The 57671-nt window shown below is 70.5% G+C and carries 42 protein-coding genes and 1 pseudogene (1 of these 43 only partly in view); 22 read left to right on the forward strand and 21 right to left on the reverse strand.

All coding sequences use genetic code 11. The features are described from left to right. Positions 1-2557: 2557 nt before the first annotated feature. From AB0J74_RS23795 to AB0J74_RS23810, 4 genes are all read left to right on the forward strand, one after another. A complete protein-coding gene (locus AB0J74_RS23795) occupies positions 2558-3673 on the forward strand; it encodes an AAA family ATPase (protein WP_363451733.1) in 1116 nt (371 codons plus the stop codon). Next, positions 3670-4782, forward strand: a complete 1113-nt coding sequence (locus AB0J74_RS23800) for a ParB/RepB/Spo0J family partition protein (RefSeq protein ID WP_363451411.1) — start codon at positions 3670-3672, stop codon at positions 4780-4782. Before AB0J74_RS23795 ends, AB0J74_RS23800 begins: the two co-directional genes overlap by 4 nt. A 235-nt stretch (positions 4783-5017) precedes the next feature. After that, the gene (locus AB0J74_RS23805; RefSeq protein WP_363451413.1) at positions 5018-5992 is read left to right on the forward strand and encodes a hypothetical protein; all 975 of its coding nucleotides are present in this window, start codon (positions 5018-5020) and stop codon (positions 5990-5992) included. 4213 nt (positions 5993-10205) lie between these two features. Beyond that, positions 10206-10715 carry a GNAT family N-acetyltransferase gene (locus tag AB0J74_RS23810; RefSeq protein ID WP_363451415.1) on the forward strand — a complete coding sequence of 170 codons (510 nt, stop codon included), beginning with the start codon at positions 10206-10208 and terminating at the stop codon, positions 10713-10715. Here the strand turns inward: AB0J74_RS23810 and AB0J74_RS23815 are convergent. Continuing rightward, a complete protein-coding gene (locus AB0J74_RS23815) occupies positions 10712-11674 on the reverse strand; it encodes a D-alanine--D-alanine ligase (protein ID WP_363451417.1) in 963 nt (320 codons plus the stop codon). The two genes, AB0J74_RS23810 and AB0J74_RS23815, sit on opposite strands and share 4 nt — an antisense overlap. An 8-nt stretch (positions 11675-11682) precedes the next feature. Continuing rightward, complete coding sequence (locus tag AB0J74_RS23820) at positions 11683-12999, reverse strand: PLP-dependent aminotransferase family protein (RefSeq protein WP_363451419.1); 1317 nt, start codon at positions 12997-12999, stop codon at positions 11683-11685. 264 nt (positions 13000-13263) lie between these two features. Between AB0J74_RS23820 and AB0J74_RS23825 the strand changes: the two genes are divergently transcribed. Then, on the forward strand, positions 13264-13920 hold the full coding sequence (locus tag AB0J74_RS23825) for a GNAT family N-acetyltransferase (RefSeq protein WP_363451421.1): 657 nt from the start codon (positions 13264-13266) through the stop codon (positions 13918-13920). A gap of 862 nt (positions 13921-14782) precedes the next feature. On the opposite strand, the gene AB0J74_RS23830 is transcribed toward AB0J74_RS23825, so the two are convergent. The 7 genes from AB0J74_RS23830 to murJ all read right to left on the reverse strand — a co-directional run bounded on the left by AB0J74_RS23830 (position 14783) and on the right by murJ (position 22916). After that, positions 14783-15967 (reverse strand): N-acetylmuramoyl-L-alanine amidase, encoded by a 1185-nt coding sequence (locus tag AB0J74_RS23830; protein WP_363451423.1) that lies wholly within the window; start codon positions 15965-15967, stop codon positions 14783-14785. A gap of 144 nt (positions 15968-16111) precedes the next feature. Continuing rightward, positions 16112-16435: a thioredoxin gene (gene trxA / locus AB0J74_RS23835; RefSeq protein ID WP_363451425.1), complete on the reverse strand. Its 324-nt coding sequence runs from the start codon at positions 16433-16435 to the stop codon at positions 16112-16114. A gap of 99 nt (positions 16436-16534) precedes the next feature. Then, positions 16535-17488 (reverse strand): thioredoxin-disulfide reductase, encoded by a 954-nt coding sequence (trxB, locus tag AB0J74_RS23840; RefSeq protein WP_363451427.1) that lies wholly within the window; start codon positions 17486-17488, stop codon positions 16535-16537. Between the two features lie 118 nt (positions 17489-17606). Continuing rightward, on the reverse strand, positions 17607-18575 hold the full coding sequence (locus AB0J74_RS23845; protein WP_363451429.1) for a hypothetical protein: 969 nt from the start codon (positions 18573-18575) through the stop codon (positions 17607-17609). Then, on the reverse strand, positions 18575-19216 hold the full coding sequence (gene sigM, locus AB0J74_RS23850) for an RNA polymerase sigma factor SigM (RefSeq protein ID WP_363451735.1): 642 nt from the start codon (positions 19214-19216) through the stop codon (positions 18575-18577). Before sigM ends, AB0J74_RS23845 begins: the two co-directional genes overlap by 1 nt. A 106-nt stretch (positions 19217-19322) precedes the next feature. Continuing rightward, the gene (locus AB0J74_RS23855) at positions 19323-20891 is read right to left on the reverse strand and encodes a protein kinase family protein (RefSeq protein WP_363451431.1); all 1569 of its coding nucleotides are present in this window, start codon (positions 20889-20891) and stop codon (positions 19323-19325) included. 297 nt (positions 20892-21188) lie between these two features. After that, positions 21189-22916, reverse strand: a complete 1728-nt coding sequence (gene murJ, locus AB0J74_RS23860; RefSeq protein WP_363451433.1) for a murein biosynthesis integral membrane protein MurJ — start codon at positions 22914-22916, stop codon at positions 21189-21191. Between the two features lie 101 nt (positions 22917-23017). Between murJ and AB0J74_RS23865 the strand changes: the two genes are divergently transcribed. From AB0J74_RS23865 to AB0J74_RS23880, 4 genes are all read left to right on the forward strand, one after another. Further along, positions 23018-24472: a CCA tRNA nucleotidyltransferase gene (locus AB0J74_RS23865; RefSeq protein WP_363451435.1), complete on the forward strand. Its 1455-nt coding sequence runs from the start codon at positions 23018-23020 to the stop codon at positions 24470-24472. Positions 24473-24505: 33 nt separating this feature from the next. Further along, a complete protein-coding gene (locus tag AB0J74_RS23870; RefSeq protein WP_363451437.1) occupies positions 24506-25060 on the forward strand; it encodes a hypothetical protein in 555 nt (184 codons plus the stop codon). A 31-nt stretch (positions 25061-25091) separates the two neighbouring features. Then, the gene (locus AB0J74_RS23875; RefSeq protein WP_363451439.1) at positions 25092-25574 is read left to right on the forward strand and encodes a methylated-DNA--[protein]-cysteine S-methyltransferase; all 483 of its coding nucleotides are present in this window, start codon (positions 25092-25094) and stop codon (positions 25572-25574) included. Between the two features lie 124 nt (positions 25575-25698). Next, positions 25699-26595, forward strand: a complete 897-nt coding sequence (locus AB0J74_RS23880; RefSeq protein WP_363451440.1) for a hypothetical protein — start codon at positions 25699-25701, stop codon at positions 26593-26595. A 61-nt stretch (positions 26596-26656) separates the two neighbouring features. Here the strand turns inward: AB0J74_RS23880 and AB0J74_RS23885 are convergent, their stop codons facing one another. Next, positions 26657-27736 carry an inositol-3-phosphate synthase gene (locus AB0J74_RS23885; RefSeq protein WP_363451442.1) on the reverse strand — a complete coding sequence of 360 codons (1080 nt, stop codon included), beginning with the start codon at positions 27734-27736 and terminating at the stop codon, positions 26657-26659. 73 nt (positions 27737-27809) lie between these two features. Further along, a pseudogene (locus AB0J74_RS23890) lies at positions 27810-28361 on the reverse strand (PadR family transcriptional regulator); the annotation flags it as partial. Positions 28362-28514: 153 nt separating this feature from the next. On the opposite strand from AB0J74_RS23890, the gene AB0J74_RS23895 reads away from it, so the two are divergent. Beyond that, on the forward strand, positions 28515-28931 hold the full coding sequence (locus AB0J74_RS23895; protein ID WP_363451444.1) for a DUF5318 domain-containing protein: 417 nt from the start codon (positions 28515-28517) through the stop codon (positions 28929-28931). A gap of 352 nt (positions 28932-29283) precedes the next feature. Here AB0J74_RS23895 and AB0J74_RS23900 read toward each other — a convergent pair whose 3' ends face one another. Next, on the reverse strand, positions 29284-29547 hold the full coding sequence (locus AB0J74_RS23900) for a hypothetical protein (RefSeq protein ID WP_363451446.1): 264 nt from the start codon (positions 29545-29547) through the stop codon (positions 29284-29286). A 154-nt stretch (positions 29548-29701) separates the two neighbouring features. Here AB0J74_RS23900 and AB0J74_RS23905 point away from each other — a divergent pair, with 154 nt between their 5' ends. Then, complete coding sequence (locus AB0J74_RS23905; RefSeq protein ID WP_363451448.1) at positions 29702-31903, forward strand: transglycosylase domain-containing protein; 2202 nt, start codon at positions 29702-29704, stop codon at positions 31901-31903. Positions 31904-32054: 151 nt separating this feature from the next. Then, on the forward strand, positions 32055-33506 hold the full coding sequence (locus tag AB0J74_RS23910; RefSeq protein ID WP_363451737.1) for a glycosyltransferase 87 family protein: 1452 nt from the start codon (positions 32055-32057) through the stop codon (positions 33504-33506). A 25-nt stretch (positions 33507-33531) separates the two neighbouring features. Here AB0J74_RS23910 and AB0J74_RS23915 read toward each other — a convergent pair whose 3' ends face one another. After that, positions 33532-35946: a hypothetical protein gene (locus tag AB0J74_RS23915; RefSeq protein WP_363451450.1), complete on the reverse strand. Its 2415-nt coding sequence runs from the start codon at positions 35944-35946 to the stop codon at positions 33532-33534. Between the two features lie 1225 nt (positions 35947-37171). Then, complete coding sequence (locus AB0J74_RS23920; RefSeq protein WP_363451452.1) at positions 37172-37942, reverse strand: deoxyribonuclease IV; 771 nt, start codon at positions 37940-37942, stop codon at positions 37172-37174. 184 nt (positions 37943-38126) lie between these two features. Here AB0J74_RS23920 and AB0J74_RS23925 point away from each other — a divergent pair, with 184 nt between their 5' ends. From AB0J74_RS23925 to rplI, 5 genes are all read left to right on the forward strand, one after another. Next, positions 38127-39002, forward strand: coding sequence for a hypothetical protein (locus AB0J74_RS23925; RefSeq protein ID WP_363451454.1), 876 nt, complete (start codon positions 38127-38129; stop codon positions 39000-39002). 286 nt (positions 39003-39288) lie between these two features. Further along, positions 39289-39579, forward strand: coding sequence for a 30S ribosomal protein S6 (gene rpsF / locus AB0J74_RS23930; RefSeq protein ID WP_089250289.1), 291 nt, complete (start codon positions 39289-39291; stop codon positions 39577-39579). A gap of 85 nt (positions 39580-39664) precedes the next feature. Next, positions 39665-40216: a single-stranded DNA-binding protein gene (locus AB0J74_RS23935; RefSeq protein WP_363451457.1), complete on the forward strand. Its 552-nt coding sequence runs from the start codon at positions 39665-39667 to the stop codon at positions 40214-40216. A gap of 24 nt (positions 40217-40240) precedes the next feature. Then, complete coding sequence (gene rpsR, locus AB0J74_RS23940) at positions 40241-40480, forward strand: 30S ribosomal protein S18 (protein WP_091551811.1); 240 nt, start codon at positions 40241-40243, stop codon at positions 40478-40480. Positions 40481-40494: 14 nt separating this feature from the next. Beyond that, complete coding sequence (gene rplI, locus AB0J74_RS23945) at positions 40495-40944, forward strand: 50S ribosomal protein L9 (RefSeq protein WP_363451459.1); 450 nt, start codon at positions 40495-40497, stop codon at positions 40942-40944. Between the two features lie 55 nt (positions 40945-40999). On the opposite strand, the gene AB0J74_RS23950 is transcribed toward rplI, so the two are convergent. Next, a complete protein-coding gene (locus AB0J74_RS23950; protein ID WP_363451461.1) occupies positions 41000-44869 on the reverse strand; it encodes a hypothetical protein in 3870 nt (1289 codons plus the stop codon). Positions 44870-45285: 416 nt separating this feature from the next. Here AB0J74_RS23950 and AB0J74_RS23955 point away from each other — a divergent pair, with 416 nt between their 5' ends. Then, complete coding sequence (locus tag AB0J74_RS23955) at positions 45286-47973, forward strand: replicative DNA helicase (RefSeq protein ID WP_363451740.1); 2688 nt, start codon at positions 45286-45288, stop codon at positions 47971-47973. On the opposite strand, the gene AB0J74_RS23960 is transcribed toward AB0J74_RS23955, so the two are convergent. The 5 genes from AB0J74_RS23960 to AB0J74_RS23980 all read right to left on the reverse strand — a co-directional run bounded on the left by AB0J74_RS23960 (position 47970) and on the right by AB0J74_RS23980 (position 53464). Then, a complete protein-coding gene (locus AB0J74_RS23960) occupies positions 47970-48632 on the reverse strand; it encodes a maleylpyruvate isomerase N-terminal domain-containing protein (protein ID WP_363451463.1) in 663 nt (220 codons plus the stop codon). The genes AB0J74_RS23955 and AB0J74_RS23960 overlap by 4 nt on opposite strands. Positions 48633-48695: 63 nt before the next feature. Next, on the reverse strand, positions 48696-49091 hold the full coding sequence (locus AB0J74_RS23965; protein WP_363451465.1) for a zf-TFIIB domain-containing protein: 396 nt from the start codon (positions 49089-49091) through the stop codon (positions 48696-48698). Then, positions 49091-49747 carry a phosphoribosyltransferase family protein gene (locus AB0J74_RS23970; protein WP_363451467.1) on the reverse strand — a complete coding sequence of 219 codons (657 nt, stop codon included), beginning with the start codon at positions 49745-49747 and terminating at the stop codon, positions 49091-49093. The genes AB0J74_RS23965 and AB0J74_RS23970 overlap by 1 nt, the downstream gene beginning before the upstream one ends. Before the next feature lie 4 nt (positions 49748-49751). Then, a complete protein-coding gene (locus tag AB0J74_RS23975; protein ID WP_363451469.1) occupies positions 49752-51008 on the reverse strand; it encodes a glycosyltransferase 87 family protein in 1257 nt (418 codons plus the stop codon). After that, positions 51005-53464, reverse strand: coding sequence for a bifunctional diguanylate cyclase/phosphodiesterase (locus AB0J74_RS23980; protein ID WP_363451471.1), 2460 nt, complete (start codon positions 53462-53464; stop codon positions 51005-51007). The genes AB0J74_RS23975 and AB0J74_RS23980 overlap by 4 nt, the downstream gene beginning before the upstream one ends. A gap of 752 nt (positions 53465-54216) precedes the next feature. Here AB0J74_RS23980 and moaC point away from each other — a divergent pair. The 4 genes from moaC to AB0J74_RS24000 all read left to right on the forward strand — a co-directional run bounded on the left by moaC (position 54217) and on the right by AB0J74_RS24000 (position 56889). Beyond that, on the forward strand, positions 54217-54702 hold the full coding sequence (gene moaC, locus AB0J74_RS23985) for a cyclic pyranopterin monophosphate synthase MoaC (RefSeq protein ID WP_363451473.1): 486 nt from the start codon (positions 54217-54219) through the stop codon (positions 54700-54702). After that, the gene (locus tag AB0J74_RS23990) at positions 54699-55184 is read left to right on the forward strand and encodes a MogA/MoaB family molybdenum cofactor biosynthesis protein (protein ID WP_363451475.1); all 486 of its coding nucleotides are present in this window, start codon (positions 54699-54701) and stop codon (positions 55182-55184) included. The genes moaC and AB0J74_RS23990 overlap by 4 nt, the downstream gene beginning before the upstream one ends. Positions 55185-55303: 119 nt before the next feature. Next, complete coding sequence (locus AB0J74_RS23995; protein WP_363451742.1) at positions 55304-56482, forward strand: molybdopterin molybdotransferase MoeA; 1179 nt, start codon at positions 55304-55306, stop codon at positions 56480-56482. Next, on the forward strand, positions 56479-56889 hold the full coding sequence (locus tag AB0J74_RS24000; RefSeq protein WP_363451477.1) for a molybdenum cofactor biosynthesis protein MoaE: 411 nt from the start codon (positions 56479-56481) through the stop codon (positions 56887-56889). Before AB0J74_RS23995 ends, AB0J74_RS24000 begins: the two co-directional genes overlap by 4 nt. A gap of 106 nt (positions 56890-56995) precedes the next feature. Here AB0J74_RS24000 and AB0J74_RS24005 read toward each other — a convergent pair whose 3' ends face one another. Further along, a protein-coding gene (locus AB0J74_RS24005) for a glycosyltransferase 87 family protein (RefSeq protein ID WP_363451479.1) crosses the window boundary here: on the reverse strand, positions 56996-57671 show its 3' portion. It continues 782 nt past the right edge of the window; the window shows 676 of its 1458 coding nt (coding positions 783-1458); its start codon lies beyond the right edge, outside the window; the stop codon is at positions 56996-56998.

The following is a 57671-nucleotide window of genomic DNA, read 5'->3' on the forward strand; positions in this document are numbered from 1 at the left end:
AGCTTCGCGACGGCCTGTAGCTAGGTCCGCGAGATCGGATGCGGAGGTCGGTGGCGCGGAGGCGGCCCCTGCTTCGCGACGGCCTGTAGCTAGGTCCGCGAGATCGGATGCGGAGGTCGGTGGCGCGGAGGCGGCCCCTGCTTCGCGACGGCCTGTAGCTAGGTCTGCGAGATCGGATGCGGAGGTCGGTGGCGAGGGCGCGGTGCCTGGTTCGCAGCGACGTCTGGTCGGGTCTGGGCGAGTGGCTGCGGGAGTTGGTGGTGCGGAGGCGGCCCCTGCTTCCAGACGGCGTGTGGCTAAGTCCGCCGGATCGGTTGCGGAGATCAGTGGCGAGGGCGCGGTTCCCGTTTCGCAGCAACGCCTGGTCGAGCCTGGGCGAGCGGGTGCGGAGGTTGGTGGCGCGGAGGCGGCGCCTGTTTCGCGACGGCGTGTTCCCAAGCCCCCCGGATTGGCTGCGGAGGTTGGTGCCGCGAAGGCGGCCTCTACTACGCGACGGCGGGTGGCCAGCTCTGCGAGACCGGACGCGGAGGCTGCTGACGAGGGGGCGGTGCCCGGTCCGCGGCGGGTAGTTGGGTCTGTGCGATCGAATGCAGAGGTTGGTGGCGAGGGCGTGCCCCCTGCGTCGAGTCGCCGGCTGACCAAGCCCGCGCCGTCGGATGCGAAGGCGATTGTCGAGGCCACAGCCCCTGCTTCGCCGCGGCGCGTGACCAGCTCCACGGGACCCGACGCGGAGGCTGGTGGCGAGGGCGCGGTCCCTGGTTCCCGGCAGGCAGTCAGGTCCGAGCGGTCAGATGCGCAGGTTACGGGCGCGGATATGGCCCGTGGTTCGCGGCGGCGACTGGCCAGCTCCGCACGGTCGGATGGAGCGGCTGGTGGCGAGGGCGCGGCGCCTGTTTCGCGGCGGCGCGTGAATAGCTCTGCGCGGTCGGATGGGGCGGCTGGTGGCGAGGCGACAGCCCCTGCGTCGCCGCGGCGCCTGACTGGCTCCGCTGGGCCGGACGCGGAGGCTGGTGGCGAGGGGGCGGGCCCTGGTTCCCGGCAGGTAGTCAAGTCTAGGCGGTCGGATGCGGAGGTTGCGGGCGCAGATGTGGCCCCTGGTTCGCGGCGGCGGCTGGCCGGGTCTGCGCGGTCGGATGCCGCGGCTGGTGGCGAGGGCGTGGCCCCTGCTTCGCGGCGGCGCGTGACTACCTCTGGGCGGTCGGATGCCGCGGCTCGTGACGAGGGCGCGGCCGTTGCTCCGAGGCGGCGGCTGGCCAAGTCCGCGCGACCGGACGTGGACGCTGGTGCCGCGGACGCGGTCGCCGCTTCCCGGCGGCGGCTTGCCAAGCCAGAGCCAGATCGCAGCGCCGATGTGGACGTCGCGGGCGCCTCGTCCGGGCGACGCCTTCCCAAGGCCGCTCGACGAAGCGCCGTCGTCGTGGATGGTGAGGCAAGGGGCAGCGCCAGCGGACGCCAGGCCGACGCCGATGGAGAGGCTGCCACCGCTGCCACCCCGGGGCCGCGGGCCGCTGGCGCGGGCGGCGCGAAACAGCGTGGCGCGTCTAAGCAGCAACGCCGGGGCGCCGGCAACAGCCCGACTCGTGGCAAGGGCGAGTCGGGTGGATCAGATGGTGGAAGAGGATCGCGCGATTCGAGTCGAGGTTCTGCGGTGTCTGGTTCGGTTATGTGGGACGGGGAGCCGAGCGGTGCGGACCGCCGGCACACAACGGGCGACGCGGCACGTAAGCCAATGAACTCCGTGGATCGGACCGACGATCCTCGGAACGGCGGCCCCGAGCGGGGGCGGCCGTCGGTGTCGAGAGCGGCCGCTTCGTCGAAAGAAGACGCCGGTCGGCAGGCTGCGCCCGAAATGCGGCCAAAGCCCAGGAATGACGCGCGCTCCGAGGCCAGCGGCCGGTCGCCGCGACCCGGCAACAAGGGTCCGCGACCTCGGCCGGCGGAGCCGTCGCAGGTGGACGAGTCGCCCATCGAAGCTGCAGAGCCGGGCGCGAAAGGCGCCAACAAGCGCGGCGGCGTGTCAGGTTCCCGTCGCGTACCGGTGGGTGGTACGGGCTGGCCGCCGGTTGCGACGCCTCGGCGGGGTGGCTACCTGCGGCTAGTTGACGGCTTCCTGGTGTTTGTCCCTCCACACTCGGGTACCGAAAGCACCGAGGGCCCGAACGGCCGTGGCCTTGAACGGAGTTCGGCCGTAGGCTGGCCGCGCGGCAATAGCGCAGAGCGCGCGGCGGGAGTCCACTCCCCCGCGCCGGCGGACCAGACGCGCACCGCCCCGGCCGAGGCGGCCGAGGTGATATTGCCGCCGGATGCGATTGCCTCGAGCTTCGGCGAAGCCGATACACCCCGAGCGGACAGGGACGACACCGTGCATGACAACGGCAGCCACGACCCCGGCGCGACAGCACCTCATGTTTCACGTGAAACCGGGCCCGACGGTTGGGCAGTCGGCGGGCGCGCACAGGTCCCCGACCACGGCCTGCCACACCCGCGTGTCGAGAGTGGACAGAGCGGGCCGGTGAATGCCACCGCGGACGGCCCCGGGGCAGCGCCCCGCGTACCCCTGGCCGTACCATTTTCTAGCCCGGACACCGGCGCCAGTGGCGCCTATCCGGGCCGGCCAGACGTGGCTGAGCGCCCCCCGGCTCCGGCACCACGCCCACAGCCTGCCCCCAGCACGGATCGGGTCGACGTTGCCCCGCCCCGGCCCGCAGAGCCTCGGACAGACACGCCCGCCGCGGCGCCCGAGGCGATCCCGGAGGATGCGGTGACCGACGCGTACGTTTCACGTGAAACCCCGACGCGCGAAGAGGACGATCCACCGTTGGCCATGGAGGCATTGCGCGCCGTACAGATCCTGAACCCGAGCGGTGAGATCACCATGCCGCGCCCGGATCACACCAGGATCATGTGTGTCGCCAACCAAAAGGGCGGGGTGGGTAAGACCACGACCACCGTCAACCTCGCCGTCGGCCTCGCGCTGCACGGCAACCGTGTGCTGGTGGTCGACCTCGACCCGCAGGGCAACGCCTCGACCGGGCTCAACGTGCCCCACCACGCCGGCATCCCCGACGTCTACGACTGCCTGATCGACAACGTGCCGCTCTCGGACGTCGCCCAGGCCGTCGAGGGCATTCCGAACCTATGGTGCGTACCCGCGACGATCGACCTCGCCGGCGCCGAGATCGAACTCGTCTCGGTGGTCGCGCGCGAGTCCCGCCTATCCCGGGCGATCGCCGCGCACCCCGACACGTTCGACTACGTGTTCATCGACTGCCCGCCGTCGCTCGGCCTCCTGACCGTCAACGCGCTCGTCGCGGCGCAAGAGGTGCTGATCCCGATCCAGTGCGAGTACTACGCGCTGGAGGGCCTCAACCAATTGATCAACAACATCAATTTGGTACGCCAGCATCTCAACCCGACGCTCGACGTCTCGACGATTCTTTTGACCATGTACGACCGCCGTACCCGCCTGGCAGACGCCGTCGAGCAGGACGTGCGCAACCACTTCGGCGACAAGGTGCTGCGCGCTGTCATCCCCCGCAACGTCCGGGTCTCCGAGGCGCCGAGCTATGGCCAGTCGGTCATGACCTACGATCCGGGGTCGCGCGGCGCCACCAGCTACTTCGAGGCGGCCCAGGAGATCGCCGAGCGTGGTGTCAAGGGAGGCAAGGCATGAAGAACCGTCCGCGGGGCGGTCTTGGACGCGGACTCGGAGCGCTGATACCGACTGCTCCGACCCCGACTTCGTCGGTGGCGGTCGCGCCACCGCCGGCGCAGACCGAGGCGCCACCGCCTCCTCCTCCGGCCAGCGCGACGCCGGCGCCCCCACAGGTGTCGGCGCCGCCCGCCGAGGAACCGGCGCAGGCTCCGCCCGTACCCGAAGAAGCGCCTGAACCGACGCCCACGGCGGAGGTCGCCGCGCCGGTGCCGAGCGACCCTGGTCCGGACCTCGCGCCTGTTCCCGGCGCCCGCTTCGCGGAGCTGCCGGTCGACGCGATCGTGCCCAACGCGCGCCAGCCGCGGTCGGTGTTCGACGACGAGGCGCTCGACGAGCTCAAGATCTCGATCCAGGAGGTCGGCTTCCTGCAGCCGATCGTGGTACGGGAGACCGACGAAGACGGGCGCTACGAGCTCGTCATGGGCGAGCGCCGGTGGCGGGCCGCGCAGGCGGTCGGGCGCACGACCATCCCGGCGATCATTCGTGACACGCGTGACGACGCCATGCTGCGCGATGCACTGCTGGAGAACATCCACCGGGCCAACCTGAACCCGCTGGAAGAGGCGGCGGCCTACCAGCAGCTGCTCGACGAGTTCGGTGCAACGCACGAGGAGCTGGCGCGCCGGATCGGCCGGAGCCGCCCGCAGATCTCGAACACGATCCGGCTGCTCAACCTGCCGGCGGTCGTACAGCGTCGGGTTGCGGCTGGTGTCTTGTCTGCCGGGCATGCGCGGGCGCTCCTCGGCCTCGATGACGTCCAGGCGCAGGAGGACCTCGCGCACCGCGTCGTGGCCGAGGGGCTGTCGGTGCGAGCGACCGAAGAGTTGGTGACGCTGGCGCTGTCGGATGGTCCGGCCAAGGCGTCGTCGCCGGCGAAGCGGCGCGTGAAGGCGGTCGCGCCGGCTCTCACGGACCTCGCCGACCGGTTGTCAGATCGCTTCGACACGCGGGTCAAGGTCGAACTCGGGCGCAGCAAGGGCAAGATTTCGATCGAGTTCGCGACGGTCGACGACCTCGAGCGCATCGTCGGGATCATCGGGATGAACGAAGACGCTCGGTCGGAGTAAGTCTGTCTCGCTTCAACGGCCGCGAACCCCGCTCGGGTTCGCGGCCGTTTCACGTGAAACCCCCTCCACGGGTGCCAGAAGTTTTACACAGGCGTTGTCCACAGGCACCCCCGTGAAACCACGAAACCCCGTGTGGGAGGCGTTGTCAGCCTGTGGATGAACGAGTGGAGAGCGGGCCTCGACCGCCCGAAATGGGGAAGGACGGAGGCCCGCATCCTCCGATAGGGTCACCCTCGTGCCTCACTCCCCCGACTCGGTCCCCGCGTACACCAAGTGGCCCTCGTTCCCATTCGAAGGCGATCTGCGCGTCAAGAAGCTCGCTACCCCCGTCGACGCCGAGCCGCGCCGCAAGGGCGAAGACGCGGCCGACTGCGTCGCGTGCAACACCCCGGACGACGCCTACATCTGGGTGAGCGAACGCTGGCGGGTGCGGGCGATGGAGCGGCCGACCGGCCTGCCGATGGTGCTCATCCTCGAGGCCCGGTCACACCTGGACCTTGGCGACCTCCCGAACCTCCTGGCGGCCGAACTCGGGGTGATGACGGTCCGCCTGGAGCGCGCGGTGCGGTCGCTCGACGGCGTGGCTCGCGTGCACGTCAACCGGTGGGGCGACAGCTCGGCACACCTGCACATGTGGTTCCTGGCACGGCCATACGGGCAGCTTCAGCTCCGCGGCACGTTCCTGTCGCTGTGGGACGACATCCTGCCGCCCATCGCCGAGTCGGTGTGGCGGGAGAACCTGGCGTTGGTGGCGGCGTGGCTGGCCGAGTTCGGCGGTACGGCGCTTGCCGAGCCGCCGCACATCGAGTGGCAGGCGCCGTCGAGTCTTACGCCTCAGTCGGTGCCGGCCGCTGTGGCGGCCGCCATCGAGGCGGAGGCGGAGCCACTGTCGGTGGCGATCGCGGAGGCGCCTGAAGGCTCGGACAGCGCGCCGGCGGGTGAGTCGGGCCCTGCTCCGGTGGGTGTGCCTGCTCAGCCTGTCGGTGATGGGCGGGCGGCGGTCGGCGGGGCTGGCGCGGTGGGGGGCGCAGTGGGCTCGCCCGCGGTTAAGCCTGCTGGGGCTGAAAAGGAGCCGCGGCTTGAGGCGGCGGCTGCGGGGTCGGGTGGGGCTGGGCCTAATGGCGGGAACGCAGCGTCGGCGGCCGATGGGGCGAAGCGTGCTTCGGGTCCGGTCGTGGTGGCGGGCTCTGGGAATCCGGCTCAGCCGTAGGGTCTTTCGGCTCGATCAGGAGCGCACCGGGTCTTCGGACTCTGGTGCGCTCTTTGGTTTCCCGTGAAACACGGTGCGCACTTTGGTGATGGCATCGTCCGGCAGGGCACTGCGAGTGGTTGGCGTTCCCGGCTGACGCTGTCGAGCGTTGGCGAGCCTCCGGATCGCCGCACGTTGTCGGCAACGGTCAAGGGTGTGGACCGCTGGACCGCTCTCGCATGGGGGCAATGAGCGGAGGCACTAACCCGCCGCGACGGTCGGGTTTCGCCGTCGCGGTCGGGCGTTGCGGCGGGGGTCGCGGTGGCGGCGGTCGGGCGTCACGGTGGCGGTGGGTCACGGTCGGGCTCGCGGTGGCGGTTGGGCGTCGCCGTGGCGGTCGGGCGGCGGTCGGGGCGTCGCGGTCGGGCGACGCGGTAGCGGGTGGAGGTCGGGGGTCGCTGTCGGGCGTGGCGGCGGCGGCGTTCGGGCGTCGCGGTGGCGGCGGCGTTCGGGCGTCGCGGTGGCGGTGGCGTTCGGGCGTCGCGGTGGCGGTGGCGTTCGGGCGTCGCCGTGGCGGGCGGGTGGAGGTCGGGGGTCGCTGTCGGGCGTGGCGGCGGTGGCGTTCGGGCGTCGCGGTGGCGGTGGCGTTCGGGCGCCGCGGTGGCGTGGCGGTACGGGGTCGCGGTCGGGTGTCGCGGTGGCGGTCGGGTGTCGCGGTGGCAGTTGGGCCTCGCGGTCGCGGTTGGGGCTCGCGGTCGAGGTCAAGGTCGCGGTGATGGTGCGGTGAGGATCGGGCGTTGCTGTTGCTGTCGCGATTGTGATGGCCGTCGCTTTTGCCGTCGAGGTCGCCGGTCTCGTCGAGCCTCTGCGGGGTCCGGGGGTCGGGCGCACCTGCCCGGCGAGCGTCAAGGGTCTAGGACCGCCGGACACCGTTCGCGTGGGCGACATGCCGGTTACCGATCTTTCGAGCGACAGCGGTCTGATGAGCCGGTGCGAGCGCTGGCGATCGCCCGGCCTGATCTGACTAAGCCTCTTTGGCTGCGGGGTCCAGCGTGCGCTCGTCGGCGCCGGACACGGTGACCGTTTGAATCGGGCGGTTCCAGACCCGATGGTGGTGAGCTCTGCCGTTAGCTGTGTCAGTCTCCCGTGACCGGCGGGATGGGCACGTCGGGCGGCGGAGTGCGTCCGGGTCGCTATCTGACCAATTGATGGTCGGCGCGGTCGGCCCCGAGATCTAGCGTTGTCCGTTCGGTTTCCCGTGAAACAGGAAGTCCGTCCTAGGCGAGACCATTGGGCGGCACCGACCTGATCGAGCCAGGCCTTCGACGTAACGACTACTCATGGGCCAGCGGAGGCTGATGCAAGAACTGTCCACAGCCTTCCGGCCGAGGGCGAAGCGCGACGCTCGGCGCGGGCCGCACAGGCAGCGCGCGGGAAGCCCGCACCGTGGGCGGCCCCAGGCCCACAGTACGTGGCCGAAAGCTGTTTGCACGGTCTCAGCGCCGCAGTCGTTACGAAAGGTCGGCTGCCCAGTCGGTTGAGCGCCGAGCGGTGCTACGCCGGTCCGCGGGCCAGGCCGCCCTCGGCGCGCACGGTCAGGCGGCGGGGCGGGGAGGCCGTCCATACCAGGCGCCCCTCGCCGCCATAGAACAGCACCGTGGAGGCCGCCCTGAGCGTGTTCGACGCAGCACGAGTCGCTGCCGTCCGTACGTAGCTGCCTGGCAGAAGGATCGACCGAATTCGGTAGTCGCTTCTGATTGAGGCGGTGCCTGAACCGCGAAGGCGATCAGTCGCGTGGTCAGCGACGGCGCCGGGCCTAGCCTCGATCGGCCGATTGGCTTACCGCGAACGGAGGCCTATCGACGAGACGCGACGCCACTTGCCTATCCGCGGCCTCACTTTCGAGCAACTCGACGACGCGCGTCGTTTCACGTGAAACAGCAAGGTCCAGATTGCTGCGCAGGCGGCCACTCGCTCGTGATCCGTTGACCGCAACAGGTGGCAACGTTCAACGAGCCTTGGTCAATGCCCACGAGCGAACGGAACGCTTGGCCCACAGCGGCTTCACCCCCACCGCGACCCGGCACGGCGGCCGGCCGTCGGTGGTCGCCACGCTCCGCCGGCGGGTCGCCCGCGAGGGCGTGCCGGCCGGTTTGCCGACCGGGACGACGTTCACCGACACGGGACGTCCGGTGACGGAGTTCGGTGGCGAGGAGCAGGGCATGGGTCGAGATCGCGACGCAGTGGAACGATGTCTCCAGCGACGAGGTCGCCAACACGACCAACACCGGCGCGGACGCCACTGTGAGGAAGTAGGGCGCGGGCTGACGATGTACGGCCACACGAAGACGACGGCACTGCAGCTGATCGACGGCCGCGGGCGTCTCCAGGCGTTCGCGGATTGCGATGCCTCCGACGCGCGGGGCCCAGTCTGCGTGCACCCGACGACTGCGCATCAGAAGGCAGTCCATTCGTAACGAGTTCAACGCGCTTGGTTTCGACGATCCCGTCAGCCTCTGGAAATCGCTAAACGCGATCAGTGGCCGCGCCAGCCCGGCCCTCAGGCGCGAAGGGCGAGGAGATCCGGGACGGCACCGATCCGCGCGGCCACGATGGTCGAGCCCTGGCCGCCGGTTACGCGCCTCGACCGTTAACCAGGCAGCCTCCCGCGATGTGACGTGGCGACGGTGAAAGAGTCGACCGTGCTCACTGTCGCAAGACCATCTCCGGGTTGATGGATCGTGAACTGGCGAGCTCGCCGCACTCTCCAGGGCGCAGGCGCTCCTAGCGCCTTTCGGTGTGGGCAGCCCCGGGGACCACTTCGCTGCGGCGCTCGCGGCCACTGCGCGTGGGCGTTGTCGACGCCGGTGAAACTCTTCGCCTGCGGCCGGCCCAACGGTTGATACGGCCGGGACTCCCGGTTGCGCACGCGAGGTCGGGCTCCGAAAGTTTGTCGTCGCCTTCGCCGCTGATTTAACGACGCTCGCTCGCGCATCGCCGTCCCCGGGTAGCTGGATCCGTTGGAGCGGACCTCACGGAACGCCGGAGCCGTGTCTCACCGGTGACCGTTCCGATCGGAGCCTTGCTCAGTGGACGGGTAGAGGGTTTCACGTGAAACATCGGTCCCGCGCCTACGAGTCGCCGCGACCGCCGCTTCGGCAGAGCGTGGGTTGTACCGCCTCCTTGGCGATGCGTCCGCCTCATCTCCTACCGGTCGGCCGACCTGGGCGACCTAGCTACCAGAGAGCAGGAACCGCGTGCGGCGGTGGTCGACGCGTTAAGGCGCTCGGTCGCTGACAAGCCGAGGCGACCGGCAACCGCTGCAGGCGAAGGCACACGGCGGACTTCGCGAACCGCACGCCAGGACCGAAGAGGTGCAGCCCGCCCGGAGAGGCGTTGCCTCTCGGGCCTCGTGACGTAGCCGCAGACACAGTGGCGACAGCGGCGGCAGGACGGTGAAACGCGCAAGCTCGGCTCGGTGACCCACCGGACTCGATCGGCGCCTGGCCCTCGGTCCGAGCCGCATGCGCGGCCGCGTCGGCCACGACCCGGTCGTTCACCAACGTCGTCCGCTGGCGCGGTGGTGGACGGACGCCGGCTCGGCCTGCCTTGACTGCGGACTTGGAGCTACCCGGTCTTCGTGGCGGCGTCGACACCAGGAATGGCGTGGAGTCGCACCGACGTACCGCACTGAATCGACGCCGCGGCGGCCCGGCCTGATTACGTCCGACGCCGTCTGCTCGCGGTGGCAAAGGCGCGGACTGTCCCTCTGGATCCACCGAGACGAGACACCGCTAGCGAATCCTGCCGACTCCCGGCCGCGATCCGAGCGTCGCTGCCACTCGCCCTCAGCGTCCTCGCCTCTGCCTTCTCCACGGAAGTGTCACGACCGGCACCGCTACCGCAGGCCACCGTCAGCAACGCGCCAGGTGCGGTCGCTCTCTGAAGACGGCGACGGCGGTCGGCCGCGGCCCTGCGCGAAGCACCGCACCGCAAGCACATGCATCCAACACGCAAGACCTGTGTCGCGGATGACCCTCGCAGCCCGCTGGCGCATCGCGTCCCACAATCCTCAGGCCACCCCACCCGTGATCACGAGAAACCACGTTCGGCCGCTGACCTCTGCCGGCGGATGGAGGAGGCGATCTACGTCTATGGCGGGCGGGACTGGGAACAGAGCCCCACATCGCCAAAACCCGTTTCACGTGAAACGAAGGAGCCTCAGAATCTGAGGATGCGGATACGAGACGCGCGGTCCGACGATCTCGCGCGGCTACGAGAGATCGAGCGCTCCGCCGGCGAACTGTTCCGCGCGATCGGCATGCCAGAGATCGCCGACGACGACCCACCATCGTCCGCCGAGCTCACCCACTACCAACGCGCCGGCGTCGCCTGGGTCGCTACCACCGAGGCCGACGAGGTGGTCGCCTACCTCTTCGCGGAACCGCTCGACGGCAATCTCCACCTAGAGCAGCTCTCCGTACACCAGAACCACGCCCGGCAGGGAATCGGCCGTAAGCTGATCACCCACGCCGCGCAACACGCGGCTGGCAAGAACATGCCGGGCCTCACGCTGACGACGTTCCGGGACGTCCCATGGAACGCCCCGTACTACGAGCGCTGCGGCTTCCACACCCTCGGAGAGCAGGAAATCGGCCCAGGCCTGCGAGCCAGACGCGAACAGGAAGCCGCCCACGGCCTTGCCCGCTGGCCGCGCGTGTGCATGCGCAGACCCACGACCTAGCTCAGGGAAGCCCGCCCCGCCGATCGCGACACCATCGCCGCGAGAACCTTGCCGAAGTCCAACCCAGCGGCCTGGATCGCCATCGGCATCAACGACGTCTCCGTCATCCCCGGGGCGACGTTGACCTCGAGAACATGCGGCGCACCGAACTCGTCGACGATCATGTCGACGCGCGACAGGTCACGCAGACCCAGTGCGTTGTGTGCCGCCACCGCCGTCTCGGCGACCACGGCCGCGGCCGACTCGTCTAGGCGCGCCGGCGTGTGCCACGTGGTCAGCCCGGCCGTGTAGCGCGCCGCGTAGTCGTACACCCCATTGCGCGGCACGATCTCAACAGCGGGCAGCGCCTGGGGCCCGTCGCCAAGGTCGATCACGGTGACCGCGACGTCCATGCCGGTGACATAACGCTCGACCAGCGCGGTGGAGTCATAGGCGAAGCAACCCACCATCGCCGCCGGGAGGGAGCCTTCGTCACGCACGACGGCCGCGCCCAGGCCGGAACCGCCCTGGGCCGGCTTGACCATCAACGGCAGCCCCAACCGCGACGCGATGCGCTCCAGCACCGCGACGGCGCCCAACTCGGAGAACCGGTCATGCGGCAACGCCACCCAATCGGGTGTCGGGATGCCGGCCTCGCGCAGCACCGCCTTCGCCGACGGCTTGTCCCACGCGAGCCGGGACGCGAGCGCGTCGCAGCCGACGTAGGGCACGTCGCACAGGTCAAGGACACCGCGCAACGAGCCGTCTTCGCCCGTCGCCCCGTGCAGGGCGATCACCACCGCGTCCGGCGGATCGGAACGCAGCGCCGGCAGCAACGACACGTCGGCGTCGCGCTGCTGGGCGTCGATGCCGGCCGCGCGTAGCGCGTCGATCACCCGACGACCGGACTTCAGTGAGACATCCCGTTCGTAGGACAACCCGCCGGCAAGGACGAGGACGCGCAGATCGGTGCCGCTCATAAGTCAGATCATGCCAAGTCGGGACCGGGGGTGTCGGATCCGGCCTGCCCACGGCGGCGGTTGGCCACGGCGCTGATGGCACCGAACACCTGCCGCATGGCCAGGTCCTGCTCCATCACCCCGGCGAGCCGTCGGACGCCCTCGCGGATCCGCTCCGGCGCCGGGAACGAGAAGTTGAGCCGCATGTTGCTGCCGCCGGTGCCGTCTGCGTAGAAGCCGGTGCCGGGAACGTAGGCGACCCGGGCCGCGATCGCCCGCGGCATCATCGCCTTCGAGTCGAGGCCGGGTGGCAGGGTCGCCCAGACGAACAGGCCGCCAGTTGGGCGGGTCCAGGTCGTACCTTCGGGCATCAGGTCGGTGAGCGCCTCCAGCAGCGCGTCGCGGCGCTCCCGGTAGACCTCGCGGTAGGTCTTTATCTGCTCGCGCCACGGCATCGTCGACAGGTAGGTGGTCACCGCCGCCTGCGCGAACGCGCTCGGGCACAGGATCTGCGACTCAGAGGCGATCACGAGCTTCTCGCGTACGGCGTGCGGCGCCAAGATCCAGCCGACCCGCAGGCCGGGGGCGAACGTCTTGGAGAACGTCGAAAGGTAGAAGACACCTTCGCGTCGCCGGGCACGCAGCGGCGCGGGCGCCTCGCCGTCGAAGGAGAGTTGCCCATAGGGGTCGTCTTCGACCACCAGCAGGCCGGCCCGCTCGCAGATGTCGAGCACCTGGTCGCGCCGCTCGTCGGTCAACGTGACGCCGGCCGGGTTCTGGTAGGTCGGGATCGTGTAGAGGAACTTCGCCCGCCGCCCGGAGCGGGCGACGTCGGCGATCGCGGCCTCCAGGGCCGACGGGATCAGCCCGTCGTCGTCCATCGCTACGTGCACGACGTGGGCCTGCGCGGCCTGAAAGGCGCCCAGCGCACCGACGTAGGTCGGCCCCTCGGCCAGCACCACGTCGCCGGGGTCGAGAAAGAGCCGGGACACAAGATCGAGGGCCTGCTGGCCCCCGACGGTGACGACGACATCGTCCGGCGAAGCGCCGGCGGCTGCGTCGATGCCGGAGAGCGCCATCACCTCGCAGATCCGCTCGCGCAATTCGGGTGTGCCCTGCCCGATCCCGTATTGCAGCGTGCTGGTCCCATGATCAGCGGCGAGGCTGCCGAGCATCTCCCCGACGGCGTCGAGCGGAAGCGCGGCGATGTAGGGAGCACCACCGGCGAGCGAGACGACCTCGGGGCGGCTGGCGACGGCGAACAGAGCTCGAATCTCCGATGCCGTCATGCCGCGCACCCGCCGCGCATAGCGGTCGGTATAGTCGTCGAGCGTCGTCCCGGTCATGCCCTACCTCGCCTTCGGGCTCTGCTGGTTGGTTGATGGTAGACCGAGGGCCCGATAGCCACCTTCGGGTTACCGGCGGGCAGTCCATATCGCGGAATCCAGGGTCCTCCGGCAGGTCAGCGCCGCGACCCGCGATGTCCGACCTCTCCCGTCCTGCACGGTTCCGGCGTACGATCGCTGGTTGGGGCAGGCGGGCGGCACGCGACTTCCACCGTGCTCCGATAACCGTGAATTAGGCAACCGAGCGGTTTTCGAGGTTCCGCAATGTCACGTCGCCTGGTCAGTCTCACCCTGGACACCCTGGAAGACCTGCCGCGCCCCTGCCGGCAATGCGTCTATTGGGAGCTCGATCCGGTATCAGCCGAGCGCGCCTGTGCCGCCGGCGACCCGGGCCTGGAAAAGGAGGCCTGGGTCTCGCAGACCCTCCTGGAATGGGGCTCCTGCGGCAAGCTGATCTACGTCGACGGCATGCCGGCCGGCTTCGTGCTGTTCGCCCCGCCGGCGTACGTCCCACGTTCGATGGCGTTCCCCACCTCCCCGGTCTCGGCCGACGCCGCCCTGTTGATGAACGCCCACGTGGTCGCCGCCTTCGCCGGGGGCGGCCTGGGCCGGATGCTGGTCCAGGGCGTGGCGCGCGACCTGGTCAAACGCGGCATAAAGGCAATAGAGGCCTTCGGCGACGCAAAGTTCGGTGACCTCCCCGACGAGCCAGGCTGCCTGGCCCCCGCCGATTTCTTCCTTTCCGTCGGCTTCAAAACGGTCCGCCCGCATCCGCGCTATCCGCGACTCCGCCTCGAACTGCGCACCGCACTCTCGTGGAAGTCCGACGTCGAATACGCCCTGGAGAAGCTCCTCGGCTCGATGAGCCCGGAAAGCATCCTGCGGCCTGTCCGCCCGGCAACAAGGGCGAGCAACAGCTGAAACGGGAACATCCCAAAACTGTCCCGGGTCCGTCGGCGAAACGACGTCGCTCCCGCCGGGGACCACCGCTGACGCGTCGCTACCAGGGCCACGCGACTGCGCCGCCGTCTGGTCCTGGCAACGGAGGCGTTGACGCGGGTTGCGGCAACAGGGGTGTTGACCGCGGGTTGCGGCAACGGGAGTGTTGACCCCGGCTTGCGGCAACCGGGGTGTTGACCGCGGCTTGCGGCAACGGGAGTGTTGACTGCGGGTTGCGGCAACGGTCGGCGACCGGTTGCGGGCCGGGACGTCGGGGTTGAGGCCGTGACCGTGTGGTTGCCGCAACCGCTGCCGCGGACGGGTACCACAGGACGCTTGAGGGGGGTTGCCGCATCGTTGCAGTTGCGGCAATGGGTGTCGCGGCGACGCACTCCGCGACCCGGTCGCTGGCGTCCGTGCCGCCTGCACGGTTGCGGCGCCGGCCGAGATGCCCTCGTCCGCGTGCTTGCCGCAACGGCTGTCGCCGAGGGGGCACCCTCCGCTTGAGGGGTCGGCGCATCGTTGCAGTGCGGCAATGGGCATCGCGGTGACGCCACCACGCGACCCGGTTTCTGGCGTCCGTGCCGGCGGCACCGTTGCGGCAACGGCTGGGGACCCCAGCGAAGGAGTTGCTGGCGTCCGTGCGTTGCGGCAACGGCTGGGAACCCTAGCGAGAAGGTTGCTGACCCCGCGTGCCGGCGGCACCGTTGCGGCAACGGCTGGCGACACCAGCGAAGAAGTTGTTGGCGTGCTCAGCCGGAAGGTGTCGCATCGTTGCGGCAACGGCCTCTGTGGGGGCGCGTTGAGTCCGCACCGGCGACCGACAACCAGAACCGTGGAGCGGTCACGCCGGCGCCGCGGCGGCGGCGATCGCGGCGCGGAGTTCACGCACGTCGATCGAGCCGGTAGGCACGTCCTGGTCGATCGGGTAGTACATCCGCTGCACGGCGGCGACCACCGCCTCGACCACCTGGTCGCGGAATCGGGGATCGACCAGCTTGGCCCGGTCCTGCGGCGAAGTCAGATAACCAACCTCGACCCGCACCGCCGGCATCTTGGTCAACCGCAGCAGCTCCCACGTCTTCGCGTGGGTCTGGCAGTTGCGCAAGCCGGTACGCACGACGATCTCGCGCTGCACCAGCCCGGCCAGCCGCTCACCCACCGTCGACGCGGCGCCGTGGTTGGTGCCGTAGTGGTAGGTCGCCACGCCGTCGGCCTCGGGGTTGGCGTGGCCGTCGATGTGCAGCGAGATGAACAGGTCGCCGCCCAGCTCGTTGGCCAACTGCGCCCGCTCCAGGTCAGTCAGCTCGCCGGACGGGGCCGGGCCGCGGGTCAGGTGGACCCGCATTCCGGCGGCCGCGAGCCGGCCCTCGAGCCGGGCCGCCATGTCATAGGCCAACTCGGCCTCGGTCCAGCGCAGCGCGCCCTCGGGCACCACCACACCGGGGTCAGGGCCGCCGTGGCCGGGGTCGACGATCACGGTCTTGCCAACCAGGTTGGGGCCCGAGTGGCGGAACGCGTCGGACTCGCGCAGCCACTGCGGTCGACCGCCGATGACCTTGCGGCCGAGGCGGCGCAGGGCGTGCATGGTCTGTGGGCCGCAGGCGCCGTCGGGGGCGAGCCCGACCTCGCGCTGGAACTGGGCCACCGCCCGGGCCGTGCGGGCGCCGTAGACACTGTCTGCGCGGCCGACGTCGTACCCCATCTCGAGCAGTCGCTCTTGCAGGGTTCGGACGTCTTCGCCGGTCAGCGGGTCGGGGATGGCCTGGTAGAGGGTGCGTGAGCCGAGCCGCCAACGGGCCGCGACCAGCGCGCGCCAGGTCTCGGCACCGACCGCTCCGTCAACGCTGAGGCCACGGCCCTGCTGGAACGCCCGCACCGCCCGCTCGGTCGCCTCGTCGAAGTCGGTGGACTCGAACTCCTCGCCCGGCGAGGTGGCGTGTGCGCCCGGGATCAACCCGAGGCCGACGAGGATGCCTCGGATCTCGGTAACCGCGGGACCACGGTCTCCACGTCGGACAACACGCACGGACTACCTCCTCCGGGTGACACGAGCCGCGCTCCCGGAGCCTATCGTGGCTGCCTGGCCAGGGCCGGAAGGATCAGGAGACGGCGGGCACACACGACGCGGCCCCCGCATCCGGTGGGTGCGGGGGCCGTCGCGAAACGTGAATCAGAAGGCCGACTCGATGAGTTTGACCAGGTCACCCTTCGGGCGTGCGCCGGCGACCGACTGCACCGGCTCGCCGCCCCTGAAGACGGTCAGGGTCGGGACCGACATCACGCGGTACGCGCGGGCCGTCTCCGGGTTTTCGTCGATGTTGAGCTTGACGATGCGGACCTTGTCGCCCATCTCGTTGGCGATCTCTTCGAGAAGTGGCTCAACCTTGCGGCACGGCGCGCACCACTCGGCCCAGAAGTCGACGAGCACGGGTGTGTCCGCCTGCAGGACATCGTTGACGAAGTTGGCGTCCGTCACCGATTTGGTTGCTCCCACTTGAAAACCCTCCTCCGGGCCAACGAATGCTGAATTGAGTATGTAGTTTCCGGGTACGCCCGGCGGCATGTCGTGTCCGGACTCACGCCCAGCCGAAGATCAGACCTCGAGCGCGGCGATGAACCGCTCGGCGTCGAGCGCCGCCGACGTGCCCGTGCCGGCCGCGGTGATCGCCTGCCGGTAGGTGTGGTCGACCAGGTCGCCGGCCGCGAACACGCCCGGGAGGCTGGTGTGCGTGGTCGGCGCGGCCACCTTGACGTAGCCGTTCTCGTCCATGTCGATCTGGCCGCGGAACAGGTCGCTGCGCGGGTCGTGGCCGATCGCCACGAAGACGCCCGCGACCTTGAGCTCCTTGACCTGGTTGTGGTGGACGTTGTGCACCTTGACGCCGGTGACCTTGCCGTCTTCGCCGAGCACCTCGGTGACGATCGAGTTCCACTCGACCTTGATCTTGGGGTTGCTCAGCGCGCGCTGCGCCATGATCTTGCTGGCCCGGAACGAGTCGCGGCGGTGGATGATCGTCACGCTGGCCGCGAAGCGGGTGAGGAAGCTGGCCTCCTCCATCGCCGAGTCGCCGCCGCCGACGACCACGATGTCCTGGCCGCGGAAGAAGAAACCGTCACAGGTGGCACACGACGAGACGCCGTGACCGAGGAATTCCTGCTCGCCGGGCACGTTGAGCGGGCGCCAAGCCGACCCGGTGGCCAGGATGACCGCCTTGGCCCGGTAGACCGTCTCGCCCACGTAGACCGCCTGGGTCACGCCGGAGCCGAGTTGCCCGCTGTCGGCGAGCTCGACCCGGGTCACGTCGTCGGTCAGAAACTCGGCACCGAACCGCTCGGCCTGCTTGCGCATGGCGTCCATCAGTTCGGGGCCCAGGATGCCGTCGGGGAAGCCGGGGAAGTTCTCCACCTCTGTGGTGGTCATCAGCGCGCCACCCGACTGCACACCCTCGATCAACAGGGGGTTCAGGTTGGCGCGGGCGGCGTAGACCGCGGCCGTGTAACCGGCCGGACCGGAGCCGATGATGATCAAGTTGCGGACGTCGTCCACTGCCGTCTCCCGAAGATATGCGTTGCTCGCACCAGGCAGAACGTCATGGTACGAGCCGCGGATTCCCGTGCGTGGACAACCTCACGCCGCGCGTCCGGTCTGTCCTGAGCTGTGCTGGTCACCCTACTCGGGCGTGGAACAACTCGTCTGTGCCGGCCAGTCCGCAATCGGGACCGACCGCCCAGCCCCAGCGGACCCCAGCACCGTCTGTGAAGAACACCACGACCGCCGGGCGCCCGTCAAAGGTGGCGTAGTCAGCGGTCTCCACCGTGATCGGCCCCGAGCCGTTGGCCGCCGCGATCGCGTCGACGCACACCTGCAGCGCCGCCGGCGCGTCGAGCCGACTCAGCGTCCGGTCGTGGACACCGGACTTGGCCGTCGGCGCGCTCTCCGTCGAGTTGTCCTGCGCCGCCATCGGGCCCGGCGTCGGACCGGTGAGCAACGATCGCGCGCTGCCGCCGAAGAAACCGCCGGCGACCGTCTGCCCCGTGTAGTCACGCCCGCTCGCGGAGCGCGGGATGGCCACCCCGGCGCCGGCCGCCGGGGCCGGGGCTGCCGCCGCATCGGCACCCGAGTCGTTGGCCGTCGTGCTGGTGAGCCCGTCGACCGAGCCGTTGATCCAGAGCCCGCCGAGCGCCGCCACCGCGACCAGGACCAGCACCGGCGCGGCCCAGGTCAGCCAGCGCGACCGGCGCCGGGCCCGACTCGGGCCCGCCGGCCGGGCGGAGCGCGGCCGGCGCCGGGAGCCAGCGGCGACGCGCGGCGCCGGGGCGCGAGGTGCCGGGGGATGGGGTGCGGCGTGGGGTGCCGGGGCGTGCGGCTCCGGGGCCTGGGGCGCGGCCACCTGTGCAGGCGGCAGCGCGGCCAACAGCCGGCTGACCACCTCGTCGGGCATCGGCTCGGCGCTCTCACCGGCGAACACGGCCAGGTCGTCGGCGGTGGCGGCGAGCGCCGCGACCAGCGATGCGTGCTCCGCGGCCCAATCCGGATCGGTGGCGATCAGAGCCGCCACCCGCGCCTCGTCAGGAGTGCCGGCGAGCGCCCCGCCGACATAGTCGGCCAGCAGATCGAAATCAGGCTCGCTCATCACACCCCCTCCCCGCCGCTGTCGGGCACCGGACCGCTTGACACTGATCGGACGTCGGCACCGGACGGCCGGTTCCGTGCCGTGTCGGACGGCACGCCGGCGCCGGTCGCGCGTGGTCGCAGGTGCCCGAGCAGCATCGCCAATCGTGCCCGCCCCCGCGAGCACCGGCTCTTCACGGTGCCCTCCGCGACGCCGAGCAGCACGGCCGCCTCGGCGACCGGATAGCCCTGCACGTCGACCAGGAGCAACGCCGCCCGCTGGTCTTCGGGCAGCCGGGTCAACGCCTGGCGGACCACCAGGGCGGTGTCATGGTCGATGGCCGGCGCGGCCAGCTCGACGCGACCGGGCCGGTCGGGGTCGGTGCTGCCGTCGGGCAGCGACACGGTGGGGTGCGCCTGACGCCGCCGGATGCGGTCGAGGCAGGCGTTGACGACGATCCGGTGCAGCCAGGTGGTGACCGCCGAGTCACCCCGGAAGCGCGGCGCGGCCCGGTGTGCGGAGAGCAGCGCGTCCTGGAGCGCGTCGGCCGCGTCTTCCCGGTCGCCGAGCGTGCGCAGGGCGACCGCCCACAGTCGATCGCGGTGCCGCCGGAAAAGCTCGGCGAAGGCCTGCGGGTCGCCGTCGACATGGGCGCGCAGCAGCGCCTCGTCGTCAGGTGCGTCGAGGGGTTCGGGGTCGGCGGAGTCGCGCCGGCCGGCGGTCACGGCTGCACCTTATCGTCGCCGCGCTATCTCGCGCGGGTGACGATCAGCCCTGTGCCTGGACCGTGATCTCCTGGATCTCGAGCCGCAACCGGCCGTCGGTGGTGGTCGGCAGCTTGGTGAACCAGATCAGCAGGTATTGATGCTTCTGGTCGGGCTCGAAGCCCTGGAACGTCAGCGTGGTCGCCTCGTGGTTTTCCAGCGGCTCGCCGATGCGGGTCTTGTAGGTGTCGAGGATCCGCTGGTCGCCCACGCGCGTGGAGCCGGTGTCGCCCTGGCCGGTGAACAGCGCGGCCGACGCGCCGGTGGCGGACAGGTTGACCTGCACCGAGGTGACGGCGGTCGGCTCGGCCAGCTTGATCAGCACGCCCATCCCGGACTTGGGCCCGAACGGCAGGTTCTTGTAGGTGTCGCTCTCCCACGCGGTGTCGCGCTTGCCGTCGACCATCAGTGCCGCGTCGGTCAGCTCGGTGCGGTCGCCCTCGGGGTCGACGATGCGGACCTGGTCTTTGGTGAGCGCGACCGGCTTGGGTGCGGCCGGCTCGGTGCTCGCGCCGCTCGGCGCGGCGCTGCCCGTCGCGGCGACACCCGGGCCGGGCGTGGCATCCCCGGACGAGTCGCCGCGGTCGGCCAGCACGCTGATCCCCAGCAGCAGGCCGACGGTGGCGATGACCAGCAGGCTGGCCACCCCGAGCACGAGCTTGCGCCGGGTCGCCGGCGGGTGGTCGGGCAGGCCCTCTTCGGTGGCCGAGAAGCGCAGCGGCCCGGCGTCGACGATGAACGGCTCGTCGGCGGCGACGTCGAGCCGGTCGAGCTCGGCGGCCAGCACGTCGGCCGACGGCAGGGCCAACCGGTCGTCGAGCAGGTCCATGGTCAGGTCGTCGAGGTAGGCCGGGATGCCGGCGCGCACCATCCGCGGCGCGGCGATCGCGCCGGAGCCGTCGCGGACGGCGTCGGGCAGCGACGACGGGCCGACCTCGGCGTGCGGCCAATGCCCGGTGAGTGCGAAATAGAGGATGCCGCCGATCGCCCGGACATCGGTGTCGGGAGTGTCGCCCTCGGTGGCGCGGGCGTCGGCGAGCACGACCCGGCCGTCGTCGGCGACCATCACGGTGCCGGGGTGGACGTTGCCGTGGACCATGCCGGTCGCGTGCACGGCGGCCACCGCGCTGGCCACCGAGTGGGCGATCGAGGTCGCGCGCTCGGCGTCGAGCGGTTCTTCGACCACGAGCTGGCGGAGCGCCTCGCCGTCGATCCACTCGCGCACCACGTAGGCGCGGCCGTCTTCGTCGATGGCGTCGTAGACACCCGCGAGGTTAGGGTGGATCACCCGGCTGGCGGTCACCGCGGCCTGGAGCATCTCCTGGGCCGAGTCGCCGCCGGGGTAGCGCAGCACGACCGCGACCGGCCGGCGCAGCACCACGTCGATGCCCTGCCAGACCTGTCGGCCGGCAGCGTCGTCGTTGATGTGCTCGGCCAGCTCGTAGCGGTCCGCGAGCACCTCACCGACGTGTGGTGCCCCGACAGTCAGCACGGGAGGTGTGGCCTCGTCGGCCTCCTGGCCCTCGCCGACCTGGGTCACCGGTCCTCCTTCGGTGCTGTTCTCGCTCGTCATGCTGACTCGCTCGCCGTCTCGCAGTCACCCGTGGGCAGCGCGCTGCGCCCCGTGTGAAACCGAAGGGCGGCGCCACCCCAATAGCGTAGGGGCTCGGCGCATCTGTCGGGAGCGACCTTACCTGGGAGGGACCACACCGCCACAGGCCATGTTCCCTCGTTATGCGGTGCTCTTCCGAGTGCCTGAGCACTGCAAACAGCGCCAAATCAGCCTTTGCGGCGACATGTTCAGAACCCGAAAAAGGTACGATTTCTCGTTCGGCGCGTCGCCGCCGCCCCGGGGAAGGCCACGCTGGACCTACCGGGCCAGCCCCAGCCGCCGCCGGACCATGCCGACCACACTGGTCACCTCGCTGATCCGCAACGCCATCGCGAGCGCCAGGTAGCTCAGGCAGATGACCAGGCCGCCGACCACCAGCCGGGCCAGCGCGATCATGCGGTCGGCCGAGTCGCTGTTGGGCAGGAGCCGCAGTGCCACATAGCCGACCACCGCCGCGCCGGCGGCCGCCACGGCCACCTTGCCGAAGGTCATCATGATCCGGCGGGCGCCCATCGCTCCGATCCGGCGTCGCAGCAGCATCGCGAACACCACAGCGGCGGCCACGTAGGAGACCGCGTTGCCGAACATCAGGCCGGCCGCGACGGTCGAGGTGGACAGCACCAGGTAGAGGCCGACCTGCACCGCGATGCGTACGCCGACGACCGGGATGTTGACCAGCGCGGGCGTCCGGGTGTCGGGCAGGGCGTAGAAGGCGAACGTGAACAGCTGGCTGATCGCGAACGGCACCAGCGCGAGTGCGCCCGCGAAGAGCACACCGCCGGTGTCGGTCGCGTTGCGCTCTGTGAACGCCCCGTAGTGGAAGAGAACCACCGAGATGGGGTACGCGAGCACCGCGTAACAGACCGCGATCGGCGCGAGCACCGCCGTCACGGTGCGTGTTCCACGTGAAACATCGTCGGCGAAGTCGGCGAACCGCCCCTCGGCGGCCGCCGCGCTCATCCGGGGCAGCAGCGCCGTGATGATCGAGACGGCGATGATCCCGTGTGCGGTCATCACCAGCAGGAAGACGTTGTTGTAGATCAGCGGGCCGGCGCTGCCCTTGGCGCTCGCCGCGTTGGCCAGCTTGACCACCACGATCAGGCCGAGCTGGCTGACCGCGACGTAGCAGAACATCCAGCCGCCGAGCTGCCCCAGTTCGCGCAGGCCGAGCTCGCGCCACTGGCCACGCCAGCGGTAGTGGAAGCCCACCTTGCGCAGCGCCGGCACCAGGCCGGCGACCTGGACGATGATGCCGAGCAGGGTGCCGCCGCCGACCAGCAGGATCATTGTGGCGCTCATGTCGCCGGTGGCCAGGTCTTCGCGGGCGCCGTAGAGCGCGATGAAGAGCCCGAACGACGCGATCACGATGATGTTGTTGAGGATCGGCGTGAACATCGGTGCGGCGAAGTGCCCACGCACGTTGAGGATCGCGCTCATCAGGGCCGAGAGCCCGCTGAAGAAGATCATCGGCAGCATCAGCAGCGCGAGGATGTTGATCAGAGAACGGGCGTCGGACGTCGTCGCCTTGTCGATGTAGAGCAGGGTGAGCAGCGGCGCGGCCAGCAGCGCGAGCACGGTCGCCAGGAACAGGGCGACGACCGCGAGGCTCAGCAGTCGCTGGGTGAACAGCTCGCCCCGGTCGCGGTCGCTGTCGCGGCGCCGGACCAGCACCGGGATCAGCACGCTGGTCAGCACGCCACCCAGCAGGAACTCGAACACCATGCCGGGCAGGATCTGCGCGGTCGTGTAGGCGTCGCCGACCGCGGAACCCAGGGCGGCCGAGATGACCAGCGTGCGCAGGAAGCCGGTGCCGCGGCTGACCAGGCTGCCCACGGCCATGACGGCGCTGTTGCCGGCGGCGCTGTCGGGGGCGGGCTCTTCGATCGCCGGTGGGCCCGCCGGCGGCGGTATGTCGACCGGATCGGCCCGGACGATGCCCTCGTTACCGGTAGCGGCGTGCGCGCTCCGGTAAAGTCCGCTGCTCACGGGACCTCCAGACGAGGGTGAAGACGTACGCCCGACCCTAACCTCTGAACGCCGCCCCGCGGAGTCGGCGACCCCGGAGAGAAAGATAGGCTGGCGGTCCCATGTCCGGAACATCCTCTCCCAGCCGCCTCACGCAGGCGCAGCAGACCGCCGTGGCGGAGCTGCTCCGGGTCTCGCCGGTGGCCGACGAGCTGGGCCGCCGCTTCGCGAAGGCCGGCCACGAGCTGCACCTGGTCGGTGGCTCGGTGCGCGACGCGCTGCTCGGCCGGCTCGGCAACGACCTCGACTTCGCGACCGACGCCCACCCCGACCAGACCCTCGCCGTGCTCCGCGGCTGGGCCGAGGCCACCTGGGAGACCGGGCGCGAGTTCGGCACGATCGGCGCCCAGCGCGACGGCCTGCGCCTGGAGATCACCACGTTCCGGGCCGACGTCTACGACGGCGTCACCCGCAACCCGGTGGTCCGCTACGGGTCGAGCCTGGCCGACGACCTGCGCCGCCGCGACTTCACCGTCAACGCGATGGCGGTCAGCCTTCCGGACCATGCCTTCACCGACCCGCACGGCGGCCTCGACGACCTGGCCGCCAAGCTGATCCGCACGCCCGGCACGCCGGAGGAGTCGTTCGGCGATGACCCGCTGCGGATGCTGCGCGCGGCCCGGTTCGCCGCGCAGCTCCGGTTCGCCGTCGACCCGGCGGTGCGCGCCGCGATGACCGAGATGGCCGCCGACCTCGACCGGATCACCGCCGAGCGGATCCGCGACGAGTTCACCAAGCTGCTCTCCGGCGCCGACCCGGTCACCGGCCTGCGGCTGCTGGTCGACAGCGGCCTCGCCGACCGGTTCATCCCGGAGATCTCCGGCCTCAAGCTCGAGATCGACGAGCACGCCCAACACAAGGACGTGTACGAGCACACGTTGATCGTGGTCGCCAACGCCGTACGCCTGGAAGGGTCGGAAGGTCCTGATTTCGTGCTGCGGATGGCCGCGCTGATGCACGACGTCGGCAAGCCGGCGACCAAGGCGGTCTCCCCCGACGGCCGGGTCAGCTTCCACCACCACGAGGTGGTCGGCGCGCGGATGACCAAGCAGCGGATGAAGGCGATGCGCTACCCCAAGGACGTCACCGCCGACGTCGTCGAGCTGGTGGCGCTGCACCTGCGCTTCTACGGCTACGGCCGGGGCGAGTGGACCGACTCGGCCGTGCGCCGCTACGTCACCGACGCCGGGCCGCTGCTGTCCCGCCTGCACAAGCTGACCCGCTCCGACGTGACGACCCGCAACCGGCGCAAGGCGGCGCAACTGGCTGCCGACTACGACGCGCTGGAAGAGCGGATCGCCCGCATCGCGGCCGAGGAAGACCTCGCTCGGGTACGCCCGGACCTGGACGGTAACGCGATCATGGAGTTGCTCGGCGTGCCGCCGGGCCCGGTCGTCGGGCAGGCCTGGCGCTACCTCAAGGACCTGCGGCTGGACCGCGGCCCGCTGGACCGCGACGAGGCCGAGGCCGAGTTGCTGCGCTGGGCCCGCGCGGAGGGCATCGTCGGCCCCGAATGACAGCGGGTGGCCCGGGTCGCTACGGTCGCGGGCATGCAGCCGTCATCCGGCTCTCCCCCACGCTCCTACCGGGCTCCGATCGTGGTCCTCGCCGCCCTGCTGTTCCTGCTCGTCGGCGGCATCGTCGTGGTGCTGTCGGCGCGGGCCGGCGGGCGGGCGCCCTGCCCGGTCGGCGAGTGGGCCGTGGCGACCTATCAGGACGCCGTGCCGGTCGACGCGATCGGCCAGACGCTGGTCTTCACCGGCGGGGCCGGCACGGTGCTGCGGCTGCGCGACGACGGCACCGGCGAGACCGACTACGGCACCGGCGTCACGTTCACGGCGGCGGCACCGGACGGGCGCACCGTCCGGATCAACGTCGCCGGGCCGGCTCGGTTCCGCTATGAACTGGCGGCGGCCGGGAGCACGATCTCCGTCACGCCGGCCGCCAACGACACCACCAGCCAGGTCTTCATCGGCGACACGCCGCTCGGCGCGGAAGGCAAATACAGCGACAAGACGGAGACCCGGTCGTTTCGCGTCGCGTGCCAGGACGACTCGCTCACCCAGGACGACGGCCGCTTGGTGGTCGAATACCGCCGGCGCTGATCTGTCGTACCCCCGAGGTTGAATGGTTGTCATGCGTTGGACCGTCGTCGACTCGCCGATCGGGCCGCTCTCGCTCGCGGCTGACGAGGTGGGCGTGTGCGGGATGCGCTTCGGCGCCGTCCCGGGTGTCGAGTTCGCGCCGCCGTCCGGGTCACTGACCGCGGCGACCGAGCAACTCGCCGCCTATTTCGCGGGCACCCTGACCGACTTCGACCTGCCGCTGTCGGTGCGCCGCGGCTCCGAGTTCGAGCGCGCGGTCTGGCGCCGCATGTCGACGATCCCCTACGGCCAGACCGAGACCTATGGCGAGGTCGCGGCCGTGGTGGGTGACCCGGGCGCGGCGCGCGCGGTCGGCGTCGCGTGCAACCGCAACCCGATCGCCATCATCGTGCCGTGCCACCGCATCGTCGGTGCCGGCGGCAAGCTGGTCGGCTTCGGCGGCGGGCTGCCGGCCAAACGTTTCCTGCTCGAGTTGGAGGCCGGCGTGGCCTGGCAACGCGAGTGGGCGACTTAGCACAAGATCCACCGTCCCGGGGCCCAAGGACCGGCCGATCGGTCAATGGCAATCTTTAAGCGGTCCTTAGATGATCCGTCCGTCTTCCCATTCGTTGCCCTACCGAAAGACGGGGGAACCACCTATGTCCACAGACACTCCTGAGTCCAACCTGGGCCGTCGCCGCCTGCTGCGGCGCGCCGGCACGGTGGCCGCGGGCGTGGTCGGAGCGGGCGCCGTCGGTGCCGCCGTCGCCGGGCCGGCCCAGGCCGCGCCGGGCGACCCGGTTGTGCAGGGCGCCAACAACGGCAACACGACCGACCCGTTGGTCACGCTCAACAACCCGGGCGGCCCCGCGCTCAACCTCGCGCCGTCGGGCTCCATCAACGGCGACGAGCCGGTCGGGTCGTTCCGCGTCGACGAATGGGGCAACCTCTGGACGCTCGCCGTCCCGGGCCTCCCGGAGATGGTGCACACCTCGTTCACCGCGACCCAGCTGGTGCCGGTCGTCCCGCAGCGCGTCCTCAACACCCGCACGACCGACGGCCGGGCCAACGTGCTCAACCCGGGTGGCAACTTCGACTCGGGCGGCCGGCTGCTCGCGGGCAAGACCATCCACCTCTACGTCGGCGACTACGCGTTCAACGCGGTCGCGCTGCACGGCAACGTGACGGTGGCCAACTCGGTCGGCGACGGCTATCTGACGATCTGGCCGGGCGGAGCGCCCCGGCCGGCGACGTCGATCATCAACTTCCCGTCGAGCACCAAGCTCACAGCGATCGCCAACCACGTCGTCTGTGGCATCGGCTACTACGCGGCCAACAACACGCCCGACGTCATCTCCATCTACAACAGCGGCTCGACCGCGCACGTGCTGCTCGACGTCAGCGCGTTCACCATCATCTGGGGCTTCGGCGACGTCAACCCCGAGATCCTCGGCGCGCCCGCCGCAGCCAGCGCGCGCAGCACCAAGGCGGCGGCGGCCAAGCCGCTGTCGGGCCTGGCCAAGCGCGAGGCGGCGAAGCCCAACTGGGCCAAGTAGTCCGCACCGATAGCGAAAGGGCGGGAACCCCGAGGGGTTCCCGCCCTTTGTCGTGCGTGGGTCAGCGCTCGACCTCGCCGCGGATGAACGCCTCGACGGCGTTGTGCGCGTCGTGGTCGGCGTACTGCTCCGGCGGCGACTTCATGAAGTAGCTCGACGCCGACAGGATCGGGCCGCCGATGCCCCGGTCGAGGGCGATCTTCGCGGCCCGCAGCGCGTCGATGATCACGCCGGCCGAGTTGGGCGAGTCCCAGACCTCGAGCTTGAGCTCCGCGTTGAGCGGGGTGTCGCCGAACGAGCGACCCTCGAGCCGGATGTAGGCCCACTTGCGGTCGTCGAGCCACGGCACGTGGTCGGACGGGCCGATGTGCACGTCGCTCTTGGCCATCTCGTGCGGCACCTGGGAGGTGACCGACTGGGTCTTCGAGATCTTCTTCGAGACCAGTCGGGTGCGCTCCAGCATGTTCATGAAGTCCATGTTGCCGCCGAAGTTGAGCTGGTAGGTGCGCAGCAACTCGACGCCACGGTCTTCGAACAGCTTGGCCAGCGCACGGTGCACGATGGTCGCACCGACCTGGCTCTTGATGTCGTCGCCGACGATCGGCAGGCCGGCGTCGGTGAACTTCTGCGCCCAGACCGGGTCGGACGCGATGAACACCGGCAGGGCGTTGACGAACGCGCAACCGGCGTCGATGGCGGCCTGCGCGTAGTACTTGTCGGCCTGCTCGGAGCCGACCGGCAGGTAGGCGACCACCACGTCGACGCGGGCGTCACGCAGCGCCTGGGCCACGTCGACCGGCGCCTGGTCCGACTCTTCGATGATCTCCCGGTAGTACTGGCCGAGACCGTCGAACGTCGGGCCGCGCTGGACGACGACGCCCGACGGCGGCACGTCGCAGAGCTTGATGGTGTTGTTCTCGCTGGCGACGATCGCCTCCGCGAGGTCCATGCCGACCTTCTTGGCGTCCACGTCGAACGCCGCGACGAACTCCACGTCGGAGACGTGGTAGTCGCCGAAGGTGACGTGCATGAGACCCGGGACGCGGTCGTTGGGGTCGGCATTGCGGTAGTACTGCACACCCTGGACCAGGGACGAGGCGCAGTTACCCACACCGACGATGGCGACGCGGACGGAGCCCATCGCGTTTGCCTCCTTCTTATTACGGCCGCTCGTCCTGGACGTGCGGGCTGGTTTCTGTGGTGTCGCGGCCCTCGGGGGCCCGGCCGGAGCGCTCGTTGACGATGAGCTCCTCCAGCCAGCGCACCTCACGCTCGCAGGCGTCCAAACCGTGGCGCTGGAGCTCGAGGGTGTATGCGTCAAGGCGCTCGCCCGCGCGGGAGAGCACGTCACGCATGCTTTCGCGGCGCTCTTCGACCTTGCGCCGGCGGCCTTCCAGGATCCGCAGGCGGGTGGCCTGGTCGGTGCGCGCGAAGAAGGCGAAGTGGATGCCGAAGCCGGCGTCGTCGTAGGTCTCCGGGCCGGCCTGCGCGATGAGGTCGGCGAACCGTTCCTTGCCCTCTGCCGTGATCTTGTAGACCACTCGGCCCCGCTTGCTGGTCAGCGCCGGCACCTCGGGCTTGGTCGGCGGAGTCTCGCCGGCCTCGCTGATGTAGCCGGCGGCCTGGAGCCGTCGCAGCGTGGGGTAGAGCGAGCCGTAGCTGATCGCCGCGCGGATCGACCCGAGCTTCGCGGCGAGCTCTTTTCGCAGCTCGTAGCCGTGCATCGGAGACTCGTGGAGGAGGCCGAGGATCGCGAACTCGAGCAACTCCCACCTCCCAGATCGGCTCCGATGTATCGGCTCGATACATCGCAACGGTAAACCAGGACCGTGCGTCAAGCAAACCCCTGACTGCGCCCGGGGAATCACGCTCTGTAGCCGTTGTCGCTCTCGCCGCCTCGACCGCGTACCCTCTTGCGCATGCGCACGCAGCGCCAGGTCGTCGACTACTCGCTACAGAAGCGAGCGGTCCTGCGTGACGTCTATTCGGGCCGCGTCGGCACCTACGAGGTCTGCGACGCCTCCCCCTACCTGAAAAGCGCTGCGCGCTTCCACGGCGAGCCGACCGACGAGCGCTGTCCGATTTGCCGTCGTGAAAACCTGACGCGCGTCCACTACATTTACGGCGATGAACTCAAGCAGTCCGCGGGGCAGGCTCGCACACTGGCCGAGTTGCCGGTGTTGGCGATGACTCTGCGTGAGTTCCAGGTCTACGTGGTGGAAGTGTGCGCCGGCTGCTCGTGGAACCACCTGGTGGAGCAATACCTGCTCGGTCGCGACGGACTGGTCCCGACCGAAGCGGATGAAAGCGGGCGAAGGAGAGAGGCGCGACGGTGACGACGGTTCGCCCGGTTGGAGCAACGTCTTCGGCGTCTGGGCGAATCGTTAACCGGATAAGTCCGGTTTTCTCTGATATGTCAGTAGCGGTCCGGTCAAACCGGGCGTCTGCACGACGTGGTCCAGCTCACGGCAACCCGGTGTGCGCGCTGACGCGCCGCACCGCGACCGGCAGGGTGTGACGAATGAACCCGTACGACGACTCCAGTTCCGCGCGCGGCCATGCGCGCCCCACGGGCCACAGTGGCCCCACGGGCCACAGTGGTGACCGCGGACCAGGGTTCGGTGAGGACCGGCACTGGCAGGCGGGCGGCGGCGACGGCCTGGGCGGTTGGCCCAACAACGGCGGCGGCTACGGCGACCAGCCGGCCGCGGCGCGGGCCTCCACTTCGGGCGGTCGGGCCTCGGTGCCCACGGCTGTGCCCGCCTCGTCCGCGACCGGGGCGGCGTCCGTGCCGCCGGCCGGCCGGTCCGGCGTCGGTCGCGCCTCGGCAGCCGTCCCCACCAGCCCGTCTTCGGGTCGGGCCTCGGTCGGCGGCGCGCCGGTGGGCAGTGCGTCCGTCGGCAGCGCGTCCGTGGGCAGTGCCTCCGTCGGCAGCGCGTCGGTCGTCGGCACCGCGGGCCGGGCTCAGGTCGGCCGCGCGTCGGTGTCGCCGGGCCCCGGCGGCCCGGGCGGCCCTGGCGGCCCGAGCGGTCCCGGCGGGCCGGGTGGTCCCGGCGGGCATGGCCGGGCCGGTGGCAGCCGGCCCAAGCGCAGCCGGCGCCGCAAGATGATCAACTTGGCCATCGCCGGCTTCGCCGTGCTGGTCATGGTGGCCGGTGCGGGTCTGGTCGGCGGCACCTACTACACGACCAACGTCGTCGTGCCCGACCAGGTCGACCTGCCGCTGGCGACCACCATCCTGGCCTCTGACAACAAGACCCAGATCGCCAAGCTGGGCGAGGTCAACCGCACGTTCGTGTCGATCAACCAGATCCCGAAGTACGTGCAGTACGCGGTCGCCTCGGCCGAAGACCGCAAGTTCTACGAGCACAGCGGCGTCGACTACGTCGGCATCGCCCGCGCCGCCTGGAACAACTTCACCGGCGGCGACAAGCAGGGCGCCTCGACGATCACGCAGCAGTACGCCCGCAACGCCTTCGACAACCTGCAGGGCGTGACCTACGCCCGCAAGCTGCGCGAAGCCGTCATGGCGTCGAAGCTCAACGACGAATACACCAAAGACCAGATCATGGAGATGTACCTCAACACCATCTACTTCGGTCGAGGTGCGTGGGGCATCGAGGCGGCCGCGCAGAGCTACTTCGGCAAGTCGGTCAGCAAGCTGACGGTCGCCGAGGGTGCCGTGCTGGCCGCCGTCATCAAACAGCCGCAGCCGTCGCCCACCCACAAGGGCTACGACCCGGGCTACAACCCGGAGGCCGCGCAGGAACGCTGGGGCTACGTGATCTCCGGGATGATGGAGAAGACCTGGCTGCAGCCTGACCAGAAGCCGGCCGAATACCCGATGAAGGCGCTCAAGCCGTTGCCGAAGGACGGCGCCTGCTTCACCGACTGCGGCGTCAACACCCCGCTCGGCAACGTGATCAACTACGTACACGACGAGATGATCGGGATGAAGATCCCGGGCTGCGACGCCGCCAACTGCTCTCAGTTGATCAAGGACGGTGGGTTCCGGATCCGGACCACCATCAACTCGAAGATGCAGGGCGCGTTACAGGACGCGATCTGGCGGAAGAAGGCCGGCTCGGAGCTCGCCAAGCAGCCGAAGAACATCATGGCGGCGGGCGTGGCGATCAACCCGAAGAACGGCCAGGTGCTCGCCTACTTCGGTGGTGACAACGGCACCGGCCACGACTACGCCGGCAAGAATGTCGAGGACGGTGCGCTGACCGGCGGTCACGCGCCCGGCTCGTCGTTCAAGATCTACACGCTGGCAGCGGCGCTCGACAACAACATCTCGCTCGACTCGCGTTGGGACGCCACCGACTACGACGTGCCCGGCACCAAGATCAAGGTCATCAACGCCGGCCGCAAGCCCAGCTGTGCCAAGAGCTGCACCTTGCGCCAGTCGACCGTGTCGTCCTACAACGTGCCCTTCTACCACATCGCCAACAAGCTCGGCGCCGACAAGGTCATCCAGATGGCCCGCAACGCGGGGGTCACCACGATGTGGACCAACGACCCGGTCAAGCCCTACGAACTGACCAACAAGAACACGAAGATCACCGACAACGCCCCGTTCTACTACGTGGTCGGCTACGGCGCCTACCCGATCACCGTGCTCGACCACGCCAACGGTCTGGCGACGATCACCAACCGCGGTATCTACAACAAGGCGCACTTCGTCATCTCGGTCGAGCAGAAGAACAAGGCCGGCGAGTGGGTGAAGGTCGGCGGCGAGCAGCTCAAGCCGAAGCCGACCATCAGGCAGGAGGTCGCCGACGACGTCAACGACGTGTTGCAGGAGATCTCCGGCGGCCTGCCCGGCGGCCGACCCGCGACCGGTAAGACCGGCACCTGGGAGCTCAACGAGAAGAGCTCCGACAACGCGCACGCCTGGATGCTCGGCGCGACACCGCAGTTGGCCACCGCGATCTGGGTCGGCAACGTCGGCAAGGAGCAGGCGCTGATCGACAAAGACGGCGACAAGATCCAGGGTGCCTCGCTGCCGAAGGACATCTGGAAGCGGTTCATGACCGATGCGCTCGGCGACACCGACGTCATCCGCTTCCCGCCCGGCACCCACATCGGCGACAAGAACACCGGAAACGGCACGCCGGAGCAGCAGCAGGGTGCCTGCTTCCCGGGCGACCTGGCCTGCCTGGCGCAGCAACAGCAGCAACAGCAGCAGGGCGGCGCCGCCGGTGGCCGGCGGGGTCGCGACGGCAACAACGGCGGCCCGGGCACCAACCAGCCCACGAATCCCGACGTCAACCCGTTCACGGTCGTCCCGCCACCAGGCGGCTGATCGCACTCGGCCCGCTAACCACCGGTCGGTGGCGCCCTGACGGGTGCGACCGACCGGCGGTCGCGTACCAGCCGATGCGACAAAATCGGCGCTCCGGATGGGGCACACCGGGTGGGATGCGGAAAGATGCGTCTTCGTGGGTGCAAACCTGATGCGTGACGACGCCGGACCGGTCGACGAGCCGTCCCGCTCCGACGACTTCGTCCGAGGGCTGTCCGAGGTGATCGGCGGGCCGGTGGGCGACCACGCGGTGCGACGCCGCGACGGGGTGCGTTCGGGCGGCGGCTTCTGGACCGCGTCGCGGATCGTACTGGCGCTGATGTGCCTGGCCCTGGCTCTGCACTGGGTGCAGAAGTCACCGTGCCAGGACGGAGCGTGGCAGAATCACCGGCAATACACCCGGTTCTGCTACACCGACGTGCTCGCCCTCTACTACGCCGAGGGGCTCAACGAGGGCAAGGTGCCCTACGTCGACCATCCCGTCGAATACCCGGTGCTGACCGGCGCGTTCATGGGCGCGCTCGGGCTGCCGGTGCACGCGCTCGGCCAGGAGCGCCCCGGGATCAACCAGGGCCAGTGGTTCTACAACCTCAACGCCCTGGTGCTCGGCGCGATCGGGGTCGGCGCGGTCGGCGCGCTGCTGGCACTGCGCAAGAGAAGACCGTGGGACGCGGCGATGTTCGCCCTGTCCCCCGCGCTGCTGGTCACCGCCACCGTCAACTGGGACCTGCTGGCGATCGGGTTGGCGGTCTTCGGCATGCTCGCGTGGGCCAGAAAGAAACCGGTCGCGGCCGGCGTGCTGCTCGGCCTGGGCTGCGCGGCGAAGCTCTGGCCACTGTTCATCCTCGGCCCGATCCTGGTGCTGGCGTTCCGCACCAAGCGCTGGCGCGCCGCGATGACCACCGTCTGGGTCGGCATCGCCACCGTGCTGGCGGTCAACATCCCGATCGCGCTGGCGTTCACCGACGGCTGGAAGCGGTTCTTCGAGCTCAACAACACGAGACCGATCGACTGGGGCACGATCTGGTACGTCGGCCGCTATCTCGACACCAAGTGGTCGCCGAACTCGGCGGGCCCGTTCCAGTGGCTGAGCGACAACATCTCGACCCTCAACATCCTGTCCTACCTGCTGTTCGGCGTCGCGTGCCTGGCCATCGCCGCCCTCGCCGTCTACGCACCCCGCCGGCCCCGGCTGGCCGCCCTGGCCTTTCTCGTGGTCGCGGCGTTCCTGATCTTCAGCAAGGTGTGGTCGCAGCAGTACGTGCTGTGGTTGCTCCCGCTCGCCGTCCTGGCCCGCCCCCGTTGGGGTGCCTTCCTGGCCTGGCAGGTCGCGGAGGTGTTCTACTTCCTGGCCTTCTACGGCGAGTTGCTCGGCGCCGAAGGCAAGCCGGTCTTCCCGGAAGGCGTCTTCGTGCTGGCGGCCACGCTGCGCCTGGCCGGTGTGATCGCGATGTGCTACTTCGTCATCCGCGACATCCTGCGACCCGAACTCGACCCGGTCCGCGCCACCTACGCCGACGACCCCGACGGTGGGGACTTCGACGGCGCACCAGACCCGGACCCGGTCGGCAGCAGCGCGGCGCCGCTGCCGGCTCGGGTCTGAGCCCGGGCTTTCGCCCTCGATCTGGTCAGAGGTGGAAGACCACGGCGTTGCCGATGTCTTCGCGGGTGATGCCCAGCGAGTCGACCGGCAGGTCGATGGTCGTCTGCAGCGGTGAGCCGGAGTCGATCTCGTCGCGCACGACGACCACGTTGCGCACGCCCATCCCACGCAGGTAGTTGATGCTGTTCTGATCGGGGAACGTCGCTGTCACCTGGCGCACCTCCTCGAGCTTCTTCGGCACGAAGCCGCTGCCGCCGTTGACGATGTCCTGGAAGTTGGTCGTGGACCAGAGCATCACGTTCTCGTCGCGGAGCGCGTCGCTCGGCAGCACCAGCAGCGGGCCCTCGACGGTGCGCATCGCCGCGGGCTGCGCGGGCACGATCGGGTGCGGCGTGGTGTTGATCCCCTCGACCAGCACCAGGGCCAGCGGGATCAACGTGACCAGGCGCAGCCACGGGCTCGGCCATGGCGGTATGCGGTTGGCCGACATCTCCTTGACCCGGTCGACGAACGCGCAGACGGCCCCGGCGGCCAGGATGCCCAGCAGCAGCGTCACCCAGAGCATCAGCCGGCCCGGGGTGCGGATGCCGTCCCAGCCGGGCACGTGCTCGAGCAGCGGGAGGTAGGTGTATTTGCCGTCGAGGAACTCACTGCCCATGGCCAGGATCGTGGTGACCGCGATGGCCGCCACCATGAGCAGCCGCTGCTTGACCGTCCAGATCGAGACGATCAGGCCGGCCAGGGCCAGACCAATCAGCGTGAAGCCGGGCAGCAGGGTCATTTCGGGCGCCCACCCCAGCGAGTCGCGCAGCTGGGCGTGCAGCCCTCCCCAGAGCCACGAGTGGTCGGGCGCGGTGAAGAAACCGCGCAATGGCGGTGAATAAAGCTCGATCTCTTCAACACCGCGCCGGGCGTACGGGTGAGCGTCGGCGACCTCGAAGTAGGGGATCGCCAGCAGCCCACCGACGGCCGCGAAGATCACGCCACCGCCGAGGTCGGCGAAGAACAGCTTGCGACCGAACGGCCGCCGGACATCCCACCGCCAGGTCCGGCTGACGAACCAGCCGACGAGCGCGCCGATGGCGAGCAGGGCCAGCACGTACGCGAAGACCAGACCGATGCCGAACCCGATGCTGAGCTGCCAGGCTGCGACCAACCACCCGGCCAGCGCCCAGCCGGCATGCCGGCGTTCCGGCCGGTAGCCGTGCCGGAACGAGAAGCCGTGCCCGCGCGCCAGCATCGCGAGGGACAGCGGGATGCCGCCGTTGGAGAGAATGTGCAGGTGGCCGGCTTGCGACAGCAGCCACGGCGCGTAGGTGTAGGCGGCCGCAGCGACCGCGGCACCGGTCCGCCCGGCGCCGAGCTGACGCACCAGCACGTAGGCGCCGAAGGTGGCGAGCGCGTGCGCCAACACGAACACGATGTTGTAGCGCACGATCGCCGCGACGGGCCCCTCGCCGATCATGCCGAGCGGCGCGTAGCCGAGCAGCCCGTCGGAGAAGGCGAAGCTCCAGAGCTCGGGATAGAAGGCGTTGGCGTGCCAGAGCCGGCCAGGGTCGGTCAGCAGGCTGTGCCCCGACCAGGCCATCTGCCAGGCCTGCAGAGTCGGGTCGGCGACGTCCTGCGGGATCGTGTGCCGCGGGTAGCGCAACGTCGGCCAGGTCATGACCACCGCCCCGGCGAGCGACACGAACGCCGCGATGGCCCACTCGTGCCGCAGCACCCGGCCGCTCCAGCGGCCGACCCGCCGCCCAACGCCAGGCGGTGGCTCCGTGCGGCCGGCGAACTCGGCCCACTTGTCGGGCTCTTGGTCTTCGATCAGTGTCGCGACCGCGGCCGCTTCGGTGTCCTCGCTGGCCGCTTCGTCGGTCTCGGTCGCGCTGGCCTCAGCCGGCTTGTCGGCCGCGGGGCCCTTCGCGTCAGCATCGGCGAGCGTGGCGGCCACGGGCGTGGCGGTATTCGCGTCGGCATCGGGCGTGATCGCGCCGCCGTCGGCTTTCGTGTCGGCATCCGGCGTGGTGGCGCCGTCCGTGAGCGTGGCGGCCGCGGGCGTGGCGGCCTTCGTGTCGGCACCCGGCTTGGTCGCGGCGCTGTCGGTCGCTGGTCCGTGAGTGTTCGCGTCGTCGTCCGGCTCGTCGGCGGCGTGCCGACCGCGGGACTCGGCTTTGGCCGAGGTGGCGTCCGCTGCTTCCGAGCCGCTGCGCTCGGTCTCGGGTGGACTGGTGGCGATGGCCGCCGGCACCGCGGCGCGGTCGGCCCGCTTGAACTGCCACCAGCGGCGCGCCTTCGTGGCCGCCTCCGGTGAGCCTTCGCCGGCTACCCGCTGCTTGGGCGCCGCGGGAATCGCGGTCGCGACCGCACTGCTGTCGGTGGACGCCTCTTCTGCGGCCGGCTCGGCAACAGCTCCGGTCGGTAGCGCAGCGGCTTCAGCCGCCGTCACCTCCGCGGCTTCGCTGTCGGCGGGTCGGGTTCGTGCCTTCGGCGTCGCGGCCTTGCGAGGTCGGCGGGTGGTGACGTCCGTCCCTGGCTGCTCAGCGGGCTCGCTTGCGGCGTCGGCGGATGCCTTGGCCGCTCGGCGGCCACGGGTACGCGCCTGCGGCGCGATTTCGGCGACATCTCCGCTGTCGGATCCCGCGGTGGCGTCGTCGTCGATGGCCATGCCGCTACCGGCGTCGGTCTCGGCTTGCCCGGCGATAGCGGCAGCCGCATCGTCGCTCGCCTCGGATTGGGCGGTATCGCGCTTGGAGGCCCTGCGGCGCCTTGGCTTGGTCGCCGGCGGGACGGCTTCGTCAACGTCATCCTTGCCCGCGGCGGCGCCGGGATTGGCGCCTGCGGCTATCGGCCCTTCGACACCCGCATCCTTGCGTGGGGGTGGGTCGGTGCCTGCGGCGGCAGGAGCATCGACGTTCGCATCCCTGCGTGGGGTGGCGCTGGGTTTGGCGCCTGCGCCGGCCGGCGCATCAACGTTCGCGCCCCCGCTGGCGGCTATACCGATCACCCCAGCCGCGAGGGCTCCTCCGCCGGCCGCACGCGCAGCTGCGCTCGCAGCGCCACGGGTCGCGGTGCCTATGGCGGCCTCAGCGCCGCTGTTGGCGCTCGCGCCGCCGTCGGCGGAGCCCGTTCCGCGGCCCGCCACGGCAGCGTGGTCGCCCTCGGTGCTGCCGGTGCGGTCATCGAGGATCGAGGCCACGGCTGCGGGACGAGCGTCGTTCTCGTCGGCCAGGGTCTCCGCGTCGTCGCGCAGCAATCGTGTTTGCCTGGACCCGCCGACTGCGTTGCGACGCCGAGCCCCGGGTTGGCCTGCCGCGTCGCCCAGCCGAGCGCCGGCTTCGCCCGGCCCGTCGCTCGCGCCGGCTCCGTCGCCGCCCTCGCGGCCGTTGGCTGACGCGCCGCCTTCTTCGCCGCGCCGAGCGGTCGAATCGTCAGGGGTCGCCCGTTCGGTGGCGGTCGACCCGGCCACGTAGGGCTCGTCGGGCTCCTCCTCGCTGGCGATGGAGGGCCGGCGGGTGGGCTCGGGTCCCGGTGCCGCGCTTCGGGCGGTCATCGGCGGTTCTTCCGAGTTCATGCCGCTCTTTCTCTCGACCGACGGGAGGCGACGTCTCGCTGTCGACCGCACCGCGGCGTCGCGGTTGGGCCCACGAGACACCCCCTAGTGGCGCCTAACGTCACACCTTGCCGCGTAGAAACGCGATGTCGGCCGCTTGGCCCTCGGCGTCGCCCGGTGTCTCCACGATGACCGGTGCTCCGGCCGCGCGCACGACGGCGATGAGCAACTCGGGGTCGATCATTCCGGAACCGAGGTTGTCGTGTCGATCCCGGCCCGAGTCGAACGGGTCCTTCGAGTCGTTGCAGTGAATCAGGTCGATGCGGCCGGTGATTGCCATGACCCGGTCGACCAGGCCGAGCAGGTCTTCACCGCCGGCGTGGGCGTGGCAGGTGTCGAGGCAGAAGCCGACCTCGTGGTCGCCGATCGCGTCCCAGAGCCGGGCCAGCATGTCGAGCTTGCGGGCGCAGGCGTGGTCGCCGCCGGCGGTGTTTTCGATCAGCACGGGAGTGGCGAAGCCGCCCTGCTCCTGCGCGTACGCGAAAGTCTTGCGCCAGTTGTCGAACCCGGTCTCGAGTTCGTCGACCGAGCCGACGTGTCCGCCGTGGACGATCAGCGCCTTGGCGCCCACAGCGGCGGCGCCCGCGGCGTGCGCGAGCAGCAGCTTGCGGCTCGGGATGCGGATCTTGTTGTTGAGCGTCGCCACGTTGATCAGATAGGGCGCGTGAATGTAGATGTCGACCTCGGCCGCCTTGAGCGCCTCCGCGTCGGCGCGCGGCTTGGGTGACTTGTAGCCCTGCGGGTCGGTGAGGAAGAACTGCACCGCGTCGGCATCGCGGGCCGTCGCAGCGGCTAACGGATCGGTCGGGTCGACGTGAGCTCCGATGCGCATGCAGGCGAGCCTACGTCGCGGGTGTGACAAAGGCGCAGCGGTGCCCGCTTCCGGAATTCCTCGCAAATCGCCCACCTCGCGTCACCGCCGCCGGTCCCGCTTCGTTACCACCGATAGACCAGCCCGGGGGCCGCTGAACCACCACGAGCCTCCATGCACCGGCCGACCACGGGAGTTGTGAACGTTGCTCGCCATCCGACGCCGTACCGTCGCGTCCGCTGCCGCCGCCTTCTTCGTGGCTGGGCCGCTGGCCATCGGCGGCGCCGCCCTCGCCGCGGAGCCGACGCAGGAGACCAATAGCCAGGTCACCTTCAGCGGCGACGGGCTGCTCGGGGTCGCGTGCGGCGCCAAGCCCAACTCCGCGTCGGTGACCGTGCCGGCGGAGAGCACCCTGCGGGTCGTCAACAACACCGGCCGCAAGGCCAAGCTGCTGCTCGACGGTGCGACCCGGGGCGAGGTGGCCTCCGGTGCGACCGCGGACGTGCTCTTCCACCGCGGTCCGGTCGAGTTGGCGCTCAAGCCCGACTGCATGCTGGCCGACGAGAAGTCGGTGCGGGTCGAGGTGCTGGCCGCGCCGGCGCCGCCCGTGGTCAACAACGACACCCCGCCGATCGTCCCGTTCGGCAACGGCGGCGGCAACACCTCTGGCGGCAACGACACCCCGGCGGCGGCCGGCGGCGACGACGACCAGCAGGCCCAGGGCGCCCCGGCCGGCGGCGGCAACGCCAACCCGGCGACCGGTGCCTCCCCGGCCGCCGTCGACCCGGCGAACCCGGCCAACCCCGACGCGGACCCGGCGAATCCGGACGACCCGGCGAACCCCGACGCGGCGGCGCTGTCGGCCGACAGCTTCGGCGACCCGAGCGGCGGCGCCAGCCTCGACGGGGCGACCACGGTCGCCGGCGCGGCCGCCGAACCGCTGGCCTCGGTCGACCCGGTCAGCGAGAGCGGGCCGACCGGCCTGCTGGCGCTGATCGCGACAGTGTGCGCAGTCGGCGTATCCGCTGGGGCAATCCGGGCTATTGTTGCTCAACGCGCAAGTCGGACTCACACCGCGTAAACTAAATATCACAACAAGCTCCGCGGGGCGCCCGCGTCCAACCTCGTCGGTGTGGTCGTTCCTCCCCAGGTCCCACCCAAAGAATGCGGACCAAGGCGCTCCGCGGCTCAGCACCACAGGGCCCCTTCGCTTAGAAGGGGCCCTTGCCACGCCCGGACGGCCCCCGACCTGGGGTCTCCGGTATTGTGGTGGGGTTGTCCGCACCAACAGGGTGCACTGGCAACGACGCACGACCTCCTGCCGCGGAAGGACCGCGGCCGCCAAGCCCATAGGAGGTGAGCACGTCTTGCGTCATTACGAAGTTATGGTGATCCTCGATCCCTCTCTCGAGGAACGCACCGTCGCCCCGTCTCTCGACACGTACCTCAACGTGATTCGGACCGCGGGTGGCTCGGTGGAGAAACTCGATGTGTGGGGCCGCCGGCGGCTCTCATTCGAGATCAACAAGAAGGCCGAGGGCATCTACGCCGTCATCGACCTGCAGGCGGAGCCTGCGGCGGTGGCTGAGCTGGACCGTCAGCTGCGACTCAACGAGTCCGTGCTGCGCACCAAGGTCATCCGGCCCGAGACGCGCTAAGCGCGGTTCGGACCAGATCAGCCCGAACAAGCCTCACCAACTCTGTCGTACGGCTCTGGCAGCCTGTCGGCAGAGACTCGAATGAGTGCACGAGGAGACGGTCATGGCAGGAGACACCACGATCACGGTCATCGGCAACCTGACCGACGACCCCGAGTTGCGCTTCACCCCGTCGGGTGCGGCGGTCGCCAAGTTCCGCGTGGCCTCGACCCCGCGGATCATGGACCGCCAGACCAACGAGTGGAAGGACGGCGAGCCGCTCTTCCTTTCCTGCACCGTGTGGCGCCAGGCGGCCGAAAACGTCGCCGAGTCGCTGCAGCGGGGCGCTCGCGTCATCGTGTCGGGCCGGCTCAAGCAGCGGTCCTACGAGACCCGCGAGGGTGAGAAGCGCACCGTCATCGAGCTCGAGGTCGACGAGATCGGCCCATCCCTGCGCTACGCCACGGCGAAGGTGCAGAAGATGTCGCGCTCCAGTGGCGGTGGTGGTGGCGGCTTCGGCTCCGGTGGTGGCGGCGGCCAGGGTGGCGGCGGAGGCAACAACTTCGACGACCCCTGGGCGACGGCCGCACCGGCAGGCGCCTCCTCCGGCGGTTCGGGCCGGTCGAGCAGTTTCTCTGACGACGAGCCCCCGTTCTAACCAGAATCACCAGGAGCACGAGCAATGGCTAAGGCTGCCGCGCTACGCAAGCCGAAGAAGAAGGTGAACCCGCTCGACAAGGACGGGATCACCTACATCGACTACAAAGACACCGCGCTGCTGCGCAAGTTCATCTCCGACCGGGGCAAGATCCGTGCCCGCCGGGTCACCGGGGTGACCTCGCAGCAGCAGCGTCAGATCGCGCGCGCCGTGAAAAACGCGCGTGAGATGGCGCTCCTGCCCTACACGACCACGGCACGCTGAGAGGAGGCACCGACATGAAGGTCATCCTGACTCAGGAGGTGTCCGGCCTCGGCACGCCCGGCGACGTGGTCGACGTCAAGGACGGTTACGGCCGCAACTATCTCCTCCCCCAGGGCTTCGGCATCCGCTGGAGCAAGGGCGCGGAGAAAGAGGTCACCAACATCAAGCGGGCCCGCGGTGCTCGCGAGATCCGCGACCTCGGCCACGCCAACGAGGTCAAGGCCCAGCTCGAAGGCCTCAAGGTCAGCCTGCAGGTGCGCGCCGGTGACGGTGGCCGCCTGTTCGGCTCGGTCACCCCGGTCGAGATCGTCGACGCGGTCAAGTCGGCGGGTGGCCCGTCGCTCGACCGCCGCCGGCTCGAGCTGCCCGGTCACATCAAGTCGACCGGCAGCTACCCGGTGAAGGTCAAGCTGCACCCCGAGGTGACGGCGACGTTCGACGTCAACGTCAACCGCAGCAAGTAAAGGCAACACCCGCGCAGGGGCGTCGCACCGGTCACGGTGCGGCGCCCTTCGTGCGTCAGCCGAGCGGTTGCCCGGTGAACACGCTGTTGAGCACGGCCGCCAGGCCGCCGCCGACCACAGCTGCGGCCAAGCCGACACTGCCGGCCCGCCAACTATGGCCGGCCCAACGCAGCCCGATGGCGGCGACCAGCGTCAGCCCGAGCGCGATGCCGAACGTGGGCACCCCGGAGAGCAGCCCTTCCAGCGCCTGCGCCCGAGGCGAGTCACACCCACCGCCGGTCACGTCGCTGATGCAGTCATCCGGCGCCACAGCCGGCAGCGTCATCAACCACAGACCGAACGCCAGCACGGGTACGGCGTACCAGGCGGCCGCATAAAGCACCGCGGCCAGGAACCCACCGTTGTCCGCGTTCTCGAGCTGCTCGAACTCCTCCTGCTGCCACCCCATCGACCGCCGCTGCGGCGGCGCCTGCGTGCGGGCGGCCGGTCCCGGTCGCGCCTGTGCACGCGGTGCCGTCCGAGCGGGTGCACCCCACCCAGGGTCGGTCGCGTCGAGCGCCGGCGGCATCGCGGCCCGGGCCAGCGCCGCCTCTTCGGCCGCCGACCGTCCCCGGCGCGGCCCGCCGTCATAGCCCTCGGGCTCGGGCCGGCGCGGCTCGGGCAGCCCGACCGCCGGCGACCGCGGCGCAGTAGCCGGCGTCGGCACCCACCGCGGATCGTCTCCGGAGAGCCGATGCCCCGACCAGAACGCGTCGAACTTCTCCTCGGCCTCTTCGTCGATGCTCCCGACAAGCCGATCCCACTCGCCCGTGGTCGTCGTGGGGTCGTACTGACCGGTGTCGGTCATCCGCTCCCACGACCCGGTTCCGGGGTCGTCGTCGCGCCGGTCGCCCGGCCGCTGTCCTTGATCGCGCCGCCGACTCCCGGTCTCGGAAACCCCGTCGTCGGTAGCGTCCCGCCCCGCATTCCACCGACCACGCCGCCCGGCGTCCTGGCCCGAGCGGTCGTCGAGGGGTTCCGGCGCCGGCTCGATCGGCGCCATCGCGCGCCGCGACCATTCGCCGGTCATGTCCGGGTGCCGCCAGCGGTCGGAGTCGGGTTCGCCGGCCCAGGACCCACGCTCGGCGCCGGGGCTGGGTTCCGCCCGACGCCCACCACGGCCGCCGAATCGCGGATCGGCCAGGTCAGGGTTGCCGGGTTCGCCGCGACGGCCGCGGCTGGGCATGTCGGGGCCATCGCCCGGCAGCCGTCGACGCTGCGCCGGCAGGTCACCGCCGGGCGTGCCGTCACGCCAACCGCGCGCGGCCGGATCGACCTCGTCACCGCGACCGCGCCGCAGGGGTTCGGCCTCCGCGCGCCGGCTGCGGCCGTCACTCCAGGTGCCGTGGCCGGTCTGCTCCATGGGAGCGACCTCGTCATGCCGGCCCAGCCGCCCGACACCGGTCGAGCTGACCGCGTCTGGGTCGTCGCGGCGGCTGCGCCGCCCGGAGTTGGTGGGGTCGAGGGCGTCGGATTGGTCGCGGTAGGGCCGGCGCCCGACACCAGTTGAGCCGATGCCGTCTGGGTCGTCGTGGCGGCTGCGGCGCCCAGCGTCGGTGGAGTCGAGGCCGTCGGGCTCGTCGCGATAGCCGCCCCGTCGGGCGCTGGTGGAGTCGAGGGCGTCGCTTTTGTCACGGTAGCCGCGCCGTCCGGCGCTGGAGTCGAGGGCGTCGCCTTCGTCGCGGTAGGCGCGGCGCCGGACACCGGTCGACCCGACCCCGTCCGGGTCGTCGTGCCGACTGCGCCGTCCGGGGCTGGTCGAGTCGACAGCGTCCGCTTCGTCCCGGTAGCCGCGGCGGGCGGGCCGTCCGCCATTGGTCGAGTCGATCGGTCCGCCGTCGTCGAGATAGGGGCGGCGTCCGACGCCGGTCGAGCTGACCCCGTCTGGGTCATCGCGACGGGCCCGCCGCCCGGCGCTGGTCGAGTCGAGCGCGTCAGCTTCGTCGCTGCGGCTGCGGCGCTCGGTCTCGGTCGAGTCCAGGTCGGTGCGGAAGCGCCGGCCAGCCCCGGTCGATTCGACGGAGTCAGCGGCAGCTTGTCGGCCGCGCCGCCCGGAGCCGGTGGTGTCGAGTGCATCGGCCTCGTCGCGGCGGGCCCGCCGGCCGCGGCTCGGCGGGTCGACGTCATCGTCCCGGGCGCGGCGGGTGGTCGGCAGGTCGACGTCGTCGACCTCGTCGCGCCAGTCTGAGCGGCCCCGCTCGGCTGCGGCGGCCTCGCCGTGCCGCGCCCGGCGGCCGCGCGATGTCGGCTCGTCGACGGGGTCGGCGTAGCGGCTGCGCAGCGGCACCTGGATCGTGCCGGTGTCTTCGCGCCGGGTGATGCCCGGCAGTTCGGTTTCGGTCTGCTCGGTCTGCCAACTGGCGGAGACGCCCGCGTCGGCTTCCTCCTGCCGGCGCCGCCGTCCGCGGCTGACCACCCCGGTGTCGGCGGGAGCGTCACGCCGGCTGCGCCGGCCACGGACCGGCACCTCGGCGGTGCCCGTCGCCGCGTAGCCCACGCCGGTCGTTTCGTCCTGCCATTCGTCCCGGGCGTCGGCCTCGTCCAGGTGTCGCCGCCCGCGGCGCCCGCGAACAGGCACCTCGATCGCGGCACTCCCGGTCACATCGTCGGCGCCTGCGTCGTTCCAGGCCCGACGCGCACGCGAGTCGGTGATGTCGTCGCGCTGCCGCCGCCCACCGCTGGAAAGCTCGATTTCTGCTGACTCGTCGTAGCCGCGTCCCGCCCGCGAGTCGGCAACGCCATCGCGCCGGCGCCGCCCGCCGCTGGACAGCTCGATCTCGTCGGGGTCGGCGTAGCCCCGGCCGGCGCGCGAGTCGGCAACGTCATCCAGTCGGCGCCGGCCGCCGCTGGAGAGTTCGACCTCGTCATAACCACGGCCGGCCCGGGAGTCGGAGATGTCGTCCCGGCGGCGCCGCGCGCCGCTGGACAGCTCGATCTCGTCGTCTTCGGCGCGGGCGCGCCGCACGCGGGAGTCCGAAATGTCGTCCAGCCGGCGTCGCCCGCCGCTGGAGAGTTCGATCTCGTCGGAGTCGGGGTATCCCCGCCCGGCGCGCGAGTCGGCAACGCCATCGAGTCGGCGCCGACCGCCGCTGGAGAGTTCGACCTCGTCATAACCACGGTCGGCCCGGCGGCGCCGCGCGCCACTGGACAGCTCGATCTCGTCCGCTTCGTCACGAGCGCGCCGCACCCGGGAGTCCGAAATGTCGTCCAGCCGGCGTCGCCCGCCGCTGGAGAGTTCGATCTCGTCGGAGTCGGGGTAGCCCCGGCCGGCGCGCGAGTCGGCAACGCCATCCAGTCGGCGCCGGCCGCCGCCGGACAGCTCGACCTCGTCATAACCACGGCCCGCCCGCGAGTCGGAGATGTCGTCCCGGCGGCGCCGCGCGCCGCTGGACAGCTCGATCTCGTCCGCTTCGGCACGAGCGCGCCGCACCCGGGAGTCCGAAATGTCGTCGCGCCGGCGTCGCGCCCCGCTGGAAAGCTCGATCTCGTCAGCATCGTCGAAGCGCCCCGCCCGCGAGTCGCTCACATCGTCGCGGCGCCGCCGACGACCGCTGGACAGCTCGATCTCGTCGTCGTCGTGCCGGGTGCGGCGTTCGCCGCCGGTCGGGACGATGGTGACCTCGTCGTCAGCGGGCTCGTCCTGCCAGAAGTTCTTCGGCAGCTTGAACGACGCGGTGTCTTCGATCTGCTGGATCGCCGCCAGCTCACCGCCGGTCGCACCGAGCGGATCCCACTGGGAGATCGCATCAGGATTGGGCTCGGCGGCCGGGGGCTTGACGCCCCGCCGGGCACCGGTGCGCCGCGGCCGGTCTTCGGACCTGGGCGAGCGCGACCTGGGCGACGTCACCGGGGTGTCGTCGCCACGCGCCCAATCCCGATAGTCCACAGCCGGAGCGTGACCTTCCTGATATCGGATCGCAATCGTCCGTGACGGCAAGACCCAACGCGTCTCAATCCACGGACGCGTCGATGGTAGTCGACCCGGAGAGTGGCTGCCGGTCCCGGCGTGGACGTATTTCTTTCCTCCACACGCTGGGGATTGTGGAACCGCACGTCAGAGGCCTGCCGCGCAAGGATGCACAGTGGTCGTACACAAGCTGTGCACAGGTTGACGCACACCCTCTGGCCTGCTTTCCACAGGTTGTCCAAAGGTTCGTCCACGGGTCTCTTTGCGCTGGTGGACAACGGGCTCATAAGGTTGCCGTTCGGTCCGTGATGAAACGGCGCGACATCCCCCGGTCGTGTCGGGGGTCCGCCGATCAAGCGTCGGTTATAGTACAACCGTACGAGAGGGGGCCACCCGTGTCGATCACCGACGACGTGCGCGGTGGCCGCCCGTCCGGCCCACCGCAGGAGGGCCCACCGCCGCAGCGCGACGGGGGCTACGACAAGACGCCGCCGCAAGACGTCGCCGCCGAGCAGAGCGTCCTGGGCGGCATGCTGCTCTCCAAAGACGCGATCGCCGACGTCATCGAGATCCTCAAGACCGGCGACTTCTACCGCCCGATCCACGCGACGGTCTTCGACGCCGTCCTCGACCTCTACGGCCGCGGCGAGCCCGCCGACGCGGTGACCGTGGCCGCCTCGCTGGCCGACTCCGGCGACCTGATGCGCATCGGCGGCGCCCCCTACCTGCAGACGCTGATGGCCAGCGTGCCGACCGCGGCCAACGCCGGCTACTACGCCCGCATCGTCGCCGAGCGCGCGGTGCTCCGCCGCCTGGTCGAGGCCGGCACGCGCATCGTCCAACTCGGCTACGGCTCCGCCAACGGCGGCGGCCGCGACGTCGACGACGTCGTCGATCTCGCACAGCAGGCGATCTACGACGTCACCGAGAAGCGGGTCAGCGAAGACTTCGCGATCCTCGCCGACATGCTGCAGCCGACCCTCGACGAGATCGAGGCCGTCGGCGCGCAGGGCGGCGTGATGACCGGCGTGCCGACCGGCTTCACCGACCTCGACCGCCTGCTCAACGGCCTCCACCCCGGCCAACTGATCATCGTGGCCGGCCGGCCCGGTCTCGGTAAGAGCACGGCCTCTATGGACTTTGCCCGGAATGCGGCAATCCGCCACAACTGTGCCAGCGCCATCTTCTCGCTCGAAATGAGCAAGGTCGAGATCGTCATGCGACTGCTCTCCGCCGAGGCCCGGGTGCCGCTCCACGTCCTGCGCTCCGGGCAACTCTCCGACGACGACTGGACCAAGCTGGCCCGCCGGATGGGTGAGATCAGCGAGGCGCCGCTGTTCGTCGACGACACGCCCAACATGAACCTGATGGAGATCAGGGCCAAGGCCCGCCGGCTCAAGCAGCGCCACGACCTCAAGATGATCGTCGTCGACTACCTGCAGCTGATGAGTTCGCCCAAGCGCACCGAGAGTCGCCAGCAAGAGGTCGCCGAGCTGTCCCGTGGCCTCAAGCTGCTCGCCAAAGAGGTCGAGTGCCCGGTGATCGCCGTCAGCCAGCTCAACCGCGGCCCCGAGCAGCGCACCGACAAGCGCCCACAGCTTTCCGATTTGCGCGAATCCGGTTGCCTGACCGAAGACACGAAGGTCATTCGTGCCGACACCAACGCCGAAGTGACGCTGGGCGAGCTGCTCCGATCCGGTGCGCGCGACATCCCGGTGTGGGCGCTCGACGAGCGGCTCAAGTTCACGCCACGCACGATGACCCATGTCTTTCCCAGCGGACGCAGGGAGACCTTTCGACTTCGGCTCGCCTCCGGAAAAGAGCTCGAAGCCACGGCCAACCATCCGTTCCTGACCTTCGACGGGTGGCGCTCCCTTGGCGATCTGGCTGTCGGCACGCGCATCGGCGTCGCCCGGCACGTCCCGGCACCCACCACCGTCGCGCCGTCCTGGCCCGACGACGAGGTCGTCATGCTGGCGCACCTGATCGGTGACGGCTCCTTCGTCGCACGCCAACCGATCAGGTATGCGAGCGTCGACGAAGACAACCTGGCCGCGGTTACCGATGCTGGCCGCCACTTCGGCATCACGGCCGTACGCGACGACTACCCCGAGGCGGGCGTTACCACGCTCCGGCTTACCGCGCCCTTCCGGTTGGCCCGCGGCCGGCGCAACCCGATCGCCGCGTGGTTGGCCGGTTTGGGGCTGTTCGGCCTGCGCTCGCACGAAAAGTTCGTTCCCACCGCGCTCATGGGCCTCGAGAAGAAGCAGATCCGGCTGTTCCTGCACCACCTGTGGGCGACAGACGGGTCTGTGACGATGACCCACGCGGGCACAGGGGGGCGGATCTACTACGCCAGCACCAGCCGCCAACTGATCGACGACGTCAGCCGGCTGTTGCTGCGGTTCGGCATCAGCACGCGCATCCGCCGGGTCCCGGTGAAGACAGGGAGGCCTCAATACACTCTCGATATCTCCGGACGTGATGATCAGCTGCGGTTCCTGCGCGAGATCGGTGTGCACGGTGCTCGCGCCGTCAACTGCGCACTCCTGCTCGCCTCGCTGGAGGGCCAGGTCGGCAACCCCAATGTCGACACGATCCCGACCGAGGTTTGGTCGCGTGTGCGTGATGTCCTGACCGACCGTGGCATGACGCATCGTCAATTCGCAGCGGCGATGAATTCGCAGTTCAGCGGAGGTGCGATGTGGAAGCACGCGTCCAGCCGGCAGCGGTTGGCGCGCGTGGCGGAGGTTCTCGGCGACGCCGACATGGAGCTGCACGCCACTAACGACATCTTCTGGGACCGGATCGTCGCCATCGAACCGCTTGGGATGCGCGACGTCTTCGACGCGACCGTGCTCGGCACCCACAACTTCATCGCCAACGGCATCGCGACTCACAACTCGATCGAGCAAGACGCCGACGTCGTCATCCTGCTGCACCGTGACGACTACTACGACAAGGAGTCGCCGCGTGCCGGTGAGGCCGACTTCATCGTCGCCAAACACCGAAACGGCCCGACCGACACGGTCACCGTGGCCGCCCAGCTCCACCTGTCGCGCTTCGTAGACATGGCCATTTAGGACAGAAGCGGAAACCAGCCCGCGGCCTCACCGAGCGCCAGTCGGTCCCGTGCCGTCAGCGAAGCCCGGCCGCTGGCCTTGAGCAGGAAGTCCGTCGGCGACCAGGTCGCCGGCCGCACCACCTCGTCGCTCAACAGCCCGTCCATCGTGGACACCGCGACGGCCAGCGCCGATTCGGGTGGCGCCGGCGGCGCCGGCAAGGAAACGCTCAGATCCAGATGGTGTACGACGGCCTCGGTCACCAGCGTCGCGATGAAGTCCGGCACCGCCAGCACGTGGCCCTGTGTCGCGACGAACGCCGCGGGATCCGCAGCGGCCGCTGCGCGCGCGGCTGCCGGAGCGGTCTCGGCCCACACCGCCACGATCGACGAGGGCCGCTCGTAGGCACTTGCCGCCCGCCGCGTCGACCAGGCGCTCTGTCGCCCGGCCACCGCGCCACCCGTCCAGTAGCTCACGTGGTCTACATCGGACGGACCAGGGACCGTGCTGACGAACGCGACGAGTGCCCGCCGCGCGTCCTCGAGCAGGTGGTGCAGCACGTCGGCGATCACCCAGCCGCGGCACCGGGTCGCGTGCAGCAAGTCGTCGTCGGCCAGCGGCAACACCGTCGCGGTGACCGCGGCGTAGGCGTCGGCGAGAGCCCCAGCGGGTGCCGTCATAACTCGACGATCTCATGCGAAGCGGGGCCCGGCAGCCGACAACCGACCACCGGGCCCACGCGATCAGTCGAACAGCTCGCCCAGGAAACCCTTGTGACGCTTGTGCTTGTAGTGGCCGTGATAGCCGTAGTGCCCGCCGTGCTGGCCATACGCCGGCTGCGGCGGGTAGTGCGCCGGCGGAGGCGGCGGCGGCATGTGGCTCGGCTGGCCATAACCGGGCTGCCCGTGCCCACCCGGCGGGGGCGGCGGCGGCGGAGCGTAGCCGGGAGCCACCGGCTGGCCCGGCACGCCCGGCGCGGAGTGCTGACGGTTCCAGTTGGCCTCGGCCTCGAAGAGCTTCTCGAGCTCGCCGCGGTCAAGGAAGATCCCACGGCACTCGGTGCACTGGTCGACGGTCACGCCGCTGCGCTCGTAGGTTCGCATCTCGCCACGACACTTCGGACAGGTCATCTGCATCACTAGACGGTACCGGGTGGCCGCACGCGGCCCGAGCCCAGCGCTTCGGCCACCTCGCGGTCGGTGACCTGGTGGAAGTCGTCGTAGAACTGGCTCACCGCACCGAACGGCTCCGGCTGTAGCGGGCAGACCAACTCGTCGACCAGCGGAGCCAACACGGACAACGCCCGCGCCGAGCCGACCGGAACGGCCAGCACCACCCGCGCCGCGCCCAGTTCGCGGGCCACCGCGACCGCCGCGCGGCCCGTCGCGCCGGTCGCCAGGCCGTCGTCGACCAGCACGGCCAGCCTGCCGTTCAGCCTCAGCGGCGGCCGACCGGCCCGATAGCGGGCCTCGCGGGCCGCCAGCTCCGCTTCCTCCCGCGCCAGCACCCGGTCGACGTCGGCCTGGTCGAGCCGCGCGGCCACGTCGTCGTTGCGCACCGCGACACCGCCCGGGCCCAGCGCGCCGAACGCGACCTCGGGTGCCCAGGGCACGCCGAGCTTGCGGATCACCAGCACGTCGAGCGCGACGCCCAGTCGCGCGGCCACCGTCGCGGCGACCGGGACGCCGCCGCGCACCAGCCCGAGAACGATCACATCGGGTCGCCACGCGTAGCCGGCCAGTCCCTCGGCCAGCGCCGCGCCGGCCGCCGCCCGGTCAGGGAAAGAGCCATCCACTCACTCAGGTGTACGCCCTCGCGCGCCCGTCCGTCGCGTCTTCCAGCCGATCGCGTTGCGGCAACGGTGCGGCACCGTCGCGCAACGCCGGCACCCAGGCCAGCAGGGCGACCGGGTAGAGCAGATAGCCGAAGCGGGTCGAGGGCATCAACAGGATCGCCGCGAGCAGCCCGTACCCGCTGATCAATGCAACGGCGGCCGCGGTCCGCGGCGGGCGACGGACGATCCAGACCGCGAGCGCCACCCCCGCGAGCGCGAGCAGGCCGGCCGCGATCAACCGCCCACCGGGCAGGCCGGTAGCGATCAGATGGCCGGGAAACGGCGACGCGGCCGGGCTGCTCACCACGCCGTGCCCGAGCGGGAAGCCGATCACGTTGTCGACCAGTGCGCCCGCGTCACGCAGCAGCGGCGGCACGAGCGCGAGCACCGGCAGGCCGATCGCGCCGAGCGCGAACGGACGCAGTCGCCGTCGGGTCAGCGCGTGGATCAACAGCACCGCGACGATCGGCAGGGCGAAGAGCTTGAGCGTGCCGGCCAGCCCGGCGACGACCCCGGCCCAGGCCCACCGCTCGCGCGTGCACAGCGCGATCGCGAGCAGGCACAGCGCCAGCACGGGAAGGTCGTCGCCACCGGTCGCGATCGTCAGCGCGACGACCGGCAGCACCGTGGTGAGCTGCACCGCCCGGAGCACCTGCGGGCCACTTTCCAGCGCGACCGCGATCGCCAGGGCGGCCACGGTGACCGCCAGGAACCAGACCCGCGCGTCCGTCCACCAGGTATCGCCGGCGATGGCCCGGGGCAGACCGAAGAGCGCCATGCCTGGTTGGTACGGCAGATAGCCGAGCAGCCGTTCGTCGGCGGGCAGCCCCGCGATCGTGCCGTCGGAGAGGTAGGGCGTGCCGTGGTGAAGCAGCCGGATGCCGCCGTCCTCGACGACCAGCACCTCTTCCTGCGCCCGGTCGGTGCGCCCGCCGGCCCGCTGCACGCACTGGATCAGCATGGGCACCCAGGCGGTGGCCACGAAGGCGACGCCCGTGATCGTGGCGCGTACCCGCGGATCGCGGTTGCCGGCCAGCCACTGCACCAGCACGGCGACCGCCGCCACCGCGTAGCCCACGGCTGCGACGCCGCCCCAGGCCCGGTGCGGCAGCAGCGTGGAGGTCGCCGCGGTGATCGCGGCGAAGCCGGCGGACAGCGCGTAGAGCCCGAGGTCGAACGCGAGGCCGCCGCCCGCCCGGTCGAGGCGGGACCAGGTGATCATCCGCCCAAGTGTGGCAAACGTTCGCCGCGCTGTCGTGGCACCGGTCGCCGGTGCGGGCTGAGCCGGATGACGGCGCCCTCGTCGTGTAGCGCCGGCGCCAGCATGCCGGGCCGCCCGCCGGAGCCGCGGTGCAACGTCGCGAGCAGCCGGGCGGCGGTCATCGGGCGGGCGAACAGGTGGCCCTGACCAGCGGTGCAGCCCATCTCCCAGAGCGCCCGGCGCTGTGGCTCGCTGTCGACACCCTCGGCCACCACCGCGAGGTTGAGGCTGCGCCCGAGATCGACGGTGGACCGGATGACCGCGCCGGCCTCGGGCGAGGTCTCCATCGAGCTGACGAACTCGCTGTCGATCTTCAGCTCGTGAACGGGTATCCGGGACAGCACCGACAGCGACGAGTACCCGGTGCCGAAGTCGTCGAGCGCGAGCCGGACGCCCTCGTCGCGGAACCGGCCGAGGACCTGGTCGACGACCTCGAGCTGGCTGATCGTCAACGTCTCGGTCAGCTCCAGGATGAGCCGGTCGGTCGGCAGGTCATGGGTGCGCAGCCGGGTCATCACCGAGCCCGGGAAGCGCGGGTCGAGCAGGCTGCGCGGTGCGACGTTGACCGCCACGGGCAGGTCGAAGCCGGCCTCCCGCCAGGAGACGCAGGCGAGCAAAGCCTGGTCGAGGACGGCCTCGGCGAACGCGGGCAACAGCCCACTGCGCTCGACCGTCTCCAGGAAGCGCAGCGGGTCGACGGTGCCGTGGTCGGGGTGGTGCCAGCGGGCCAGCGCCTCGGCGGCGAGGACCTCGCCGCTGGCCAGGTCGACGATCGGTTGGAAGTCGACGGTGAGCGTGCCGTCGGCGACCGCGCTGGACATGCTGCCGGTGATCGCGAAGCGGCCGATGTCGGCGGTGTCGCGGGCATGCGAGTAGGCGGCGATCCGCTGGCCGGAGCGCTTGGCCTGGTACATCGCGACGTCGGCGCGGCGCAGCAACTCGGCGATGCCGCCGGTGCTCGGCGCCGTGGCGATGCCGCCGCTGGCCTCGACGCTGATCCGCATGCCCTCGACCTCGATCGGTTCGTGCAGCACGGCGACCAGCCGCTCGGACCGATGTGTCGCGATCGCCGGCGCGGGAAGGCCGGTCAGCAACACCGCGAACTCGTCGCCACCGAGGCGGGAAACCAGGTCGGTCGGTCGCGCGGCCGCCTTGAGGCGGTCGGCCACCACCTTGAGCACCTCGTCGCCGGCGGCGTGGCCGAGCGTGTCGTTGACCTCTTTGAAGTGGTTGAGGTCGAGCAACAGCAACGCGAGTACGCCGTCGGCGTGCCCCTCGGCGATCAGCTGCTGGCCCTGGTCGATCAGTTGCCGGCGGTTGGCCAGGCCGGTCAACGCGTCGTGCGCGGCGTCGTGCGCGTGCACAATGGCGACGCGTTGGAGCTCGGTGTATGCCGTCGCGTTGTGTATCGCGGTGTTCAGCGCGGACGCGAACGTGCGGAGCTTGTAGTTTTCCATCTCGTTGAGCGTGACCGGGCCGCCGAAGCGGAGCCGGAACTCGCCGATCGGCCGTTTGGCCGCGCGATCTTCCAGCACCGTCGTGATGACAAACGCGTCGGATGGCCACTTGGCCTCGGCGTCGATCTTCCCGCCGGCGCCGCGGACCACTCGGGGCGGATCGGTGAACAACTCGACCTCGGCGCCGTCCGCCGAGAAGAGGTCCGGAGACCATTCGACCGCGACCTCCAGCACCCGACCCAGGTCGACGTCGTTGAGCGCCTCGGCTGAGCTGGCCAAACGCTGCCACGAAATGCGTTCGTCGCGTTTGCGGATCCGGCCCGAGTACCAGAGGTGAAGCGTCAGGATCAACAGCGGCGCGACGAGAACGAGTTGGGCGTCCTGGTTGACCGACAACAGCCAGACGACGAACACCGCCACCACCAGGCGGGCGGCGCCGAAGCCGATGCGGATGTCGAGATAGCGGAGGAAGTGCTGCCTCAGCGGTGTATGCGCGGCGAGTGCGATCACCGGGTTGGCGATTAATTCGTCGACAACGGTGAGTGCCAGGAACGCCAACACCAGGGCAATGGCGTGGAATACCGGAGGGCCGTCGCGGAAATCGGCGCCGTAGGCGTAAAGGACCCCAGCTCCTGCCGACGCCCAAACGGTGTCTTTCGCGGCGCCGAAGGCAACCTTGAGCGGGCTCACCCGGGCGAGGAGGCGGCCGATCACGACGCCTACCGCGGTGCACAACACCACCCAGGGCGGTGGAGCGATCGTCAGGCCGACGAGCACGACGATGTCGGTCCAGGACTGGCCCCACTTGTTGGACCGCAGGCGCACGTTCATCTTGGCGCGGTTGGACGCGATCACCGCCGCGATCATTCCGAGGATGACGAGGATCGACGCCGAGTGAGTCCGGTGCGTGGCGATCGCGATGACCGAAACGACGAAGGGGACCGACGCCACAAACACCACGAGACCGACTAGCAGCCGTAGCTGCCGATCGGTCGCGTTGTGGTGTGGATTTGATTTGCCGGTCAATCGGTCCTCATCCGAGCGCCACCCGAAAGTGACGTCAGCATACCGGACCGTGACTCGTCCGCTACCTGCCGTCAGTCCCACTCGTGAGTCTTGGGCATGACCGCTCCTCCTGTGCTGTGCCGGCTTGTTCCGGTGTTGGCACAACTGTAGGTTGAGATCGAACGGATTTGAACCGGGATATGTCAATATGAGCAGTATTCGCTAACTGGAAGCCGTTTTGTCACGATGCGTCCTGCTGCGAATGCGTAGCGCAATTGGATGCGGAGCGGTTTGTACGATTCGTTCGGGAGTGTTCGTGGAATCGAAACGTCAGCGGTCGGTCAGTGATTGCGTGCGGTCCGTGGCAATGAGCTGTCCCTCGTATTCTCGTTCCGAAAGCGGTAAGGGACTACCCCCAGTCGCGTGACTTATGTCAACGCTCCGCATCTGCATACTTCGACAAACCACCATAAGAGCGCAGCAATTGCCCGCACTCCCGCATCGAACTGCCACTCTCCGTAGCCGATCAGTCGACCGTCCATGCGCCATGTGGCGACCATCAATAACCGCGCGCCCCATTCCCCCGGCGCATTAGCGAACAGCGCGGTGGGCGGACAAAATTTGTGCGATATTACGAGTTTCATATAACTGAGCCGGAAAGCGTCCGTGGCGCACGGCGCCCGGCCTGGCACGGATAGGCTCAGACCGTGGCCGAGAGCAACCTGACGCACGTCGACGAGAGCGGAGCGGCCCGCATGGTCGACGTCTCCGCGAAAGACGTCTCCGCCCGGCGGGCCACCGCCGCCGGCCGGCTGCGCACCACCGCAGAGGTGATCGACCTGCTCCGCCGCGACGGCCTGCCCAAGGGCGACGCGCTCGCCGTGGCCCGGATCGCCGGCATCATGGGCGCCAAGAAGACGCCCGACATCGTGCCGCTCTGCCACCCCATCGCGCTGACCGGCGTGACCGTCGACTTCGAACTCGGCGAGAACACCGTCGAGATCACCGCCGTGACCCGCACGGCCGACCGCACCGGCGTCGACATGGAGGCGCTGACCGCGGTCGCCACCGCCGGCCTCGCGCTGGTCGACATGGTCAAGGCCGTCGACCCGGCGGCGTCCATCCACGACGTGCGGGTGTTGCGGAAGGAAGGCGGCAAGACCGGGCTGTGGACCAGGGAGGGCGAGCAGTGATCCGGGCCCGCGTCATCGTGGCGTCCAACCGGGCGGCCGCCGGCGTCTACGCCGACACCAGCGGGCCGATCCTGGCCGACGGCCTGCGCGAAATCGGCTGCGAGGTCGGCGAGCCGATCGTGGTCCCCGACGGCGAACCGGTGGCCCAGGCGCTGCGGATGTCGATCGCCGAGGGCATCGAGGTGGTGGTCACCAGCGGCGGCACCGGCATCACCCCGACCGACCAGACGCCCGAGGTGACCAAGGTGCTGCTCGACTACGAGGTGCCGGGCATCGCCGAGGCGATCCGGGCACACAGCCGCGACAAGGTCCCGGCCGCCGCGCTCTCCCGCGGGGTCGCCGGCGTCGCCGGCCGCACCCTGGTGATCAACCTGCCCGGCTCGAAGGGCGGCGCCCGCGACGGCCTGGCCGTGCTCGGCCCGATCCTGGTGCACGCGGTCGACCAGCTACGCGGCGGAGATCACCCCGCATCAGACGTCTAGGCCTGGGCCTGGCCCTGCCGGACCGGCCCCTTCTCCATGATCGGCGATAGGCTCGCAAGGTGACCGCCGAAACCGTCGCGACCACCGCACCGACCGCCTGGGACCGGGCCCGCACGCTGATGTGGGAGGCCGGTCGCGCGGCCCAACTCCCGCTGGTCGACGTGCCGGTCGACGAGGCCGACGGGCTGACGCTGGCGCGCGACCTGGTCACGCTGACCGCGCTGCCGGCCTTCCCGACGTCGAGTGTGGATGGCTACGCCGTCCGCGGTCCGGCGCCGTGGACGCTGGTCGGCACGGTGCTCGCCGGCAACTCCCCCGCACCGCTGCGCGACGAGGGCACCGCGGTCGAGATCGCCACCGGTGGGATGCTGCCGCCCGGAGCCGAGGCGGTGCTCCGCGTCGAAGAATCGACCCGCACCGCCGACGGCCGGGTCACCGGGCAGTTGCGCGAGACGGTCGAATGGCGCCGCACCGGAGAAGAGGCCGAACGCGGCGAGTTGCTCATCCCGGCCGGCACCCCGGTCGACCCGGGCGTGCTCGGGCTCGCGGCCTCCTGCGGCTACGACAAGCTCGCCGTGCACCCGCGACCGCGGGCTTCGCTGCGCATCTTCGGCGACGAACTGCTCACCCAGGGCCCGCCCGGCGACGGCCGCGTCCGCGACGCGCTCGGCCCGAACGTCCCGGCCCTGCTCCGCCGCTACGGCTGCGCGGTGGCTCCCGGCGCCGTGGTCGGCCCGGTCGAAGACACCCTCGACGCGCACGTCGCGGCGATCCGTTCGGCGCTGGCCGACAGTGACCTGGTCTGCACCACCGGCGGCACCATGCACGGCCCGGTCGACCACCTGCACCCCGCGCTGGCCGCGCTCGGTGCCTCCTATCTGGTCAACACGGTCGCCGTCCGCCCCGGCTTCCCGATGCTGGTCGCCCGAGTGACCGGCGACGACGGTCGGGCCCGCTTCATCGCCGGCCTGCCCGGCAACCCGCAGTCGGCGCTGGTCGCGCTCGCGTCCCTGGTCGAGCCGTTGCTGGCGGGCCTGCGCGGCCGGCCGTTGCCGCAACTGGCAACGGTCGTCCTGGCCGACCCGGTGCCGGGCCGCGGCGACTACACCCATCTGGCGCTGGTGCACGTCGATGCCGCGACCGGCACCGCGCGCCCGGTGCGCCACGTCGGTTCGGCGATGCTGCGCGGCCTGGCCAGCGCCCACGGCTTCGCGGCAATCGCGCCGGGAACCTCTGGCGAGGCAGGGGCGCGGGTACCGTTTGTACCGTTGCCGCTACTCCCGGGAGAACGACCGTGATCGTCAGCGTCACCTCGGAGCCACTCAACCTCGCTGCCCACGAGGCAGCCGTGGCCGACCCGCGCGCCGGCGCGGTCGTCTCGTTCCAGGGCGTGGTCCGCGATCACGACGGCGGCCGCTCTGTCCTGAGCCTCGACTACGAGGGCCACCCGTCAGCGATCGACGTCCTGCGCGAGGTCGCGGCGGAAATCGCCAAGGACCCCGAGGTGTACGCCGTCGCCGTCTCACACCGCGTCGGCCCGCTGAAGATCGGCGACGTGGCCCTGGTCGCCGCCGTCAGCACAGCCCACCGCGGCGCCGCGTTCGCCGCCTGCGGCCGCTTGGTCGACGAGGCCAAGGCCCGCCTGCCGATCTGGAAGCGCCAGGCCTTCGCCGACGGCACCGAAGAATGGGTCAACTGTCCCTAGATCGACCCTGACCACCGCGGGCCTGGCAGCGAAGCGAAGCGAGCGGTCCCCGGCGGGAGCGACGGTCGCGCCCCCGACGGGCCCGGGACATGCTGTTGAACGTGGGTTATCGCTGGTGGATCGCGCGTCGGTCGATGCGGATCGTCTCCGGGTAGAAGGCGGGTTCCGCGCCCGGGCGCCACGGCAGGGTGGCGACCAGAATGATCAGGGCGAGCGCCAGCGAGTTTTCCATCAGGGCGCCCCAGAGGCCGTCCTCGTAGTGCGAGTACTCCGGCAACTGGTGCTCGTAGGGCCAGATCGGGCTGATCAGGAACAGCAGGTAGACGCCGAGGGCGGCGCTCGCGTGCCGCAACCCGGTCAACGCCGGGAACCAGATCGGCGTGCGCAGCGGTGCCAGGCCACCCATGCCGGCGCTCGGTGTCAGGCCGCGGCGGGTCAGGCGACGGCCGCTCTCCAGGCCCCGGCTCGCGTCTCGGCGGCGCATCGCCGCGTCGGCCAGCACCAGGATCGCCGGGATGACGAAGACCAGGTGGTGGCTCCACGAGATCGGGCTGATCACGTTGGCGGTCAGGCCGACCAGGGTGAACGCGGTGAGTTCGTCGCCGTCGGCGTGGGCGCGGGCGGCCCGGGACAGGCCCAGGGCGAAGACCAGCAGCGCGAACGAGAGCCAGAGCAGCGTCGGCGCCTCGGGGGTGTCGTAGAGGCGGGCCAGCACGCCGGCCAGGGACTGGTTGGGGGTCATGTCGGCGGCACCGACGCGTTCGGTCTCCCAGATCACCCGC

The organism is Asanoa sp. NPDC049573, assembly GCF_040676615.1.
Lineage (GTDB): Bacteria > Actinomycetota > Actinomycetes > Mycobacteriales > Micromonosporaceae > Asanoa.

Coding starts and splice junctions, on each gene's coding strand:
- AB0J74_RS23800 (WP_363451411.1), top strand. CDS start 3,670: ATGAAGAACCGTCCGCGGGGCGGTCTTGGACGCGGACTCGGAGCGCTG.
- AB0J74_RS23810 (WP_363451415.1), top strand. CDS start 10,206: ATGCGGATACGAGACGCGCGGTCCGACGATCTCGCGCGGCTACGAGAG.
- AB0J74_RS23815 (WP_363451417.1), bottom strand. CDS start 11,674: ATGAGCGGCACCGATCTGCGCGTCCTCGTCCTTGCCGGCGGGTTGTCC.
- AB0J74_RS23820 (WP_363451419.1), bottom strand. CDS start 12,999: ATGACCGGGACGACGCTCGACGACTATACCGACCGCTATGCGCGGCGG.
- AB0J74_RS23825 (WP_363451421.1), top strand. CDS start 13,264: ATGTCACGTCGCCTGGTCAGTCTCACCCTGGACACCCTGGAAGACCTG.
- AB0J74_RS23845 (WP_363451429.1), bottom strand. CDS start 18,575: ATGAGCGAGCCTGATTTCGATCTGCTGGCCGACTATGTCGGCGGGGCG.
- AB0J74_RS23855 (WP_363451431.1), bottom strand. CDS start 20,891: ATGACGAGCGAGAACAGCACCGAAGGAGGACCGGTGACCCAGGTCGGC.
- AB0J74_RS23865 (WP_363451435.1), top strand. CDS start 23,018: ATGTCCGGAACATCCTCTCCCAGCCGCCTCACGCAGGCGCAGCAGACC.
- AB0J74_RS23870 (WP_363451437.1), top strand. CDS start 24,506: ATGCAGCCGTCATCCGGCTCTCCCCCACGCTCCTACCGGGCTCCGATC.
- AB0J74_RS23875 (WP_363451439.1), top strand. CDS start 25,092: ATGCGTTGGACCGTCGTCGACTCGCCGATCGGGCCGCTCTCGCTCGCG.
- AB0J74_RS23880 (WP_363451440.1), top strand. CDS start 25,699: ATGTCCACAGACACTCCTGAGTCCAACCTGGGCCGTCGCCGCCTGCTG.
- AB0J74_RS23885 (WP_363451442.1), bottom strand. CDS start 27,736: ATGGGCTCCGTCCGCGTCGCCATCGTCGGTGTGGGTAACTGCGCCTCG.
- AB0J74_RS23895 (WP_363451444.1), top strand. CDS start 28,515: ATGCGCACGCAGCGCCAGGTCGTCGACTACTCGCTACAGAAGCGAGCG.
- AB0J74_RS23905 (WP_363451448.1), top strand. CDS start 29,702: ATGATCAACTTGGCCATCGCCGGCTTCGCCGTGCTGGTCATGGTGGCC.
- AB0J74_RS23910 (WP_363451737.1), top strand. CDS start 32,055: ATGCGTGACGACGCCGGACCGGTCGACGAGCCGTCCCGCTCCGACGAC.
- AB0J74_RS23920 (WP_363451452.1), bottom strand. CDS start 37,942: ATGCGCATCGGAGCTCACGTCGACCCGACCGATCCGTTAGCCGCTGCG.
- rpsR (WP_091551811.1), top strand. CDS start 40,241: ATGGCTAAGGCTGCCGCGCTACGCAAGCCGAAGAAGAAGGTGAACCCG.
- rplI (WP_363451459.1), top strand. CDS start 40,495: ATGAAGGTCATCCTGACTCAGGAGGTGTCCGGCCTCGGCACGCCCGGC.
- AB0J74_RS23960 (WP_363451463.1), bottom strand. CDS start 48,632: ATGACGGCACCCGCTGGGGCTCTCGCCGACGCCTACGCCGCGGTCACC.
- AB0J74_RS23975 (WP_363451469.1), bottom strand. CDS start 51,008: ATGATCACCTGGTCCCGCCTCGACCGGGCGGGCGGCGGCCTCGCGTTC.
- AB0J74_RS23995 (WP_363451742.1), top strand. CDS start 55,304: ATGTGGGAGGCCGGTCGCGCGGCCCAACTCCCGCTGGTCGACGTGCCG.